This is a genomic window from Burkholderia sp. L27(2015), from assembly GCF_009765705.1.
GTDB lineage: Bacteria > Pseudomonadota > Gammaproteobacteria > Burkholderiales > Burkholderiaceae > LMUX01.
Map to the genome: position 1 here is coordinate 72,055 of NZ_LMUX01000016.1, position 55,365 is coordinate 127,419.

Annotated in this window: 55 protein-coding genes, 1 tRNA gene, 1 pseudogene and 1 riboswitch (1 of these 58 only partly in view); of the genes and pseudogenes, 22 read left to right on the top strand and 35 right to left on the bottom strand. The window is 60.4% G+C overall.

Annotated features, from left to right (window positions below):
* Window positions 1–379 (bottom strand): annotated as a pseudogene (locus tag GSQ77_RS08255) (group 1 glycosyl transferase); the annotation flags it as partial.
* Between the two features lie 410 nt (window positions 380–789).
* Here GSQ77_RS08255 and GSQ77_RS08260 point away from each other — a divergent pair.
* The 3 genes from GSQ77_RS08260 to GSQ77_RS08270 all read left to right on the top strand — a co-directional run bounded on the left by GSQ77_RS08260 (window position 790) and on the right by GSQ77_RS08270 (window position 4,195).
* Window positions 790–2,037, top strand: a complete 1,248-nt coding sequence (locus GSQ77_RS08260; RefSeq protein ID WP_158900948.1) for an oligosaccharide flippase family protein — start codon at window positions 790–792, stop codon at window positions 2,035–2,037.
* Complete coding sequence (locus GSQ77_RS08265; RefSeq protein WP_158900950.1) at window positions 2,037–3,113, top strand: glycosyltransferase family 4 protein; 1,077 nt, start codon at window positions 2,037–2,039, stop codon at window positions 3,111–3,113. Before GSQ77_RS08260 ends, GSQ77_RS08265 begins: the two co-directional genes overlap by 1 nt.
* A gap of 323 nt (window positions 3,114–3,436) precedes the next feature.
* Window positions 3,437–4,195, top strand: coding sequence for a hypothetical protein (locus tag GSQ77_RS08270; protein ID WP_158900952.1), 759 nt, complete (start codon window positions 3,437–3,439; stop codon window positions 4,193–4,195).
* A 39-nt stretch (window positions 4,196–4,234) separates the two neighbouring features.
* Here the strand turns inward: GSQ77_RS08270 and GSQ77_RS08275 are convergent, their stop codons facing one another.
* The 6 genes from GSQ77_RS08275 to GSQ77_RS08300 all read right to left on the bottom strand — a co-directional run bounded on the left by GSQ77_RS08275 (window position 4,235) and on the right by GSQ77_RS08300 (window position 9,646).
* The gene (locus GSQ77_RS08275) at window positions 4,235–4,873 is read right to left on the bottom strand and encodes a TIGR00645 family protein (protein ID WP_158900954.1); all 639 of its coding nucleotides are present in this window, start codon (window positions 4,871–4,873) and stop codon (window positions 4,235–4,237) included.
* Window positions 4,874–5,005: 132 nt separating this feature from the next.
* The gene (locus GSQ77_RS08280; protein WP_158900956.1) at window positions 5,006–5,320 is read right to left on the bottom strand and encodes a cytochrome C oxidase subunit IV family protein; all 315 of its coding nucleotides are present in this window, start codon (window positions 5,318–5,320) and stop codon (window positions 5,006–5,008) included.
* An 8-nt stretch (window positions 5,321–5,328) separates the two neighbouring features.
* Window positions 5,329–6,021, bottom strand: coding sequence for a heme-copper oxidase subunit III family protein (locus GSQ77_RS08285; protein WP_158900958.1), 693 nt, complete (start codon window positions 6,019–6,021; stop codon window positions 5,329–5,331).
* 75 nt (window positions 6,022–6,096) lie between these two features.
* Window positions 6,097–6,735 carry a cytochrome c oxidase subunit 3 gene (locus GSQ77_RS08290; RefSeq protein WP_158900960.1) on the bottom strand — a complete coding sequence of 213 codons (639 nt, stop codon included), beginning with the start codon at window positions 6,733–6,735 and terminating at the stop codon, window positions 6,097–6,099.
* On the bottom strand, window positions 6,732–8,501 hold the full coding sequence (locus GSQ77_RS08295) for a cbb3-type cytochrome c oxidase subunit I (RefSeq protein WP_158900962.1): 1,770 nt from the start codon (window positions 8,499–8,501) through the stop codon (window positions 6,732–6,734). Before GSQ77_RS08295 ends, GSQ77_RS08290 begins: the two co-directional genes overlap by 4 nt.
* A 2-nt stretch (window positions 8,502–8,503) precedes the next feature.
* Window positions 8,504–9,646, bottom strand: coding sequence for a c-type cytochrome (locus GSQ77_RS08300; protein ID WP_158900964.1), 1,143 nt, complete (start codon window positions 9,644–9,646; stop codon window positions 8,504–8,506).
* Window positions 9,647–10,196: 550 nt separating this feature from the next.
* Between GSQ77_RS08300 and GSQ77_RS08305 the strand changes: the two genes are divergently transcribed.
* Window positions 10,197–11,939 carry an ABC transporter ATP-binding protein/permease gene (locus tag GSQ77_RS08305; protein ID WP_158900966.1) on the top strand — a complete coding sequence of 581 codons (1,743 nt, stop codon included), beginning with the start codon at window positions 10,197–10,199 and terminating at the stop codon, window positions 11,937–11,939.
* A gap of 64 nt (window positions 11,940–12,003) precedes the next feature.
* Window positions 12,004–12,996: a transporter gene (locus GSQ77_RS08310; RefSeq protein ID WP_254067524.1), complete on the top strand. Its 993-nt coding sequence runs from the start codon at window positions 12,004–12,006 to the stop codon at window positions 12,994–12,996.
* 54 nt (window positions 12,997–13,050) lie between these two features.
* Here GSQ77_RS08310 and GSQ77_RS08315 read toward each other — a convergent pair whose 3' ends face one another.
* From GSQ77_RS08315 to GSQ77_RS08335, 5 genes are all read right to left on the bottom strand, one after another.
* Window positions 13,051–13,968, bottom strand: a complete 918-nt coding sequence (locus GSQ77_RS08315; RefSeq protein WP_158900968.1) for a hypothetical protein — start codon at window positions 13,966–13,968, stop codon at window positions 13,051–13,053.
* An 11-nt stretch (window positions 13,969–13,979) separates the two neighbouring features.
* Window positions 13,980–14,837 carry a DUF2092 domain-containing protein gene (locus tag GSQ77_RS08320; protein WP_158900970.1) on the bottom strand — a complete coding sequence of 286 codons (858 nt, stop codon included), beginning with the start codon at window positions 14,835–14,837 and terminating at the stop codon, window positions 13,980–13,982.
* Between the two features lie 44 nt (window positions 14,838–14,881).
* Window positions 14,882–15,181, bottom strand: coding sequence for a hypothetical protein (locus GSQ77_RS08325; RefSeq protein ID WP_158900972.1), 300 nt, complete (start codon window positions 15,179–15,181; stop codon window positions 14,882–14,884).
* 271 nt (window positions 15,182–15,452) lie between these two features.
* Window positions 15,453–17,906, bottom strand: a complete 2,454-nt coding sequence (locus GSQ77_RS08330; RefSeq protein WP_158900974.1) for a hypothetical protein — start codon at window positions 17,904–17,906, stop codon at window positions 15,453–15,455.
* 354 nt (window positions 17,907–18,260) lie between these two features.
* A complete protein-coding gene (locus GSQ77_RS08335; protein WP_158900976.1) occupies window positions 18,261–18,548 on the bottom strand; it encodes a hypothetical protein in 288 nt (95 codons plus the stop codon).
* Window positions 18,549–18,619: 71 nt separating this feature from the next.
* Here GSQ77_RS08335 and GSQ77_RS08340 point away from each other — a divergent pair, with 71 nt between their 5' ends.
* Genes GSQ77_RS08340 through GSQ77_RS08350 form a run of 3 tightly spaced genes read left to right on the top strand, consistent with a single transcriptional unit; the run spans window position 18,620 to window position 21,691 of the window.
* On the top strand, window positions 18,620–19,753 hold the full coding sequence (locus GSQ77_RS08340; protein ID WP_367889655.1) for an ABC transporter substrate-binding protein: 1,134 nt from the start codon (window positions 18,620–18,622) through the stop codon (window positions 19,751–19,753).
* 16 nt (window positions 19,754–19,769) lie between these two features.
* Window positions 19,770–20,849 (top strand): iron ABC transporter permease, encoded by a 1,080-nt coding sequence (locus tag GSQ77_RS08345; protein ID WP_158900978.1) that lies wholly within the window; start codon window positions 19,770–19,772, stop codon window positions 20,847–20,849.
* The gene (locus GSQ77_RS08350; RefSeq protein WP_216854871.1) at window positions 20,849–21,691 is read left to right on the top strand and encodes an ABC transporter ATP-binding protein; all 843 of its coding nucleotides are present in this window, start codon (window positions 20,849–20,851) and stop codon (window positions 21,689–21,691) included. Before GSQ77_RS08345 ends, GSQ77_RS08350 begins: the two co-directional genes overlap by 1 nt.
* A 77-nt stretch (window positions 21,692–21,768) precedes the next feature.
* Here the strand turns inward: GSQ77_RS08350 and GSQ77_RS08355 are convergent, their stop codons facing one another.
* From GSQ77_RS08355 to ybgC, 10 genes are all read right to left on the bottom strand, one after another.
* The gene (locus GSQ77_RS08355; RefSeq protein WP_158900980.1) at window positions 21,769–23,160 is read right to left on the bottom strand and encodes an ATP-binding protein; all 1,392 of its coding nucleotides are present in this window, start codon (window positions 23,158–23,160) and stop codon (window positions 21,769–21,771) included.
* A gap of 3 nt (window positions 23,161–23,163) precedes the next feature.
* On the bottom strand, window positions 23,164–23,877 hold the full coding sequence (locus GSQ77_RS08360; protein WP_158900982.1) for a response regulator: 714 nt from the start codon (window positions 23,875–23,877) through the stop codon (window positions 23,164–23,166).
* Between the two features lie 248 nt (window positions 23,878–24,125).
* Window positions 24,126–24,201: transfer RNA gene (locus tag GSQ77_RS08365), tRNA-Lys, on the bottom strand.
* Between the two features lie 174 nt (window positions 24,202–24,375).
* Complete coding sequence (gene ybgF / locus GSQ77_RS08370; RefSeq protein ID WP_158900984.1) at window positions 24,376–25,134, bottom strand: tol-pal system protein YbgF; 759 nt, start codon at window positions 25,132–25,134, stop codon at window positions 24,376–24,378.
* A 5-nt stretch (window positions 25,135–25,139) separates the two neighbouring features.
* Window positions 25,140–25,640: a peptidoglycan-associated lipoprotein Pal gene (gene pal / locus GSQ77_RS08375; protein WP_158900986.1), complete on the bottom strand. Its 501-nt coding sequence runs from the start codon at window positions 25,638–25,640 to the stop codon at window positions 25,140–25,142.
* A gap of 127 nt (window positions 25,641–25,767) precedes the next feature.
* Window positions 25,768–27,063, bottom strand: a complete 1,296-nt coding sequence (gene tolB, locus GSQ77_RS08380) for a Tol-Pal system beta propeller repeat protein TolB (RefSeq protein WP_158900988.1) — start codon at window positions 27,061–27,063, stop codon at window positions 25,768–25,770.
* Window positions 27,064–27,213: 150 nt separating this feature from the next.
* Window positions 27,214–28,248 carry a cell envelope integrity protein TolA gene (gene tolA / locus GSQ77_RS08385; RefSeq protein ID WP_158900990.1) on the bottom strand — a complete coding sequence of 345 codons (1,035 nt, stop codon included), beginning with the start codon at window positions 28,246–28,248 and terminating at the stop codon, window positions 27,214–27,216.
* Window positions 28,245–28,688 carry a protein TolR gene (tolR, locus tag GSQ77_RS08390; RefSeq protein ID WP_158900992.1) on the bottom strand — a complete coding sequence of 148 codons (444 nt, stop codon included), beginning with the start codon at window positions 28,686–28,688 and terminating at the stop codon, window positions 28,245–28,247. Before tolR ends, tolA begins: the two co-directional genes overlap by 4 nt.
* 10 nt (window positions 28,689–28,698) lie before the next feature.
* A complete protein-coding gene (tolQ, locus tag GSQ77_RS08395; RefSeq protein WP_158900994.1) occupies window positions 28,699–29,376 on the bottom strand; it encodes a protein TolQ in 678 nt (225 codons plus the stop codon).
* Window positions 29,377–29,631: 255 nt separating this feature from the next.
* Window positions 29,632–30,075 (bottom strand): tol-pal system-associated acyl-CoA thioesterase, encoded by a 444-nt coding sequence (gene ybgC, locus GSQ77_RS08400; protein WP_158900996.1) that lies wholly within the window; start codon window positions 30,073–30,075, stop codon window positions 29,632–29,634.
* 325 nt (window positions 30,076–30,400) lie between these two features.
* Window positions 30,401–30,500, top strand: a riboswitch (ZMP/ZTP riboswitch).
* A gap of 130 nt (window positions 30,501–30,630) precedes the next feature.
* Here ybgC and glyA point away from each other — a divergent pair.
* The 7 genes from glyA to GSQ77_RS08440 all read left to right on the top strand — a co-directional run bounded on the left by glyA (window position 30,631) and on the right by GSQ77_RS08440 (window position 35,568).
* Window positions 30,631–31,878, top strand: a complete 1,248-nt coding sequence (glyA, locus tag GSQ77_RS08410; protein ID WP_158900998.1) for a serine hydroxymethyltransferase — start codon at window positions 30,631–30,633, stop codon at window positions 31,876–31,878.
* A 123-nt stretch (window positions 31,879–32,001) separates the two neighbouring features.
* On the top strand, window positions 32,002–32,481 hold the full coding sequence (gene nrdR / locus GSQ77_RS08415; RefSeq protein ID WP_158901000.1) for a transcriptional regulator NrdR: 480 nt from the start codon (window positions 32,002–32,004) through the stop codon (window positions 32,479–32,481).
* A gap of 82 nt (window positions 32,482–32,563) precedes the next feature.
* Window positions 32,564–33,166, top strand: coding sequence for a GspH/FimT family pseudopilin (locus GSQ77_RS08420; RefSeq protein WP_158902857.1), 603 nt, complete (start codon window positions 32,564–32,566; stop codon window positions 33,164–33,166).
* Entirely contained in the window at window positions 33,163–33,630 is a 468-nt protein-coding gene (locus GSQ77_RS08425) for a hypothetical protein (protein WP_158901002.1), read from the top strand. Before GSQ77_RS08420 ends, GSQ77_RS08425 begins: the two co-directional genes overlap by 4 nt.
* 86 nt (window positions 33,631–33,716) lie before the next feature.
* On the top strand, window positions 33,717–34,520 hold the full coding sequence (locus tag GSQ77_RS08430; protein WP_158901004.1) for a PilW family protein: 804 nt from the start codon (window positions 33,717–33,719) through the stop codon (window positions 34,518–34,520).
* Window positions 34,517–35,077 (top strand): hypothetical protein, encoded by a 561-nt coding sequence (locus GSQ77_RS08435; RefSeq protein ID WP_158901006.1) that lies wholly within the window; start codon window positions 34,517–34,519, stop codon window positions 35,075–35,077. The genes GSQ77_RS08430 and GSQ77_RS08435 overlap by 4 nt, the downstream gene beginning before the upstream one ends.
* Window positions 35,074–35,568 (top strand): type IV pilin protein, encoded by a 495-nt coding sequence (locus GSQ77_RS08440; protein WP_158901008.1) that lies wholly within the window; start codon window positions 35,074–35,076, stop codon window positions 35,566–35,568. Before GSQ77_RS08435 ends, GSQ77_RS08440 begins: the two co-directional genes overlap by 4 nt.
* Before the next feature lie 51 nt (window positions 35,569–35,619).
* Here GSQ77_RS08440 and GSQ77_RS08445 read toward each other — a convergent pair whose 3' ends face one another.
* From GSQ77_RS08445 to GSQ77_RS08455, 3 genes are all read right to left on the bottom strand, one after another.
* A complete protein-coding gene (locus tag GSQ77_RS08445) occupies window positions 35,620–36,093 on the bottom strand; it encodes a DUF3318 domain-containing protein (protein ID WP_158901010.1) in 474 nt (157 codons plus the stop codon).
* Window positions 36,094–36,117: 24 nt separating this feature from the next.
* A complete protein-coding gene (locus GSQ77_RS08450; RefSeq protein ID WP_158901012.1) occupies window positions 36,118–36,507 on the bottom strand; it encodes a phage holin family protein in 390 nt (129 codons plus the stop codon).
* Between the two features lie 205 nt (window positions 36,508–36,712).
* Window positions 36,713–37,015, bottom strand: coding sequence for a YqjD family protein (locus GSQ77_RS08455; RefSeq protein WP_158901014.1), 303 nt, complete (start codon window positions 37,013–37,015; stop codon window positions 36,713–36,715).
* A 310-nt stretch (window positions 37,016–37,325) separates the two neighbouring features.
* On the opposite strand from GSQ77_RS08455, the gene GSQ77_RS08460 reads away from it, so the two are divergent.
* Entirely contained in the window at window positions 37,326–37,964 is a 639-nt protein-coding gene (locus GSQ77_RS08460) for a peroxiredoxin (protein WP_158901016.1), read from the top strand.
* A gap of 98 nt (window positions 37,965–38,062) precedes the next feature.
* Here GSQ77_RS08460 and GSQ77_RS08465 read toward each other — a convergent pair whose 3' ends face one another.
* Complete coding sequence (locus GSQ77_RS08465) at window positions 38,063–39,256, bottom strand: acyl-CoA dehydrogenase (RefSeq protein WP_158901018.1); 1,194 nt, start codon at window positions 39,254–39,256, stop codon at window positions 38,063–38,065.
* A 207-nt stretch (window positions 39,257–39,463) separates the two neighbouring features.
* On the opposite strand from GSQ77_RS08465, the gene GSQ77_RS08470 reads away from it, so the two are divergent.
* Entirely contained in the window at window positions 39,464–40,285 is an 822-nt protein-coding gene (locus GSQ77_RS08470) for an IclR family transcriptional regulator (protein WP_158901020.1), read from the top strand.
* Window positions 40,286–40,419: 134 nt separating this feature from the next.
* Here GSQ77_RS08470 and GSQ77_RS08475 read toward each other — a convergent pair whose 3' ends face one another.
* Window positions 40,420–40,896, bottom strand: a complete 477-nt coding sequence (locus GSQ77_RS08475) for a flavin reductase family protein (RefSeq protein WP_254067586.1) — start codon at window positions 40,894–40,896, stop codon at window positions 40,420–40,422.
* A 378-nt stretch (window positions 40,897–41,274) separates the two neighbouring features.
* Between GSQ77_RS08475 and msrA the strand changes: the two genes are divergently transcribed.
* Entirely contained in the window at window positions 41,275–41,820 is a 546-nt protein-coding gene (gene msrA / locus GSQ77_RS08480) for a peptide-methionine (S)-S-oxide reductase MsrA (RefSeq protein ID WP_158901024.1), read from the top strand.
* 132 nt (window positions 41,821–41,952) lie between these two features.
* Here msrA and GSQ77_RS08485 read toward each other — a convergent pair whose 3' ends face one another.
* From GSQ77_RS08485 to pdxH, 3 genes are all read right to left on the bottom strand, one after another.
* Window positions 41,953–43,098, bottom strand: coding sequence for a DUF72 domain-containing protein (locus tag GSQ77_RS08485; protein WP_158901026.1), 1,146 nt, complete (start codon window positions 43,096–43,098; stop codon window positions 41,953–41,955).
* Between the two features lie 36 nt (window positions 43,099–43,134).
* Window positions 43,135–44,367, bottom strand: coding sequence for a cyclopropane-fatty-acyl-phospholipid synthase family protein (locus GSQ77_RS08490; RefSeq protein WP_158901028.1), 1,233 nt, complete (start codon window positions 44,365–44,367; stop codon window positions 43,135–43,137).
* Window positions 44,368–44,549: 182 nt separating this feature from the next.
* A complete protein-coding gene (gene pdxH, locus GSQ77_RS08495; protein ID WP_158901031.1) occupies window positions 44,550–45,188 on the bottom strand; it encodes a pyridoxamine 5'-phosphate oxidase in 639 nt (212 codons plus the stop codon).
* Window positions 45,189–45,492: 304 nt separating this feature from the next.
* On the opposite strand from pdxH, the gene GSQ77_RS08500 reads away from it, so the two are divergent.
* Window positions 45,493–46,359: a ThiF family adenylyltransferase gene (locus GSQ77_RS08500; RefSeq protein ID WP_158902859.1), complete on the top strand. Its 867-nt coding sequence runs from the start codon at window positions 45,493–45,495 to the stop codon at window positions 46,357–46,359.
* On the opposite strand, the gene GSQ77_RS08505 is transcribed toward GSQ77_RS08500, so the two are convergent.
* Window positions 46,356–47,222: a pirin family protein gene (locus tag GSQ77_RS08505; RefSeq protein WP_158901033.1), complete on the bottom strand. Its 867-nt coding sequence runs from the start codon at window positions 47,220–47,222 to the stop codon at window positions 46,356–46,358. The genes GSQ77_RS08500 and GSQ77_RS08505 overlap by 4 nt on opposite strands.
* A gap of 214 nt (window positions 47,223–47,436) precedes the next feature.
* Between GSQ77_RS08505 and GSQ77_RS08510 the strand changes: the two genes are divergently transcribed.
* Window positions 47,437–47,664, top strand: coding sequence for a hypothetical protein (locus GSQ77_RS08510; protein WP_158901035.1), 228 nt, complete (start codon window positions 47,437–47,439; stop codon window positions 47,662–47,664).
* Between the two features lie 223 nt (window positions 47,665–47,887).
* Here the strand turns inward: GSQ77_RS08510 and GSQ77_RS08515 are convergent, their stop codons facing one another.
* From GSQ77_RS08515 to GSQ77_RS08530, 4 genes are all read right to left on the bottom strand, one after another.
* Complete coding sequence (locus tag GSQ77_RS08515) at window positions 47,888–49,606, bottom strand: glutamine--tRNA ligase/YqeY domain fusion protein (protein WP_158901037.1); 1,719 nt, start codon at window positions 49,604–49,606, stop codon at window positions 47,888–47,890.
* A 182-nt stretch (window positions 49,607–49,788) separates the two neighbouring features.
* Window positions 49,789–50,061: a hypothetical protein gene (locus tag GSQ77_RS08520; protein ID WP_158901039.1), complete on the bottom strand. Its 273-nt coding sequence runs from the start codon at window positions 50,059–50,061 to the stop codon at window positions 49,789–49,791.
* Between the two features lie 99 nt (window positions 50,062–50,160).
* Window positions 50,161–50,739, bottom strand: coding sequence for a Spy/CpxP family protein refolding chaperone (locus GSQ77_RS08525; protein WP_158901041.1), 579 nt, complete (start codon window positions 50,737–50,739; stop codon window positions 50,161–50,163).
* Between the two features lie 231 nt (window positions 50,740–50,970).
* Window positions 50,971–52,191 carry a CaiB/BaiF CoA-transferase family protein gene (locus GSQ77_RS08530; protein ID WP_158901043.1) on the bottom strand — a complete coding sequence of 407 codons (1,221 nt, stop codon included), beginning with the start codon at window positions 52,189–52,191 and terminating at the stop codon, window positions 50,971–50,973.
* Between the two features lie 166 nt (window positions 52,192–52,357).
* On the opposite strand from GSQ77_RS08530, the gene alaS reads away from it, so the two are divergent.
* Both alaS and GSQ77_RS08540 read left to right on the top strand, forming a co-directional pair.
* Window positions 52,358–54,982, top strand: a complete 2,625-nt coding sequence (gene alaS / locus GSQ77_RS08535; protein ID WP_158901045.1) for an alanine--tRNA ligase — start codon at window positions 52,358–52,360, stop codon at window positions 54,980–54,982.
* Window positions 54,983–55,250: 268 nt separating this feature from the next.
* Window positions 55,251–55,365 carry the 5' portion of a YbfB/YjiJ family MFS transporter gene (locus GSQ77_RS08540; protein WP_158901047.1) on the top strand. Its footprint extends 1,322 nt past the window's final position, so 115 of the gene's 1,437 nt are visible here — the first part of the coding sequence; its start codon is at window positions 55,251–55,253; its stop codon lies beyond the right edge, outside the window.

Here is a 55,365-nt window from a genome sequence, read left to right on the forward strand (position 1 = left end):
TGTTGCCAAACGGCGAACCGAGAAAGGGCAGCGCGTACAAGAAATAGTCGACGTAAGGCACGACGATGAGAGCGACGCGGCGGCCATGGGTCGCCACCGCGAGGGCATCCTGGAATTCGCGGTGATAGCGGACATAGGTCGAAGAGCCGAGACTTAAACGGCTCGCACGCGCCGGAACCTCGACGAAGTCGATCTGCAGCTGCGGATTGTTTTCGGCGACGATGCGCCGGGCCAGCTCATGTTGCGCGTTGCATCGCTCGGTCACGATCAAGCAACGATAGCCAGCCTCCATATAAGCCTCGGCGGCCCATTGAGCGTACCGCCAACGATGTCCTGAGAGATCCGGTTCGATAATCAGCACATAGTCGTCGTTTGTCATGGTGGCTATCAAAGAAGAAAAGTGGCCCATTTGGACCGGGGCTCATCGCTGAGCCAATCCGATTCGTCCACCTTAGCACTGCACAAATTCACCTAAACGCCAATATCGACCGACATTCGGCGAAAAACGACAGTAGCCCCTGTGGTTGCAGGCCGATATCGACTACCGAATGGCGCTCGTTGCTTGACCGGGCGCGTTACCTTTGCAGCGGTGATCAGCAAAAGAACAACGGGTATGGGTGCCGGGTATGGGTCCCGGGTATGGGTCCCGGGTATGGGTCCGTTTGGAATTAGGATTCGTGCGCAGGATCCACATGGGGTATTCGCGTGCCGCACTTATGCGTCGCATGTGCGTGGGCGCTCGGTCGGGCTATTTCTACAGCGACGTCGATACGCTGCGGGGGAACATCAGTGAGATCGGTCCGCTTGCCTTTTTTTTCGGTACGTCTCAATTTCGGCGCCAGCGCCGCGTTCTGGGTGCTGCTGCAACAAGTGACGGTGCGCGGCTTGGTGGCTGTGAAGTTCTTGGCCATCGGACGGATTCTCGGGCCTACGGCGATCGGTAGCGTCAGCGTCGCGCTGCTCGCAGTCGCCGTTGCCGAGTCGCTCAGCGATACCGGGCTTGCCCAGGCGGTGATTCAGGGGCGCGAGTCGCCCACGCGCACGGAGCTCGGCGCCGTGTGGACGACGCTCGCCGCGCGAGGCTTGCTCGTCGCCATACTGCTGATTGCCGTCGCGCCGCTGATGGATAGTCAGTTCCATCTCGGCGGCTCGCTCGCGCTGCTACAGCTCGCCGCCATCCTGCCCTTGATCCGCGGCGTCGCGTCCCCCGCCTATTACGTCGTGGCGCGCGAGCGCGGTTTCCAGCGCATTGCCGGCGTTGAAACACTGACCGCCTTCACCGATTGCAGCATCGGTTTGATCTGCGCGTTCGCCGGCGCCGGCGCCTATTCCATCTTGATCGGCATGGTGGCCGGCGAACTTCTGAAAAGCACGCTGACGTGGGCGACGATGACGCCGCGTCCGCCGATCCGCTTCGCCTGGGCGGGAATCGGGCACTACATCGGTTTCAGTCGCTGGATCTGGGCGAGCAGCGTGGTCAATTTGCTGCTCAACCAGTTCGACAAGGTGATCGTGGCCAAACTGCTGGGGCCTGCACCATTGGGCGCCTATCAAATGTCATCCAAGCTGGCCCAGATGTTGCTCGCCGACGCGGCTATCGCGTTTTCGCAATATCTGTTTCCCACCTTCTCCGCGCATCATCGCAAGGATCCCAAGGAGGCCGCACGGCTGTTTCGCATTTATCTCGCGGTCATCGCGGCGGGACTGGCGTTCCTTGTGATCGTGCTGCGCATGCTGGCGCAGCCGCTCTTCCTGCTGGTGCTGGGGCCCGCGTGGATGCCCGCCGTGCCCTTGTTCAGGATATTCGTGATCAGCATGGCGATCGGTGCGCTCATCGCCGTGCTGGTGTCGTATCTGCGCGCAGTCGGCTTGCCCAAGGTGACGACACAGGCGTCAGTGATCCAGGCGATCGTGCTGTTGGCGTGCGTGCCGCCGGCCATCCATTACTGGGGCGTGATCGGCATCGCGTGGGCGACGACGGTGGGGTTGGCCGCATCGTCGAGCTGGATGTTGTATCGAATCGCCAGGGAGGCGTGATGCGTATCCTTCATCTCGTACTTGCACCGCGGCTCTCGGGCGCCGAAGTGCTGGCCAAGGACTTGGCGATACACCAGCAACGCAGCGGCGAGAGGGTCGGCATTGCGTCGCTGATGCCGCAGCACGACGATTTTGCGTCGCTGCGGGCGGAGCTCGAGGCCAACGCGGTAGCGTGTCTTTTTCCGACGAAGGTGCATGGGCCGCCCGGAAAATTGTGGCATCTCGATCGTATGGTGCGGCGCTTTCGGCCCGACGTTATCTTCGCTCATGCGACGATCCCGGCGTTCTATGCGAGGGCGTTGCCGATAGCCGCGCCCGTCGTGTATGTCATGCATTCGGCAGCCAACGACTTCGAGCGCGGCCTGTTGCGGCGCGTCGAGCGCATGCTCTCGCGGCGCGCGCGCGCGGTGATCGCGGTGTCGCCGGCCAACGTCGACGACTACGTCGGCGCAATCGGCCATCATCCCTTGATGATGGTGATACCCAACGGCGTGGATATGGCGCGCTTCGGCGATGCTGCGCACGTCGGGCGTGGACCGCGGCAAACTCAGCCAACGATCGTGCAGATCGGCCGCTACACCACGGTGAAGAACCAAATGCAGACGGTGCATGCGTTCCAGGACGTGGCGAAGAGGGTTCCTGCTGCGCGCTTGCTTCTGTACGGGGTGGTCGAGGATGCAGCGTATTACCAAGCCGTGAACGAACGCGTGAACACGCTGGGTTTGGCCGACCGCGTCGTGGTGGGCGGGCCGCGCTCGGATGTATCGAGCCTGTTGTTCGACGCCAACGTCTATGCGATGCCGTCGAGATCCGAAGGGCACAGCATCGCGTTTCTCGAGGCGCTGGCGTCAGGCATCCCGGTGGTGGCCAGTGCGATTCGGCCGTTCGCGTTCGCCGCCGATTTCGCCAGCGTTCAACTTATCGATACCGACGATACGCAGGCCTACGCGCAAGCGCTGGTTGTCGCGCTCTCGCAGAGCCGCGCGCAACGGCCGTTGGCTGGCCTCACGCTCAAGGATACGGCCGATCGCTATCTGGCAGTGGCGCAGCGCGTGATACAGGCGAGTGCGGCATGAGTGTGCAATGAGTGTGCGAAATATAGCCACGCAGCATGAACGTGCGGTGCTTGGGCGTTCAGTTGAGGTATGCAATGACGCAATGCTTATTTGCCGGAAAATAGCCAGGGTGTGCAGTGAAGATCGTTGATCAAGGCACTGTCCCCAAGCGTCGAAATACAGTACTTCGCCGCCGTGTCGATGCGCTGCTTTGTTCGAGGGAATACCATCAACCCATAAACGCGTTTGACCTGGCGCGGACCGCTCGCGAACTGGGCATAAGGTGATGTATGCAACTGCGCTCGATGTAATGGTTCCGGCCTTTCATAGATGTTCTCGTTGCCATGAATGAAAGCGAACGCGACTTTCAAGATCTCGGTGTGACCGTCTTTGCAGGAGTCGTACCGAATAGCGCGCTTCAGAACATCAACGCGATAATCGACGCCACGCGGCATCAATGGCAGCCTGCGGACGGCAGGCGTGAATCCAAGCTTGCATTGCTGTTTGTCGAGTTGTTGCGCAAGTCGGATGCGTTCCGTGCGACCGAGGCCAAAGCATGCGAGGCGTCGCAGCGCTGGGCGACACAGAAATTCGGTCGCGCACTCGCGCTCAACCGGCTTTATGTCTTGCGTTGTGTTAATCGCGACACCTCATCGCAAAGCCACTTACGCCATTTCGACTCACACGTGCTGACGTTGTTGATTCCGTTGCGCTTGGCACACAGCGGCGAGCAGAACGGCGATCTGATTATGTACAAGAAGCAGCGGGACTCGATTTCGCTGGTACGCAACGTTCTCACCAAAGCGTCGCTGGTCCTGCAGCAACACTTGCCGTTCCGTGCGCGGCGCGCGCGGGTTCGGCGCGACATGCTGAGTAAGCGTTGTGTGCGCGTCGCGTGCGAACCGGGCAATGTGTATAGCTTCAACGGCTTTATCACGATGCACGCCAATCTCGCCGTCGACGCGGGGGAACGGCGCAGCCTCATCATTCATTATTACGATCCCGGTCTGACGGCTGGGTTTCGCAGTGCGACGCGTGCGTTGCGTTCGCTCAACGACCGGCTCAGGTACAAGACCCATACGAGACGGAACCGGTCTCCCTAGAGCATCGACGCTATCCGCGATATAGCGCGGTGCTCGGGTTTATGCGCGCTCATCCGCGTGCTCATCTGCGCGTTCACCCGCAACTTCACCTGCGCGCGCACCTGCTCTAACACTCAGTGCAGTCGCTTGCGCATGGGCCACCACCCAATCCATGACGGCGAGCAAGATGGCGGACACCACAAACGCCAAGTGGATGCCGACACTCCAACTGAGATCCCTGCTGGCGACCTGCCCGACGTGCATCAAACTCTTGAGCAGTTCTATGGCCGAAATGGCGACAATGGACGCCATCAGTTTGAGCTTGAGATCGCCGAATCCCACATGGCCGATCCATGCCGGCTTATCCTTGTGTCCCTCGAAATCCAGCGCGGACACGAAATTCTGATATCCGCCAAACATGATCATCAACACCAGGTTGGCCATCAAGGACAAGTCGACCAAGGACAAGATGTTGCTGATGGTGTCGCTGAGGTCGGTCGATACCGCTGTGAGCACCATCTCCCATAACTTCTGAGCGAATTTGAATAAGAGCAGCAGCAAGCCGCACACCAAACCCAGGTAAATGGGGGCGAGTATCCAGCGGCTGGAAAAGATCGTCGTTTCGATAATCCGCTCTATCGCGTGACTAGGCTGGGCTTGAGCGCGTGGCGACGCAGGATCTTGGTTGGGTGCAACCATATTTTTGAGATGTCCATCAAGGCGCTCCGAGGAGCTGGAGCAACCGATATTACCGTGAGCGGGCTAGTCAATCCACTGTGTCGATCGGCTGGCCGGGCGCTGCATCAATTCAACCGTGTCAATTTAACCGTGTCACTTGAAAAATATCCCGCGGGTCAGGAACGTGTAATCGGCTTCGGCGGCCATCAGGCCCACCAGCACCAGCAGGCACAGTGGCGGCAGCAAAATGGCGTACACCAGCGCCAGCCGCTCCCACTTCATGTGCATGAAGACCCCGACAATCAAGCCGGCCTTCATGAGCATCAGCGCGACGATGAGACCCCAGCGCAGATATCCCTCGATGCGGAAATAGTCGACCAGGTAGGACAAAGTGCTGAGGAAAAATAATAGCCCCCAGATTTGCAGATAGATGCGGATCGGATGCTGTTGCCCGACGGTAGTACTCATGGCTGGCCTCACCAGAGATAGAACAACGCGAAGATGAATACCCAGACCAGATCGACGAAGTGCCAGTACAAGCCGGCGATCTCTACGATCTGATAGTTACCGCTGTGTTCATAATGGCCACGCAGCACTTTGCTGGCGACGGTCAGCAGATAGATCACGCCGACCGTCACGTGCGCGCCGTGGAACCCCGTGATCATGAAGAAACACGAGCCGAATTGTGCCGCGCCCAGGGGATTGCCCCATGGGCGTATGCCTTCGTGCACGATCAGCTTGGTCCATTCGAGGGCCTGCATGCCGACGAACGATGCACCCAGGATGGCGGTGGCCAACATCAGCAGGGCGGTGCGCTTGCGATCGCGCCGATAGGCGAAGTTGACGGCCATGGCCATCGTGCCGCTGCTGGTGATGAGGATGAACGTCATGATGGCGATCAGCAGCAGCGGCACGTCCACGCCGGCTATGGTGAGGCCGAACACCTTGCTCGGATCGGGCCATGGCACGGTAGTGGAGATCCTGACCGTCATATAGCTGGTCAGGAAACAGCTGAAAATGAAGGTGTCGCTGAGCAGGAAAATCCACATCATCGCCTTGCCCCAGGACACCTTGAAGGCCTCCTGGTCCGACGACCAGTCCTTGACGATACCGTGCCAGCCGCTGGGCAATCCGAGCTCTTTGGAATGTTGCGGTGCGGACTCTGCCATGAACGTCTCCTCTTTCAGCTTATCCTTCAACTCGTCTTTCGACTCATTTTCTAACTCACGTTTTTAGCTCGCTTTTTAACTCACGCCGCACAAATTTCTGGCGATTTCAGGCGTGATCCACATCAACGCGCTAAACAACACCAGCCAGACCGCCAATAGAAAATGCCAGTACCGTGCGCACAGCGTCACGCACAGGCGTGAGCGCAGCGCACCGGGGTAGCGCCGCACCAATGTGACGCCCCATGTCAGCGCCACCAGGCCGCCGATCACATGCACGCCGTGCAAGCCCGTGAGCAGATAAAAGAAACTGTTGGCGGGGTTGGCCGCGATCGTGTGATTCAGCGCGTTCAGACGTTCCCACGCCCATAGTTGGCCCGCGAGGAACGCCAGCCCGCATAGACCACTGGCCAGCAGGCTGGCATTGAGTCCGTCCGGGCGAGGGCGGCGCGCAGTGGTCGCGGCGTGCTGTAGCGCGATGCTGCCCAGTATCAGTACGCCGGTATTCATCCACAATTGCCACGGAACCGCCAGAGGCCGCCAGTCGCCATCGCTCATGCGGATCACGTAAGCGAACAGCAGCAAAGTGAACAAGACCGACAGCACAGCAGTGAGTACCCACAAGCCGGTCTTGGCCGCTAGCTCAGTGGTGCTGCGGTACCCGGACGGGCCGCCTCCGGTCTCACCGGCTGCCCGCTGCAGGGGAGCGCTTTTCATTTTTGCGTCCCCTTGACGGATTGCCGCATATCCCCGGGTTCGCCAGGTTCGTCGTACGTGGCATCGGGCGGCGCATTCTGCGGCACGAAATCCTCGGCCGCACCGGGCACGCTGTAGGTATAGGCCCCGCGATACACGATCGGCAGCGTCGCGCCCCAGTTACCGTGAACCGGCGGCGTGTTCGGGGTCTGCCACTCCAGCGAGGCCGCTCGCCACGGATTGGCACCCGCGCGCGCGCCCTTGAACAGGCTCCAGCCAAGATTGAACAGGAACACCAGTTGCGCCAGGCCAACCAGGATCGCGACCACGGTGATGGCGGCATTCAGCGTTTGTGCCGAGGCTGGAATGAATTGATAGTTATCGTAGGCGTAATATCGGCGGGGCATGCCAAGCACGCCGAGATAATGCATGGGGAAATAAATCGCATAGGTGCCCAGGAAGGTGACCCAGAAATGGAATTTCCCCATGCCGTCGTTGAGCATTCGGCCGGTGATCTTGGGATACCAGTGATAAAGCCCGCCGAACACCACGAGTATCGGCGACACGCCCATCACCATATGGAAATGGGCCACCACGAAATAGGTGTTCGACAGCGGAATATCCACGCTGACATTGCCGAGAAACAATCCCGTCAGGCCGCCGATCACGAAGGTGCTGATAAAGCCGATCGCAAACAGCATCGGCACCGTGAGATGAAGGTCGCCGCGCCACAGCGTCAGCATCCAGTTGTACACCTTGATGGCGGTCGGCACGGCGATGATGAGCGTGGTGGTAGCGAAGAAGAAGCCGAAATACGGATTCATGCCGGCGACGTACATATGGTGCGCCCACACCACCAGGCTCAGCCCGCCGATGGCCACGATCGCCCAGACCATGTTGCGATAGCCGAAAATGCTCTTCCTTGCATGCACGCTGATCAGGTCCGACACGATGCCGAACGCCGGCAGCGCGACGATGTAGACCTCGGGATGACCGAAGAACCAGAACAGGTGCTGGAAGAGCAGCGGACTGCCGCCGTTATGCTGGAGCTGCGCGCCCATCGATACGACGGAAGGCATGAAGAAGCTGGTTTGCAGCAGTCTGTCGAGCAGCATCATGATCGCGCTGACCAGCAGTGCCGGGAAGGCCAGCAATGCCAGGATCGTGGCCACGAAAATGCCCCACACGGCCAGCGGCATGCGCATCAGCGTCATGCCTTCGGTACGCGCCTGCAACACGGTCGTGACGTAATTCAGGCCGCCCATGGTGGTCGCCACGATGAAAATCGCCAGCGACACCAGCATCAGCACGATGCCCCATTCCACGCCCGGCGTACCCGGCAGAATCGCCTGTGGCGGGTAGAGTGTCCAACCGGCTCCGGTAGGGCCGCCCGGCACGAAGAAACTCGCGATCAGCACCCACACCGCAAGTTGATAAACCCAATAGCTCATCATATTCAGGTACGGAAATACCATGTCCCGTGCGCCTATCATCAGCGGAATCAGGTAATTGCCGAAGCCGCCCAGGAATAGTGCGGTGAGCAGATAGATCACCATGATCATGCCGTGCATGGTGACGAACTGGTAATAGTGGTTGGCGTCGATAAACGCGAAGCGGCCCGGGAAACCCAGTTGCAGGCGCATCAAGTTCGAGAGCACTACCCCGATCACGCCGACCGCGATAGCCGTCAGTGAGTACTGGATCGCAATGACCTTGTGATCCTGGCACCACACGTATTTGGTCAAGAAACTCCGAGGTTCGTGTAGCGGCGACAGGTTCGCGTACATGGTCACACTCCTGATTTCTGCGTGGCTGTGCCGCTCTGGCCGGCACCCGTGCCTGCATTGGCTTTGATATAGGCGATCAGCTCCGCCACTTCTTGATCGGTCAGTTCGATTTTCGGCATGATGGGCGCGTAGCCTTTGACGACCCGTGCAGCAGGGTCGTGGATGAAGGCTTTCAGATAGGCTTCGTCGACCAGCGCGGTCGACCCGTCGGCCATGGTTTCGGTCTTGCCGTACAAGCCCTTCCAGGTCGGGCCGACGCCTGCATTGCCGTCCACCGAATGGCACGCGATACAGCCTTTGGCCTGCGCGAGGAGCTTGCCTTGCGTAGCGAGTTCGTCGCCGCCTGCACCGTTCTTGGCCATCGTTTGCGCGAACGTCGGCTGGGTCTTCAGCCAACTGGCGAATGAGGCGTCATCCTCCACCACGACGTAACCACGCATATTGGAATGACCGATGCCGCATAACTGTGCACAAACCACTTCATAGCGGCCGAGCTTGGTCGGCGTAAACCAGAAAGTGGTCACCATGCCCGGCACCATATTCATGCGTGCACGAAACGGCGGCACGAAAAAGTCGTGCAACACGTCTCGCGAACGCAGCAGCATTTTGACTGGCCGGTTTATCGGCAGGTGCAATTCATTATTGTCTATCAGGATGTTGCCCTGGCCGTTGGGGTCGGCCGGATCGATGCCAAACGGATTGTCCGAGGTGATGAAGCGCGTGTCGGTTTGTCCCAGCTTCTTGTCTTGCCCGGGGAAGCGATACCGCCATTGCCATTGTTGACCGAGTACTTCGACCACCATCGCGTCGCGCGGCGTCTTGAGATACTCCGCATAGACGAATAAGCCTGGTGCCAGCAGCAGCACGATCGCCAGCGTCGTGCCCAGTAGCAGCCACCGTTCCAGTTTTCGATTGTCCGGCTCGTAGGCCGCACGCCGCCCTTTTCGGTGGCGGTAGCGGATCAGCACATACACGAGGAACAGGTTGATGCCGACAAAGAAAATACCGGTGACCACCAGTGTGATGGTCAGCGTGTCATCCATCTGCCGCCAGTTGGACGCCAGCGGTGTCAACCACCACGGGCTCAGGAACTGAAAAAGCACGGCGACGACGGTAATGAGAAACAGTGCAATGGCTAACGCCATGATTGCCCCGCGTCTTTCTTATATGACCGATGTGCCCTGGACTGGGCCTGTATTCGCCTCGTGGGCACTTGCGCAGAGCATGGGCATGACTCGCGCACCAGTTTTATACAGACTAGTCTTTCGCTCAACGCTGCGCAAGCGGGGGCACTCCCCATATGACGTGGGAATGGTCTGCATACCTTTATATTTTGCGGTGCAGCATAGGGCTGGCGTTCGAAATCGGCCGGTACCGCTGTGGCGGCGGTACGGAACCATGTAGGACAAGTGGGACCAAGGTCCAATATCGCCTTGAGCGTATCGTGAATATCCTTGCTGAAAACTAGCGAAGCATTCGAAGCGTCCCCTATCCGAGCACGCTTCGAGGAGCGCTCAGAACCGTTACCGTCAGGGCGGGTCCTGGCATATCGATAGCAGATCTGAAGGTGGGGCCTGCCGGCCCGAAGGTGGGGTATGACCCGCTTCCCGCTGAGCTGAGGCATGGTCATGCATGCACGTATCGGAAGTCACCCGCGTACCCGATCCACGATTGCTGTGCGTTACGGGGAAGCTCATGACCAACCCATCCTCCGGCCCTGCATCTGGGCCGCTCGACCGTGTCTCAGCATGGGATCTGATCAGACCGTACTGGGTCTCTGAGGAACGCAGGATCGCGTGGGGGCTGCTGATCGCGATCATCGTAATGGACCTGTTGCTGGTAGGCATCAACGCCCGGTTGAACACATGGAACCGCGATTTCTACGACGCACTGGAAAGCCGGAACGTGCACGAGTTCCCGCAGCTGATGTTGATGTTTGCCGGGCTTGCGTTCGCGTCCATCGTGATCTCTGTCTACAAGCGCTATCTGCGGCAGATGCTTGGCTTCCGATGGCGCCAGTGGCTAACCACGCGCTACCTGCGAGAGTGGTTGGGCGACGCCACCTTCTACCGCATCGAGCGCGACCGCCTCGTCGACAACCCTGACCAGCGCATCGCTGTCGACCTCGATTTGCTCGCCACTACCACGCTTGCTCTCACGCTCGACCTGCTTTCGACGGTCGAGACGCTCGTCTGGTTCTCCATCGTCCTATGGAGCACGGCGGGCGCGCTGGTCGTCATGGTGGGAGGCACGCCCGTCCAGATTCAGGGCTACATGCTTTGGGCAGCGATTGCCTATGCGCTTGTCGGCTCGTTCCTGACAAATAAGGTCGGTCACCCGCTTGTGTCGATCAACTACCAGTTGCAACGCGTCGAGGCGGATTTCCGGTTCGGCCTGATCCGCCTGCGCGAAAACGCAGAGCAGATTGCGTTTTATGTCGGCATGCGGACCGAGGGATCGAATGCCGAGGGGCGGTTCGGCCGGATTCGTGAAAACTGGTGGCGCCTCATGAGATACACGAAGCGCTACAGTTTCGTGGTCAACTTCTACAGTCAGATCGCCGAGATCTTTCCGATCGTCGTTGCATCGCCCCGCTATTTCGCCGGCGAATTGAGTTTCGGCACTCTGATGCAGATCGCTGACGCATTCGGTTCGGTTAGCGAATCGCTATCGTGGTTCATCAACAATTACGACACGCTCGTCGAATGGCGCGCGACGGTCAACCGTCTGCGCGAGTTCAAGCGTGTCATGCGGCAACCTCGTCTGAAGGAGTCTGTGTCGCCTGCCACCGAGCATGGCGGCATCAACCTGCACCACGTCGCGGAAAACCAGCTCGTCACGCACAACCTCATGCTTGCGCTGCCTAACGGCGAGACGCTCGCGTGCGTATGCGACATCGCCGTAAAACCCGGTTCGCGATGGCTTGTGCGCGGGCCATCCGGCTCGGGCAAGAGCACGCTGTTGCGAGCGCTTGCTGGTCTCTGGCCGTTCGGCAATGGCTCGATCGATGCACCCGTGGGCGCGCGCATGATGTTCATCCCGCAGCAGAGCTATCTGCCAGAAGGCACTTTGAAGGCTGCGCTGGCGTACCCCGCGTCGAGCGAAACCTTCAGCGACGACGACTGCCGCGAGGTACTGCGCGAGTGCCGGCTGGAAGACTATGTTGACCGATTGCAGGAGTCCGACCACTGGTGGCGCATTCTTTCCCCGGGCGAGCAGCAGCGGCTGGCAGCCGCGCGCGTGCTGCTGCACAAGCCTGACTACGTGTTCCTCGACGAAGCAACGAGTGCGCTTGACACTGAAAACGAAGCACATCTATACCGCCTCCTCACCGAACAACTACCGAAGGGGGCGATTGTTAGCGTCGCGCACGGCGAGTCGCTGGTGAAATTTCACCAGGAGACGCTCGATATCAGGCGTGCGCGCAAGCCTGATTGAGCCGATGATGTTCGGCCCTCAAGGAACCTATCGAGCCGTTCTTTCCGCATCCTGCGCAGAGGCGATGATGAAGTCACTGGGAGCGTTGGTCGACGTGAGCCGCGAAGGGGGGTCTGCTGGCACATCGGGCATGGGCTGGTGGGCTCAAACCCTCCGGTGTACTCGGCATGCGAGCACGGGCGTGGCCATGCTGTGGTCAACGCTGGCACCTGCGCAGGAGATGGAGCCTCGCGCTTACTCAGCCGTTCCCATCGGCGCGAACTTCATCGTCGCGGACTATGCGAGGTCGAGCGGTGACGTCCTGTTCGATCCGTCGCTCCCGATTACCAACCTGCAGGCCAGGCTTAACAGCTACACAGTCGGTTACTCACATAGTTTCGGCATCTTGGGCCACGTTGCGAGCATCGCTGCGTCCACGTCGTACGCCAACGCGAACCTGACTGGAAATGTGGAGGGTGTGGCGGGACAAGCGTACCGATCGGGCATGGGCGACATGCGGCTCAGATTCGCGGCGAATCTTCTGGGCGGCTCCGCGATGACGCCAGAGGAGTTCGAGAAGCGCAGTCCGCAGACCACTCTGGGCGCCAGCTTAAGCGTGGTCGCGCCGACGGGCCAGTACGAGCCCGCCCGTATTATCAACGTGGGTTCGAACCGATGGTCGTTCAAACCCGAGATCGGGGTATCCCAACCCATCGGCGATTGGTTCGTGGAGGGCGCAGCGGGCGTATGGCTATTTACCGACAATACAAATTTTTTCGGCGGTCAGCATCGCAGCCAGGACCCGCTGCCCGTTTTCCAATGGCACGGTGGCTACAACTGGCGTCCTGGTCTGTGGATCGCCGCGGATGTGACGTATTTCACGGGTGGGCTGACCAGTGTGAACGGCGTCGGGGACGACGATCGGCAGCGCAACGTGCGCTACGGCGTCACGCTCTCGGTTCCACTGTCCAGGCAGTGGTCCGGAAAGCTTGCTTGGTCTCGTGGCGTGGCCGCAGGTATCGGCGGCAATTTCCAAACCGTTTCTATTGCGCTTCAGTACCACTGGTTCAATCAATGAACAGTAGTGAGTTCCTCGATCTTGCGCTCAAAGTCCTCTGACCAATGCCGGCCTCTATGGCGTTGGCACCACGCGGTAGTACACGCCGTTCGCGCCGTAGGAGGGCTGGAACCATGTGTTGCCACATAGGTAGTACGTGCCGCCCGAGACCGACGGCTTAACGCAACCACCGGGTAAGACCGCGTAGATAGCCCCCATCGCGAAGTTTGAGCTGACGCTCGGCACAGCGTAGGCGGTCGGTACCACCACAGTTGCACTCGTTGCTCCCGCAACCACGCCGGCGTTATAAGCATTCGCTGTTGCGGCTGCGTTGTTGGCAGAGGCAACGGCTGCGCCGGCGACAATCCCGACCGCTGCGCCTGCGGCCGCTGCGCCCGCTGTAGACCAGCCGCCGCAGTTGTAACACCCGGACCCGTAGTTATTCACCGTGGTCGGCGGATGATAGGCGGGATATGCTGCGCCGTAGTAAGGGCTGTGATATGCCGTCGCGCCTGAGGAATTGGTGTACGACGTATAGCCCGACCCTGTAGCGTGGTAGGCCGATCCCCCGTAGGCGTTGGTCGCGGAGGTGCCCTGGCCATAGGTGTGGGTGGCGCTCCCGCCATAGGCATTGGTAGCGGTCGTCTGGCCCGACCCTGTAGCGTGGTAGGCCGATCCCCCGTAGGCGTTGGTCGCGGAGGTGCCCTGGCCGTAGGTGTGAGTGGCGCTCCCGCCATAGCGATTGGTAGCGGTCGTCTGGCCCGAGCCTTCCTGGTGCGTTGCCGTGTCGCCGTAGCGCCCGGTCGCGGTGGTGCCTTGCCCGTAGGTGTGGGTTTCACTTCCGCCCCAGGCGTCGGAACGGGTCGTCGATCCCGAACCGTAAGCGTGCGACGTGCCGCCTCCATAGGCGTTGGCGTGTGACCACGCGCCGGCCGAAGCCGACACAAATGCCGAGATAAGCAGAGCTAAAAGGCGAATGGCGACCTTCTTCATGATGCCTCTCCTCATTGAGCCTTGGAAGGCTTGCTCTTGGGCGGTGGCTTCATGCCGGGCGCATCAGTGGCGTCGGGACGCGCAAAGGCGATACGTGTCGCGCCGCTCGTGTTGTCCGAAACGAAGGCGTTTGCGGGAACGTCCCCGTCAAGCGTCCAGTCGGAAAGTTCGAGAACATGACGCAATCGGAGGGGATCGTTGAGATAGATGGCGTAGACGCGACGCGGCAGTTTGTCGTCCGTGCCGATCCAGATCTGTATGAATACGTCGCCTGTGACGTAAGCAACCATGTCCGTGGGTACGCCCCCGACGACTTCGGATTGACCGATATAGAAAGCGATCTTCAGGCCCTCGGAGAGATCCTTGTAGGGGTCTGCGACGATAACGTCGGTGAAGGGAAAATAGATTGCTCCTGTGTCGTAGGCGACCTTCAGCGCGGCATCGATGGTTGGCGGCGCATCTGCGACGGCCACCAGGTTCTCTGGCACGGCGAAGGCCGTCATTGTCTTGCCGTCGTAAAAGAACTCCGTGCGTGGACCGTCGGCCAGGGTGATGACTCTGAGCTTGTCCGGCCTTTGCATCAAGACCCGCGACTGGGTGGAATAGACGAGCGGAGGTCCGAGTCGGCTCGGACTCTCGTATGAAACGACCGCCGTAAAAGCCATGGACTTGGCGGCAGCCAGACGGGCGCTCGACGCCTTGAGGATCTCGATCGCGCGCGGCTCAAGTCCAGCTTGGTACGCCGGCGCGTTTGTCGCGGCTTTTGTGGGCTGCGTCTTATGCGGCGGCTGGGCGGCATTGCCGCTTATCGCAAGGAACAGGCTCAGCGCGACGACGGTCCCGCGCCACAGCAATTTTTCGTAGCTCATCGCGGCCTCGGTGATTTAGCAGTCAGCGGTACGCTTAACGACGATCATGGGATCATGCCGCACTCGAACATCTTGTTCACGATGGGAGCCGCCACCCTCTCGATGAACATGGCGCGTATCTGCGGATCCTCGTGCAGCAACTGGATGGCCTGCTGTTCTTGCTGGGACCTGGGGCGGCCTTCTTGCTGCGCTTTCTCCCGCCATAACTGCTCGCAAGACGAACCCTGATATTTTTGAATGACCTTGTTGGCGGCCAAGTCCAGCATCGGGTACTGCTGCGCGAAAGCGACCCCTCCAGACAACAACGACGGTACGATCGCGAACCACAGGAGACGTTTGGTCATGAATTCCTCCAGTCTAGTCATGTCGAGGATATCGGGCGGCAGCACTGCCGAGATGATCGGTTCTGGGAGTAGGCGAATTCTAAAAATACTTCCGTTCTAACACCTGGTGGCACGTGATCAAGCATATTCACCTAAGCATAGACTAGAGCACTGTCGGAGATATCGAAATTGGACCTTGGTCCAATGCAGACCTGGCTCATTTCTCGCCGAAAACCAGGTCTACGACGTTGCGAGTAGGCGCACTTCGCGGGAAGCGCCTCGATAAAAGCGGTCATCGACGAAGGTTGGCCGCTCGGCCGCCACCACCGCCACCGCCGCCACCTCCACCCTGGGCAAAGCGTTGGCTCTGAGTTGCGCCCCGTTGCCGATTTTGCATATCTTGGTTCAGTTGTCCGTATGAACCTGCGCTAGTTCCAGGACGCGCTGGCGAGGCGGCGTTGCGCTGCGGGCTTGCCGGCTGCTGCGTAGGGCGCTGTTGTTGATACGTCTGCGCACTCGGCTTCGTTTGCGTTGCATTCCTGCCGGGAGTAGCGGCGGCACGCTGCTGCTGAGATGTCTGCGTTGCCGGTCTGGTTTGGGCTGCATTCGCGGTGGGCGTTGCGGGACGTTGTTGTTGAGCCGATTGCGGCTTGTTGTTCGACGTGGATGAATTGGTCGACGCTGGCTTGTTCACTGTGGACCATGAGCCGTTGTCATATTTTTGCCAACTGCCGTTCGTGTTCTTGTACACGTTGCCATCTTTGCCTGCGTACATGTTGCCGTTCGCCGTCTTGCCAACCGCGGCGCTCCCCATGGCGCCTCGACCTGCAACGGCTTTGGCACCGGACGAATTCTGGTAACTGGCGATGGTTCCTTTGGAGTTGCTCGTGTGTTGTGTCGCGGCCCATTGGTTACCCTTTGTGACCACGGAACTGCCCCACTGACCGTATGCGTTCGAGCCCTGTTGTGTGGTCCCATACGCACCGGTTCTAGGGTTGTACGCCTGACCGACGGATGCGCTGCCATTTGGGCCCGAGACTGTTGCACCCCGTGCATAAGTGCCTGTGTATGGGTTGTATGACGAGCCCCATTGAGCGCTGCCGTTCGGGCCGTACACGCCCCCGCGTGTCCCGCTCGCGCCGGTGTAGGGGTTGTAGGTGTGGTAACCGTAGGGCGCGGGACGCGGGTAGTAGACCGGATAGGGTCCATAACGGGTAGAGATGTAAGGCGGGTAGTAGTAGCCGTTGCCTTGAGCGACGATTGCGCCCAACGCTGCACCGGCGATAAATACACCGAGGTAACCCGCTGTGTAGCTTGCCTGGACGGTACCCGTGGGGGTCGCATATTGCGTCACGTAGACCACGTTGTAGACGGGCGAACTGGCAGGAATCGTATAAATGACCTTCGGCACAGTGACCGTCGTTTGCCATGGGCCGATCGGTGCCGCGGAATCGAACCATATCCCTTGCGAGCAGAGGTAATAGCGTTGCTCTACCTTGATCACCTTGGCCGGCGTGTTGGATGCGTAGGACATCGAGGTGCCGGTGATCGGGACGAAGGCGGGGTCGCCGCTATATGACACTTTGACCGCAGCCGCGGCTGCGGTCGGATTTATCTCGACAGTCGTCGGGATCTGCGCGAGCAACACCGCATCCTTTGCTTCCGGCGTCCCCGGTACCGACGTCAGGACCCTGCTGGCAGGACTGTTATGCGGGATATTAGCGAAGTCCGCGGGTAACTGATCGGTTGCATAGGTCCAGGGGCCCGTCGGTCCGGGTGCTGCAAACCAGCGGCCTGCACTCAGGTAGTAGTACGCGCCAGTCGGTGTGTAGACAAAAAGGTCACTATCCGTGTTGGTCGCAAATGTGAGCTTCGTACCGCGAATCGGCGAAAACGTGGGCTTGCCGCCAAAGACGATAAGCTCGGCGGGTACGTCGCTGAAGTACACCGTCGGCGCCTTTCCCGCGTGGGTTCCTGTCGCGCCCATGTATGGCTTGAGGGACGCCCACTGAGGATCTCCCGGGATCATCGCCATTTTCGCGGGTAGGCTCGAGGCTTCTTTCCATCCGCTTTTCAAGTCGTTCGACGACACCCAACGCTGTCCCGTGAAGAGGTAATACTGGTGCGTCGCGCTATCGAGAAAGAGCGGCCAATTGGCGTTGATCACCACCTGCATATCCGTGTTCTCAACCGGCGCAATCACGGGGGCGCCATCGACAAACAGCAAGATGCCCGGTCCGAAACTCGCAAAAATGGCAGGCGGATCGTTCTTGACCGCGACAGGCGGCGTATTGGCCTTCTGATCCACACTGGCAACCAGACGGTCCACCGAGATGGTCATGGTGGCATCCGGATTGAGGAAGGTACGCATTAGCTGATCGAGCTGTTTGGCAGCCGTCGGATCTGCACCGGGAAACGAGGTCCCCGTGATAGTTGGCTTGCTCAGTAGGACTGTACGGCTGTCCATGTCGGTGTCAGTGTTCATCTCCAATGTCACGACGCCGATTTGCGGCGTGCCACCTCGGGGCGTTAAAGAAATCGCCATCCGGCCGGTCACTTGCTTAAATTGCTTCCATTCGTCGATTTGCGGTTGGTAGAGGATGAGGTGAGCGCCATCTTGGTCGCGTTCGCGTGGCCAGCCCGGGTCGTCTGCGAAGGCTCGGACTGGGAAACCGCTGGTGATAAAGGTGAGCGCGAGGGCCAGAGCGGTCAGCTTCGCTGAGCGACGCTTGATAGGCATGGTCATGATCAACTCTCCCAGCGTCACATCGTACTCGAGGACATGGAATGCCCAGAGGCAGCAAGGTACTCAGGAAATTTGCTTCTGGTGGGCCGACACTGATCAAGTCTCGCGTCAGAGTTAGCGCCACGTGCGAGGGTTTACATTTGCTGACCAGTCAACTACTCGATCGATGTACGAAAAATAAGCTGCACGTCGCATTGGAGCAATTGGACCTTGGTCCAATACGGAAGAATCAATGGATATCTTCGCCTCTATTAAATTAGATTTCCTTGCGCTGGCAAAAGCCCTTGTCAAAGGGCTACTCGATCAGGTGACGGTCGAGATCAAGACCGCCGTGACGAACGGCGAATAGATAACTTAGTGAACTTGATCGACGGCTCGTACGGCCCTGTCGAGCGCATTATTCCCTGAGTGACCATCGCCAAAAAGCGGCTTTTTGTAATGGATTGTGTTGGTTGAAAGTCGGCTGTCACCCACCTGCTCGTCAACACAATCCATTACAAAATTGGCCATTTCCAACACATCCCCATTACATTCCATGGCTAGACTTCCGAATGGAATAAAAATAATTCTCATTTCCTTTTTGCGGATTGTCTGTGGACCTTCTTTCTTGTTATCGTGATTCCGCCCGTCGCCTTTGCGCACGGACCTTCGCACCGACCTTCGCACCGACCTTGTTAACGGCGCTGGTCGCTGTCGTGTCGACGGCGTGCGTTGTGTCTTTAACGGGCATGCCGCTGCCCGCGCAAGCGCAAACACAGGCGCCCATGCCGGCACCGGCGCAAAACACAGCCGCGCAAACGATCACCGATTTGGCCGGCCGCACGGTGAGGATTCCGGCGACCGAACCGCACCGCATCCTGCTTGGCGAAAGCCGCCTGTTGCCGGCGGTAGCGTTGCTCGAAGGACAGGACCCGCTTGCGCACATCGTCGGCTGGCAAGGCGATTTGCCTGCGATGGACCCGCAGACCTATCACGCGTACGCACAACGTTTCCCGCAAATCGAGCAGATTCCACTCATCGGGCAGTCGAGCGAAGACAGCGTCAGCCCCGAAAAAGCGCTTGCGCTGAAACCCGATCTCGCGATCCTGAGCATCGTCGGCGAAGGGGTGGGACTGCACAATCCGCTCGTCGAGCAACTCGAAGCGACCGGCACGCCCGTGGTGTTCGTCGACTTCCGCCTGCATCCGATGCGTGACACGCTGCCGAGCATCAAGCTGCTCGGCCAGGTATTGCACCGCGAAGCGCAGGCCGATGCTTACAGCGCGTTCTACAGCGAGCATTTGCAACGGGTCCAGTCGGTCGTCAGCCGCATTCCCGAAGCGCAGCGTCCGAAGGTTTTCATCGACCTGCTGGCGGGTGCCTGGGGTGCCGGCTGTTGCCACACGGCGGGCAAAGGCAATTTCGGCGAACTGGTTGAAGCCGCAGGTGGCCGCAACATCGCTGCGCCGCTTCTGCCGGGCGTGCTCGGCGATATCAGCCTTGAGCAGATCATCGCCGCGCAGCCCGATGTCTATGTCGCAACTGGCACGCATTCGAAAAGTGGCGGACTCGCGCTGCAAATCGGCGCGCAGACGAATCCGCAGGACGCGGCGCGCAGTCTCGCGCAACTGCTCGCGCGTCCCGGTTTCGACACGCTTGCGGCCGTGCGCGCTGGACGTGCGCATGGCATTTCGCACAACTACTATGACTCGGCGTACAACATCGTCGCGATCGAAGCATTGGCGAAGTGGTTCTATCCCGAGCAGTTCAGGGATCTCGACGTGAATGCGACACAGGCCGAACTCTATCGACGCTTTCTCGCCGTGCCGCCGACCGGTACGTTCTGGGTCGATCACCCTGCTGGCTGAACGCGGATACTTGTCGATGCCGATTTTTCTCAATGCTCCTGCTCGGCCCTTGCCGCATGAGGTAGCGGTGCTCAGCCGATACCGTCAGTTGACGCGCCGCCGCGTCGGCTGCCTCGTCGCGATCGTGTTGCTGATCGCAGCGTCGCTGCTGTTCGACTTCAATACAGGGCCGTCCGGCTTGCCCATCGCGACGCTGCTACGCACGATTTTCGAGCGCGCATCCGTCGATGAATCGACTCGCGTGATCGTCTGGCAGATTCGTATGCCCTACGCGGTAATGGCGCTGCTGGTCGGCGCGAGCCTCGGCGTGTCGGGTGCGGAGATGCAGACGGTGCTCGACAATCCGCTGGCCAGTCCGTACACGCTTGGCGTGTCGGCCGCGGCCGCGTTCGGCGCGTCGCTCGCGATTGTGCTCGATCTCGCGATTCCCGGCGTGCCGCAAGGCTGGATTGTGTCGGCCAACGCCTTCGTGTTCGCACTGCTGTCGGCGGCTATTCTCGACGCGGTCGCGCGCTGGCGCGGCATGAGCACCGCTGGTGTGGTGCTGATGGGCATCGCGTTGGTGTTCGCGTTTCACGCGCTGGTGTCTCTAATCCAGTTCATTGCCTCCGCCGATGCGCTGCAAGAACTCGTTTTCTGGACGCTCGGCTCGCTGGCGCGCGCGAACTGGCAAGAAATCGGCGTGCTGGCCGCGGCACTCGCGGTGTCGCTGCCGCTATCCATGCGCAATGCATGGAAGCTGACCGCGTTGCGGCTCGGCGAAGACCGCGCGGCGAGCTTCGGTATCGACATCCGCCGGCTGCGACTCGGCACGCTGCTGCGCGTCTCGATGTTGTCGGCGCTGGCGGTGTCATTTGTCGGCACGATCGGCTTTATCGGTTTGATCGCACCGCATATCGCGCGCACGCTGCTCGGCGAGGATCATCGCTTCTACCTGCCCGGCAGTGCGCTGCTCGGCGCGCTGATGTTGTCGCTGGCTTCGATTGCGTCGAAGCTCTTGATTCCGGGCGTGCTGGTGCCGGTGGGCATCGTTACCGCGCTGGTCGGTATTCCGCTGTTTCTCGGCATCGTGCTGCGCTCGCAGGGGCGGGCGTGATGAGTGCGATGACCGCAACGAGCACGCCGGGTCTGTCGATCCACGATTTGACGGTGCGCTACGGCAAGCGCCACGTACTCGATGCGCTGGCCGCCGGCGTGCTGCCGCGTGGTGAAATAACCGCGTTGCTCGGCCCGAACGGCAGCGGCAAATCCACGTTGCTGCGCACGCTGGCTGGTCTCACGGTCGCGAGCGGCGGCCGCCTCACGCTGGACGGTGAAACGCTCGCACTATCGCCGTCCGGGGCGCGCTCGCATAGCGTCGTTTATCTGCCGCAGGCACTGCCCGCCGGCGTGCGTCTTCAGGTGCTGGAATCGGTGCGCGTCGCTTTTTGCGCGACCCGAGGCCACGGCTTTGGATCGACGCATATGAGCCGCGATGCCGATATCGCACACGCGTTTTCGATACTTCAGCGGCTTGGCATCAGCGATCTTGCGCAGCGTACGCTCGACCAGTTGTCGGGCGGTCAACGGCAACTCGCCGGCATTGCTCAAGCGCTCGTGCGCGATCCGCAAGTGCTGCTGCTCGACGAGCCGCTAAGCGCGCTCGACCTGAATCATCAATTCCACGTGATGCAGATGCTGCGCGACGAAACGCGTCGTCGCAACATGGTGACCGTCGTGGTGCTGCACGACATCAATACCGCGCTGCGCGCATGCGATCGCGCGATGCTGCTCAGTCGCGGCGGCATCGTCGGCTTTGGACGGCCTGCGGATGTCGTCACGCCCGACAGTCTTAGGGATGTTTTTGGAGTCGTTGCGCGTATCGAGCCATGTTCACGCGGCACCCACCAGATTCTGATCGACGGTCTCGCCGGCCGGCCGGACATGGCAGATCACTAGAGAAACCAGTACCGGCGTATCGCATTCTTCTCGGGCGTTTTGAATCGACGGCTGGCGCTATCGTGCCGTGCCTGTTGCTACGCCGGTGCCTCTCTTGGCAAGCACAGCTTCACGAAGAGCCCCCGCTCGGGACGATTGACCAGCTCCAACGTGCCGCCATGCGCCACCGCGATGCTCTTCGCGATGGTCAAGCCGAGCCCCGTGCCGTTCGTCTTGCCCGGTTGCTCACGCACATAGGGCTCAAATACGCGTTCGAGCATACCGTCGCCGCGAATGCCCGGGCCTTCGTCGCTGATGACGATGAGGACCGCTTTACGCTGATCATGCACCTGCACTGCTGCGTTTGTGCCATGACGGATCGCGTTGTCCAGCAGATTCTGCAGGCAACGCTTCAAATTGCGCGGGTAACCGCTGATCGGCGCACCGGCGTGCCCTTCCACAATGACCTGCGTACCGGTTTCGGCGAGATCGTCACACAAGCCGCGCAGCAGCGAGTCGATATCGATCTGTCGGCGTGGTTCGGTCACCTCAACCGCCCGCGCAAAGTCTAATGCCGTATGCACCATCGCATCCATGTCGTCGAGATCGGCATTCAGGCGCTCGCGCGCCGCCGAGTCCGGCAACATTTCGGTGCGCAGACGCAGCCGGGTCAGTGGCGAGCGCAAGTCGTGCGAAATCGACGCCAATAGCCGCGTTCGCTCTTCGATGCCGCGAATCAACTGCTGCTGCATCGCGTTGAACGAGCGTGCGGCGACCACCACCTCGCGCGGCCCGTACAGCGGCAAAGCGGGCCGGTATACGTTCCTGCCCAAGGCCTGCGCCGCTTGCGCGAACCGCCGCAAAGGCTGCACGGCAATCCGCACCGCGACCATCGCAAAGCCGAGCGCGGCCAGAAAGCGGATGGCATAGATGCGCAGCACGTAATCGAGCGCCAGCGCACGCGTTTGGTTTTCCATGCCAGCCTGTCCTTCACGAGCGGTGACATCAAGCCAGGCGCCACCCGGCACTTGCAACTGGGCATGAAATCGGCCCGACGGCATGCGCGAGTCGAACAGCGTGAGGATGCCGCTGTCCCCGGCTTTGTCGGTAAGCCCGACGTCCAGCAGATGCAGCGTCACCGGCTCATGCAAACGCTGTGCAAGCACGCCCGCGATCAGGTTTTCGACTGCCTGATGCGCGACCGAGTGGGCTGGCTCCGGACTCGGCGCATCGATCACGCGCAGCGTGTAGCGTGCATCGTTAAGCTGACTTAATAAAGCTTGTTTCGATGCATCGCTGCCTGTGCCCTGAAGCAGGCGAACCGTATCGGCGAGACGACTGGCGAAAAGGCGCGAGGGCATTTCCAGGGTACGGTTGTCGTGCGCTTCGAACCAGATCGTGCTGGTCAACACCTGGCCGCCGAACATACCGACCACAAGAATCAGCGCCAGGCGTCCGAACAGCGTGTCTGGCCAGAGGCGCACTTTCATCGGCTAGCTTTCATACGTCACGCTGGCGGTCAGCATATAGCCCTCGTTGCGCACCGTGCGGATCAGCGCTGCCTCGCGCGCCGTGTCCTTCAGATGCTGCCTGAGCCGGCTGATGCACACGTCGATCGCGCGATCGAGCGGCGTGCGCTCCTTGCCGAATACCTCTTCCAGCAGAAAATCGCGTGACAGGGGCCGGTTCGGAGAGTCGAGCAGCGTGCGCAACGTGCGGTAGTCGGAACCGCCGAGTGTGACTACCACGCCTTCGGGCGACAGTATCTGCTTCATGCCGGTATCGAGCCGCCAGCCCGCGAAATTGATGTGGGCGGCGGCGTCCGTTGGGCGGCCGGCCGGAGTGTTGCGGGTGCGGCGCAATACCGTTTTGATCTTGGCGAGCAGTTCGCGTGGATCGAAAGGCTTCGGCAAATAATCGTCCGCGCCCATTTCGAGCCCGAGAATGCGATCGAGCAGGCCGCCGCGCGCACTGAGCATGATGATCGGCACGGTATTGCGGCGCCGCAGATCGCGCGCGACATCAAGCCCGTCTTCGCCGTCGAGCATCAGGTCGAGCACCACCAGATCGACCCGCGACGTGTTGATAATCTGTTTCATCTGCGTGCTGCCGGTGGCCACCGATACCCCGTATCCCATGCCTTGCAGATATTCGCGCAGCAGGTCGCGGATGTTGGGGTCGTCGTCGACTATGAGGATGTGGTCCATCTTGGATGCGCCGGGCGGCAATCGGAAGCTTGAGGGGAGGGTTGCCCGTTGTTATCGGGGAATTTCAATATAGCATTGGTGAGATAAGTCCGCGTTGGCGACGGCCGGCTCGAAGGCGTCCAGAATATCCCAGCGGCTCACTTGGGCTCTCTAGCTTTTGAGCCGTCCCACAACTTTCAGGGTGCAATTCAGAAACCAGAAAGCAAAAAGCCCAACCTTGTGGGCTGGGCTTAAATGCTTGAATGCTTTGGTAGGCCGTGCGGGATTCGAACCTGCGACCAACGGATTAAAAGTCCGCTGCTCTACCAACTGAGCTAACGACCCAAAGAAGACAGCGATTATAGTAAATTAGTGCAAATTCTGTCAAGCGCGCAGAGCGCTATATTGCCGGTTTATTGCCCAATTCGCCAATAAAAAAGCCCGGCGCGGAGTCTCCTCCAGCCGGGCTCGTACAACATTCGAACAACACCAGCCGGGCGCGAGAATCGCCCGAGGTGTTTACTTCAAAGCCGCAATCTTGTCCTTGGCCGTTTGGGCTGCCGGAGTTCCTGCGTACTCAGCCAAAACCTGCTGCAGCGTCTTTTTAGCCGCTGCTTTCTGGTTCTGTTCAACCTGGTTGTTCGCGATCGCAAGCAACGCTTCAGGCGCGCGTGGGTGGTTCGGATAGTTCTTCACCACGCCCGCCAGCATCGCAGTCGAGTTCTTGTAATCACGCAAAGCATACAGCGCGTTGCCTAACCAGTATTGAGCCGAGGGCTGATACGGGCTTTGTGGATACTTCTGAACGAAGTCGCGAAACGACGCGGCTGCGCTCTTGAAGTCACCGTCGCGGAACTGCTGCAGTGCTGCGTTGAAAACATCGGTTTCGCCCGGCTGCACAACGCCTTGCACCCCATCGACGGTTTGCTGCGTCGGCTCGAATTTCTTCAACCGGCCATCGAGGTCGGTGTAGTAATCGCGCTGTTGACGCTGCAGTGTCGTCACCTGGTTGCCGAGATCCTCACTCTGTCCGCGCAAGGTATCGACCTGTTGCTGCAACTGATCGATACGACTCGACTGATCGAGGATGGTGCGTTGTGCGGCAGCCATCTGCGCCGCCAACGTATCGGTCTTGGTGCGCAGATCAAGCACTGCCTGACGAGCTTGGTCGTCGTCAAACAGGCCGGCATGAGCGGGCAGGGCAAACAGCGCCATCCCCGTCACGCCGGCTGCCGCAATCGCGCGCAACCCTGAAAAGCGATGCGATCGTAATGACATGGTGCTTATTGGTAAACGAAGTCAGCGCGACGGTTTTGAGCGTAGCTGTCTTCATCATGACCGGTAGCTTGCGGCTTTTCTTTGCCCAGGCTCACAGCTTCCATTTGCGAATCCGGAACGCCCAGCAGCGACAGCGCGCGACGCACGGCTTCAGCACGTTTCTGGCCCAGTGCCAGGTTGTACTCGGTCGTGCCGCGTTCGTCGGTGTTGCCCTGGATCAGGACGTGACGTTGCGGGTGGCTCTTCAGGTAGTCAGCGTGAGCTGCCAACAGCGATTGATAGTCGCTCTTCACAGCGTAGCTGTCGAAGTCGAAATAGATGCTGCGCTTGGCCAGCGGGCTGTTCGGATCGTTCAACGGATCGACGTTGACGGTCGCGACATCACCGGGGTTCACGCCATTGCCTTGCGAGCCGGCAGCGTTTTGGTCAAGCTTGGCGCCCGAATGACAAGCGCTCAACACGCCAACCACGAGAACCACTAAAGCCATGCGAAGTTTAGAAAACATGTTTACTTCTCCTAAGTTGTCGTTGCATCAAATAAATATGGGTCAAACGGTTACCAGCCGATGGGCTTGATGTGACCCATCGACAGGCAATTACTGTCGCAGTAGCGGACAAACCGACTACTCCGATTTACTGCATAAAGGGACCCCACGAAGGTTGCGACACATTGCCGCCGCTCACCGACAGTACCTGGCGTGACGTGCCATCGACTGACACTGCTGCCAATACGCCGCGACCGCCAACGTAGGTAGCGTACAAAATGTATTGTCCGTTCGCAGCGAAACTGGGCGACTCGTCACGCGTGGTGTCGGTCAGGCCAGTCGCATCGCCGGTGCTCAGATCTTGTACGTAGAGCTTGAAAGCGCCGCCGATACGCGAAATATACGCGAGCTCCTTGCCGTCTGGGCTGATACGAGGGCTCGTGTTGTAGCTACCGTGAAACGTGACGCGTTGAGCCGGGCCGCCAGCGGATTCACCTTGCGCCGACATCTTATAGATTTGCGGCTGGCCGCCCCGATCGCTGGTGAAATAGATCGACTGACCATCGGCGGAAAATTGCGGCTCGGTATCGATGCCACTGCTGTTCGAAAGGCGGCGCAGGCCACTGCCGTCGGCGTTGACTTCATACACCTGCGTGTTGCCCGTGAGCGACAGCGAGACCGCCACGTGGCGGCCGTCCGGCGACCACGACGGCGCACTGTTGCTGCCTTTGAAGTTCGAAATGACGACACGATTGCCGGTCGGCAAGTCGTGGATGTAGACGATAGGCTTCTGTTTTTCGAAAGATACGTAAGCAACCTTGGTTCCATCGGGCGACCAAGCCGGCGAAATGATCGGCTCCGGGCTCGACAGCGCCACTTTCGCGTCTTTGCCGTCCGAATCCGAAATCTGCAACTGATAACGACCGCCGGTGCGTATCACATAGGACAGGCGCGTGGCGAATACTCCGCGCACGCCCAGCAGCTTCTGGTAGATGTAGTCGGAGATCTTGTGCGCGCTCATGCGCAGCCCGCTGGCAGGGCTCACCAGCGACAAACCGCCGAGGCTTTGCTGCTTGACCGTGTCGTAGAGTCGGAAGCGCACGTCGTAGTCGCCGTTGGGCAGGCGCGTTACGCTGCCGCCGACGAATGCATCGGCGCCTTTGACTTTCCAACTGCCGAGGTCGACCGAGTCGGTTTCGGAAATCGGCGTGCTGCCTGCGGCGACGTTCGAGAAGCGCCCGCTGCGAGCGAGGTCTTCCTTGACGATTTCGCTGACTTGCTGCGGCGAGCTTGCTTCGTCACGGAATGGCGCGGTGGCGATGGGGTACTGGCTGGCGCCTACGCCGGTGATATCGACGTTGAGTTCCGCATGGGCACTTGCGGCGACAGCGAGCAATGCCGCGGTCATCACGGCTTTAAAGCGGACATTCATTGGAAGGCTCATGCTTGGTTCAGGTTCCTGGTAGCGAAGCGTGGATGTCACATGCATCCTTCACGCGCCTGACTAGACATCAAAATTAGTTGAACGTTCCCGCAGCCAGTCGCGCACTTTAGGCAATTTGCGTGGAAATTTCAACACTAAACCTCAAATGTTTCAGCCTTTCGGGCGGAAGGTAATTGTAAAGTTGCTCGGCGTCTTCCCGTCCGTGTCGCGCGGCATCTGCCCAGATTTTTGCACGGCGCGCAGCACAGCGTCATCCCAAGCGGCATTGCCACTGGATGTACTGATGTGCGCCTCGAGGACATCGCCATCAGGTGCGCAATGCAACGCGACTACAGCAGCCGGGTTGCCGTCGATGCTGCTCGGAACAAAGACAATGTTCGGCTGCACTTTGCGGCGCACCTTATCGGAGTAACCCGCGCCAGTTCCGCCAGATCCGGTCCCGGTACCTGTAGAACCCAATCCGTTTGCTCCATCCGTCTGGCCGGCGGCCGAACCTTGCAGACGTGCCAGATTTGCCGCGCGTGCTTTATCTGACGCTGCCTTGGCTTTCGCGTCAGCGGCCTGCTGGGCCTTTGCTTCCTTCTGCGCCTCGGCTTTTTGTTGCGCCGCCTGAGCCTGTTGCTGCTGTTGTTTGGCCTGCTGATCCTTCAGTTGCTGGTCTTTCGCCTGCTGATCCTTGAGCTGTTGATCTTTCAACTGTTGCTGCTGCTTCAATTCGTCGGCTTTTTGTTGTGCAAGCTTTTGCGCGTCAGCCTTTTGCTGGGCCAGTTTGGCCTGGGCGGCGCGCTCTTGCTGCAGGCGAGCGTCAGCATCCTGCTGAAGCTGCAATTGCTTCTGGCGTTCCTGCTCTGCCAGCAAAGCCTGTTCCTGGGCTTGCTGCTGTCGCTTCTTGGCTTCCTGGAGCGCGATATCGGCGTCGTCGGGTGGCGGTGGCGTCACCACTTTCGGCACCACGGGCGCCGGCGGTTGGGGCGTCGGGGGCGTGACCGGCTGGTTGAGCTCTTCTGCGGTCCAGAGCTCCGCTTGCGCTCCGACCGGTGCACTGTTTTGCCATTGAATGCCATGCAGCAAAAACAGCAGCAGCAGGCAATGCATCACGACGGCCAAGCCAAGCGAGCGCCACGTCCCGCGCTCGCGAGGCGGGTCGAATGGGTAACCGGTGTTTTGGTTAGAGCGGTTATTCATGACGATTTGACGAGCAGTCCCACACGCTTTACACCACGATTCTTCAACTCTGACATGACGTTCATCACAGCTTCATATTTTACCGTTTTATCGGCGGCAATCACGACTGGCTCGTCAGGATTGGCCTGTTGACGATTGGTCACGAACGTGTCGAGATCGTTTTGCGTCATGGTCTGATCTTGCGTCAACGTGCCGTCTTTATAGCGTACCGAGAGGGTGCCGTCCGCTTTGATATTGACAATCACCGGTGGCGTCTGCGGCTGCGGCGACGCATTGCCGACCGTGGGCAAGTTGACGATGGTCGGTGTCACGAGCGGTGCGGTGACCATGAAGATCACCAGCAGCACGAGCATCACATCGATATAGGGAACCACATTGATATCGGACATCGCGCGGCGGCCGCGGCCACCGCGCATGCTGGAACGCATCGAACCTGGCATGACGTGCTCCTCAGTGGGCCTGGCGTTGCAGGATGTTCGAGAATTCTTCGACGAACGTCTCGAACCGAATCGCCAGGCGATCGATATCGTGCGTGTAGCGATTGTAGGCCACCACCGCAGGAATCGCGGCGAACAGGCCGATAGCGGTCGCCACCAGTGCTTCGGCGATGCCCGGCGCTACATTGGCCAGCGTAGCTTGCTGCACGTTAGCCAAGCCACGAAACGCGTTCATGATCCCCCACACGGTGCCGAACAAACCGATATACGGGCTGACCGAGCCCACCGATGCGAGAAAGGCGAGGTTGGCTTCAAGCGCATCCATTTCGCGCTGGAACGATGCGCGCATGGCACGACGGGCGCCATCGAGCATCGCGCTGGGGTCAGCCATGCGCTTTTCCTTGCCTTTGAGGAATTCGCGCATGCCGGCTTCGAAGATGCGTTCCAGCGCGCCGTTCTTGTGGCGATTGCTGGCGGCGCTTTGGTATAGCGTCTGCAGATCGCCGCCGGACCAAAAGTCTCGCTCGAAGCGCTCCGTTTGTGCGCGAGCCTGTCTGATGGCGAACCATTTACGGAAAATGACCGTCCAGGACATCAGCGACAAAAACAGCAAAAGTGCAATGACGGCCTGGGCGAGGACGCTGGCGTTAAGGATCAACGATACAAACGATAGATCTTGAGCGTTATTCATAGATTTTGCGCACGGGGTGACCCGGTGTGGCCGGGATAATCAGGTTGCTGTGGGTTGATGGGTAAGCTCGGGCTAAGCTCGGGGCAAACTCGGAACACGGGAAAGCTGGAGAAATGACGGAAAATCGCAGAACTAGCTCGCAATTGCGTGATTTTAATCCATGTAAGTCTTGGGGCTCTGCTGCGCAGGCGAAGGCGCTCGCGCCGCGACAACTTGTGTTGCCCCGTGCCTCTGAGCCTTGCGGCGCTCGCAAGTTCACTCGGCATGCCTCCAGGCCTCCAGCGCTTGCCGGATTGAAGCCGGGAGTTCGGTGGGTCGGAACGAATCGCGATCGACGCAGCCGACCCTGACCGAGCCTTGCGCGAGCACGGTATCGCCACGCCGCACCGACTGTTCGAAATCGACCGAGGCGCGGCCCAGGCGGGTGATGGTAGCGTCGACTATCAGTAGATCGTCCAGGCGGGCCGGCGACAGATAGTTGACGGCAGTGCTGCGCACCACGAAAAGGACGCCATCGTTTTGCGCCACGGCGCTCTGGTCGGCGCCACAGGCGCGCAACAACTCGGTGCGTGCCCGTTCGAAAAATTTTAGGTAATTGACGTAAAAAACCACGCCGCCGGTATCCGTGTCTTCGAAGTACACACGGATCTGCCATTGAAAGCGCGCTGTCACGCCCGGTTTGCTTCGCTGATCATTCATGCCGCAAGTTTACCGGAACAGCCGGTCAATTCGGCGACGGATCGGGTCGACATCGCTGAACATTTTGCCGGCCTCGACGCAGGGCGCGCCGGTTATGGAAAACCCGAAGCCTACTGCGGTTCGGTCGCGGGGGCAAGCCTAACCAGTCGGGTCACGCCAATTTGGCAGATTGACTCTCTCCACGAGCCGTCGCTCCAGTGTCCACGAGCCGCCGCCTGACCCTGGAAAAAAACGGTCGAAAACCTGCCGAGATGCTGCCGACCCGCGCCGCGCAAGGCGGTGGTTCGGTTGCCAAGTGCGGTCCATTCCCCTACACTAGCGCCTCAAGCACCCGCGTAACTGGCGATAGCGACTTCAATGTCGAAGGTGGAAAAACCCACCGTGAAGCGCGGGATGCCGTTTTGCCGTTCGCCTGGGCAGCCGTGACTGGTCGCAGTAATGCGTCGCATAGCGCTGTCCTGTCTCGCGTCCGAGTTGTGCACCAAGTGCCACTCGCTGCGCTCCGGGTCAGGCTGGCCCCGTCCGGTCAACCCGTATTCTTTTCTCGGAATCCCTATGTTTGACCACGCTAAACATACGATCGCGAATGTCGACCCGGAACTGTGGACGGCAATGCAGCAGGAAGTCCAGCGCCAGGAAGATCACATCGAACTGATCGCCTCGGAAAACTACACCAGCCCGGCGGTGATGGCGGCGCAGGGTTCGCAACTGACCAACAAGTACGCCGAGGGTTACCCCGGCAAGCGTTATTACGGCGGCTGCGAATACGTCGATATCGTCGAGCAATTGGCGATCGACCGCGTGAAGCAGCTGTTTGGCGCCGAGGCGGCCAACGTCCAGCCGAACTCGGGCTCGCAGGCCAATCAGGCCGTCTTTTTCGCGATGCTCAAGCCCGGCGATACGATCATGGGCATGAGTCTCGCGCACGGCGGCCACCTGACCCACGGTTCGCCCGTGAATATGTCGGGCAAATGGTTCAATGTCGTCAGCTATGGATTGAACGAAGCGGAAGACATCGACTACGACGCGGCTGAGCGCCTGGCCCACGAACATAAGCCCAAGCTGATCGTGGCCGGCGCGTCGGCATTTTCGTTGCGTATCGATTTTGCCCGGTTTGCCGCCATCGCCAAGGCTGTCGGTGCTTATTTCATGGTCGACATGGCGCATTACGCGGGCTTGGTTGCCGGTGGCGCCTACCCGAATCCGGTGCCGCACGCCGATTTCGTCACGACGACCACGCACAAGGGCCTGCGCGGGCCGCGCGGTGGCATCGTCCTGATGAAGGCCGAATACGAAAAAGCGATCAATTCCGCGATCTTCCCCGGCATCCAGGGCGGTCCGCTCATGCACGTGATTGCCGGCAAGGCCGTCGCTTTGAAGGAAGCGCTGTTGCCCGATTTCAAGACCCACCAGGAGCATGTGCTGGCCAACGCGCGAGTGATGGCGGAAACGCTGGTCAAACGCGGGCTGCGTATCGTCTCGGGTCGCACCGAAAGCCATGTGATGCTGGTGGATTTGCGCGCAAAGCACATCACCGGCAAAGCGGCCGAAGCGGCGCTGGGCAAGGCGCATATTACGGTCAACAAGAACGCGATTCCGAACGACCCCGAGAAGCCATTCGTCACGAGCGGCATCCGCGTGGGTTCTCCGGCGATGACCACACGCGGGTTCGGTGTGGCCGAGGCGGAGCAGGTGGGTAACCTGATCGCCGATGTGCTCGAAAGTCCCGACGACGAAGCCAATCTTGCGCGCGTGCGTGCCAAGGTTGCCGAGTTGACCCGGCGTTTCCCGGTCTACGGCTAAGTCGTGACCGCGCGCACGCAGCCTCGCCATGCTTGGCCGGCCTCCGTGTCGATGCCCGGTCGGGCGTCTATGTCGACGCTGGCCCGGGCATTAGTGCCGGCCTGCATAGGCTAGGAGGCCACGGTGCGCTGCCCTTTCTGCCGACATGAAGACACCCAGGTGGTCGATTCTCGCGTCTCGGAGGATGGGGCGGCAATCCGGCGGCGGCGGCGCTGCCCTTCCTGCGATAAACGTTTTACCACCTATGAACGCATCGAATTGGCGTTGCCGGTGGTCGTCAAGAAAGACGGCAGCCGCGTCGAATTCGATCGCCGCAAACTCTCCTCCAGCATGCAACTCGCGCTGCGCAAACGCCCGGTCAATGCCGAGGCGCTGGACGACGCGATAGGCCGCATCGAATACCTGCTACTGAGCACCGGCGAACGTGAGATTCGGTCCGAGAAACTCGGCGAGCTGGTCATGGCCGAATTGCGCCGCCTGGACAAAATCGCCTACGTGCGTTTTGCGTCGGTGTACCGCAGTTTCGAGGATGTGTCTGAATTCCAGGAGGTCATCCAGGAAATTCGCCGCCTCAATCCGGGACGCGCTCCTCGCAAGCGCTAAATGATTTGGCCGTCCGGCCAATTGTGAGGCGCTCCTCGGCCGCTTAAAGTACCCAGCAGATTATCGTGCTCCAGGGGTACACATGCTGGCCGACCGACTTCGACGTTCATTGCTTGAAAGGTCATTACAACAGGGCTTCGTTGTGCCCGAGTTGATGGCTGTCATGGCGCTACTCGTCATCGTCGCAATGCTCGCGGCGCCTGCCTTCAACGAATGGTTGCTGCGCGATCGCGTCGATGGGTTCACGCGTAACCTGCTCAATACCTTCACCTTTGCACGTAACGAGGCTTTGCGCTTGGGCGCGCGTGTCGACGTGTGTCGTGACGACGGCGCCGCACATTGCGCCAAAAGCACTCAGCCGTGCGGCCCCAGCGACGCCGCTCGTGCCGATAATTGGGCCTGCGGCTGGCTGGTGGTTACCGAGGCGCAACGCGATGCCGGAGCGTCCAGCGTCCGCTTGCTGCGGCTCTATTCCGGCAGTCACGCGCTGGCGGCGACCGGTGTCGCGACCGCCTTGACCTTTACCCCGCCCGCAGGTCAGATACTGGGCAGTTTCCGCACGTTTGAAATCAGTCCGATTACATCGCCGTCGGGCGTTGGACGCGCGCGTTTGACGCGCTGCATTCGGCTCGCGATCGCAGGCCGGCCACGGTTGACCGAGGGTCCGTGTGGGGCGAGTCGATGAAAGCTGATGCACGTCCATCTTATGCACGGTCGACGTACGTCGCGGGGGAGTCGCCGCGTCTTGCGCTGCAACGCGGCGATACGCTGGCGCAAGTGCTGGTCGCGGTAGTTCTGCTGGGCATCGCGGCGTTTGCCAGCGTGGCTTTGCAGGCCACGGTGACGCGGTCCCACGATGCCGCTCGCCGGCTCGAACGCGCGGTGCGTATCGGACAGTCGGCAGCCGAGGCATTGCGCGCCGGCCTTTCCGTGGAGCAGGCCGTGAGGCTGATGCGGGATAGTCTGGCGGCGCTTCCTGGCGGCGGCCTCGCGATTACTGGCGCGGCGCCGGGTGTTGCGCAAGTGAGTGTGTACTGGACGGAACCGCGCAGCGGCGATGACGCGGCTGATGACGAGTCATGTCCCCGTTCGGCAGACGTCAGCCCGACGCGGGCGCCGCGCTGCTTTGTGCTGCAGGTGGCCGCATGAGTCGCGAACCGAGGAGGCCTAATTTTGTACTGGTGGTTGTACCCCCGGCTCCACCCAGGATTCCACCCAGGATTTTGCGCAGGGTCTTGCCCGCGTGCGGTTACAGCTTGGTCGAGTTGATGGTGGCGATGACCATCGGGTTATTGGTCGCCAGCGCTGCAATCGGGCTTTACCGTGGGCAGCACGCGGCTTTCGAACAAGCCGCAGACATGGCTCAAATGGACGATGCGGGGCGAGCGGCCCTTGATCTGATCGCAGTACACGCAAGGGCGGCGGGATTCGCGGCCCGCATTTTCGTGGCCGGCGCGGATCCGGTCACGCCACGCATTCCTGTGCTGCCTTGCCCCGCCGGGCGTCCTGCGGGCGATCCTGCAAACTCCCACTGTGTGCGGGACGCACGCGGTTCGGATGGAGTCCAGTTCAGTTATATGGCCGATCGCGTCTCGAGCTGGCTGACCAGCGATGGGGCGCCGACTGACTGTCTCGGCCAGGCGGTACCCGCTGGCGTATTGTCGGTCGCGCGATTCTTCGTCAAACCCAGCGGCTCCAGCGGTGAACCCGAACTCTATTGCGAAGGCAGTGGCCGGCTCGGTACCGCGCAACCGGTGGTCGAGGGTGTCGAGACGCTGAGGTTGTCGTATCAGTTGAAAGGCGTGGCAAGCTTGGTCGGCGATTTCGCGCTCCCCGATGAAGCCGATGAGGCCAGTGCCACGGACGCGGCCGACCGCTTGCAGATGGTCAGCATCTGCGTACTGGTGCGAGGGCGGCCGACCGCAAAAAATTATGCCTATCTCGATTGCGACGGCCGCGCCTCGCAGGGGGGCGACCGTCGCAGGCGGCAAACTTATCGGCTCATGCTCGCGGCGCGCAATCTCTTCGATCGGGCATGACGCGCATGACGTCAGTGCTCGATGTCATGCCGGCGCTGGGCCGTCGGAATACCGGTTCGGCCTGCAGCGAGCGCGGCATGACACTGCCCGTCGTGCTGGCGGTGGTTGCGCTGTTGCAGTTGCTGGCGCTCGCACAACTCGACATCGCCACGGCCGCTTTGCGCAGCGCAGTGGGCTTGCGTGATCGCGTGGTCGCGTTCTATGCCGCCGATGCGGCATTGGCGGTCTGTGCGCGCAAGCTATCGGATGGGGCTTTGACGGCGCGGGTATGGGCTGGTGACGACGAGCCTGCCTACTGGCGGCTGTTTGAAGCGTTCGACGGCGACTACGCACCGGCGGTGCGCGTTGCCGCAAGCTGGCCCGGTGCCGCACAAGCGCCGCAGTGTCTACTGGAAATGACACAAACGGGTACCGACAGCCCACGCTATCTGTTGACTGCACGAGGTGTCGGTGCGAGTTTGGGTGCGAGCGTCGGTACACAAGCGTGGATGCAAGCTGCGCGGGTCGGCACAAGTGGCCGATGGTTCTGGCGCAGCGTCGCGCAGGCTCCTCGATGAAGCGCGTAGTCCGTCACCGCCGTGGCCGGCATCGTCATCGCGGCTTGAGTTTGCCCGAACTGGCGATCTGCATGGCGATAGTCGCGGTCATTGCCGCTTATGCCATGCCGAGCTATCGAGCCTATCTGATGCGAGGCTATCGGGCCGATGGCGTGAGCGCCGCGTACCGAGTATTGCATCACCTCGAACGATCTGAGCTCGACGCACGTGCAGGGGAAGGGGAAGGGGCTACGGCTCCGTCGGCCGAGCCATTGCCGGCCGACCTTGCCCAGTCGCCTCAGTCCGGCGCCGCGGTGTATCGATTGGCGGTGTTGCCGGCGGATGGGAAGAACGGCGGGTACACAGTACAAGCAAGCCCGTCGGAATCAGGGCCGATGCGCGATGATGTCGAGTGCGGGGATTATCTGCTCGACGCGACAGGCCGCCGCGCTAATCGGATCGCTGCGGATGTCACAACGCAGCATGTTGCACGTTGCTGGGAGGGACGCTAGCGACGCGAACCCTACCCCTGGCCGGTCGGCCATCCGCGTCTTGCGTTGCGATCAATCCGCAGCCGTATCCTCGCTGGCGCGGCGAGACTGCGTGCCGAGGGAGCGCCACACTTGCCAGATCGTCCAGCCTGCGAGTCCGACCAGACCGAACTTGGCGACGGGACGGACCAACCGGAATGCCACATGGCGAATTCGGCCGCTGATCACCATCGACGCGAGTGAGCTGAGCATCGGATACTGCTTCAGTAGGTTGCCCAACGGCCCCCACTGTCCTTGTATGCCGGTCCAGCGCGGCAGCAACCATTTCACCCAGCCAAAGCGCGTGAGCTTGCCGCGTAGTTCGTGAGCAGCCTCGCTAAGCTCGGCGCGTTCGACGGCGGCGCGTAGCGTCAGTATTTCCTTGCGCAGCAGACGCTGTTGGCGAGGCGTGAAATGCCGTACATCGAGCCCGTGACCGAATAACGGGTTAGCAGCAGGGTCTGCGGGACCCCGATTGTCGTCGGACGAATAAGGAGGCCGGTTCATGGCGAGCTCGTTGAGCACAGAGGTTTATAAAGTGCGCTTGAGAGCGGCACGGTCTTTTTCGAGCTCGGCCAGGGTCGCCGGAAACATCGGGGGAGCATCGCGCAAGCGCGAAAACGCCTTCAGGCCGCAAGCCAGGGCCGCGACGGCATAGGCCAGCGTCAGTATCGCCAACGCTTGCCAGCGATAAGTATCCCAGAATGCAACGGCAACCAGGGCGGTCAACGTAATCAGCGCCATGAGGCTAAGGAGCATGCCGGCCAGCCCAATGAAAAGGCTGACCAGCAGTCGGTCCTTTTCTTCGGCGAGCTCGATCCCGATGAGTTCGAGCCGGGTATGGACGATCGCGATGAGACCGCTCGCTATGCGGCGTAGCGTGCCGTGCGAAGCCGTATGTTCCTGCGATTCAGAGATCATGTTGAGCCGCTTGGAAAAAGAGAGGGCACAAAAAGAAAAGGTGTGGGCACCGGCCGTTTTAACGGGCAGTCAGGGCGGCTGTTTCTGCGCGATACCCATGGCAGGGCCCTCGCAACGCAATACCCCGGCGTGCTTGCTGGCAGCAAAAGACCCAAGCCGCGAGATATTCCGTGATGCCCTGCGCGCAACGGCGCCGTGTTAGCTATTAGCGGCGGTTGATGAGCAACCCGATCAGCACGCCCACGCCGGCGGCGATTCCGATCGATTGCCACGGATGTTCATGGACGTAATCGTCGGTAGCTCGGGCGGCTTTTTTACCTTTCTCGACCACCACCACATGGGCGTCGGCGGCTTTTTCCTTGGCTTGCTTCAGACGCGATACCGCTTTTTCGCGCAGCTCCGTGGCGCGCTCACCGGTGGTGCTGGCGGCCTGCTTGAGCAAATCTTCGGCGTCTGCAAGAACAGTTTTGATATCCGACATCAGTTTCTCCCTATTGATTTCCGACATGACAGCTCCCCAAAATTAAAGGCCTTCCCGAATCGTAGCGAAAGATGCCGTCAGAGGCGAGCACGTCTGCGCACATCCGCGCACATCATCTCATACCGCCGACAGCCTGGATTAGGGTTTTTACCTGCGCCGATCGCCAGCGTATCTCAGCAAAGGAGAGCGAACGCAGTTATTCTTCAATGAACCTGTCCAGCTTACCCGGATCGAAACATAACGAAAACTTATTTGCATCTGCCCTTTCGTTCGTTAGCCCGGTCACTCGCCTCGGGTATGCTGACGCGAGTTCGAACCGTCAACCAGGAGCAACACCATGAGTCTTCGCTTAGGCGATACCGCACCCGACTTCGAACAGGATTCGAGTCTAGGCCATATCAAATTTCACGAATGGCTCGGCGACAGCTGGGGCGTTCTATTTTCCCATCCCGCCGATTTCACCCCGGTTTGCACGACCGAGTTAGGGCTGACCGCCAAACTTGCGGGCGAGTTCGAAAAGCGCAATGTCAAAGCGATTGCCCTTTCGGTGGATTCGGTGGACTCGCATCGGGAATGGATCAAGGACATCAATGAGACTCAGGCGACAAGCGTGGGGTTCCCAATACTCGCCGATAGCGACCGGAAAGTCTCCGAGCTCTATGACATGATCCACCCGAACGCGAGCGAAACGTTCACGGTGCGTTCGCTGTTCATTATCGATCCGAAAAAGAAAGTTCGCCTGACGATTACCTATCCCGCCAGCACGGGGCGTAACTTCGACGAGGTGCTGCGTGTGATCGATTCGTTGCAATTGACCGAATACCATTCGGTTGCAACGCCCGGTAACTGGAAGAATGGCGACGATGTGGTGATCGTTCCTTCTCTGAAAGACGAGGAAGTGATCAAGAAGAAATTTCCGAAAGGCTACAAAGCCTTGCGACCGTATTTGCGTTTGACGCCGCAGCCGGATAAATAAATCGCGCTTTTGTCCGCGTTAGCCCCACCAGAAAAGCAAAACCCCACGCTGTCAAAAGCGTGGGGTCGATCGCGAGCTTGGCTGCGGGGCAGCGGCGTTTAGCAGAAAGCCTGGATGCCGGTCTGCGCGCGCCCCAGGATCAACGCATGGATATCGTGCGTGCCTTCGTAGGTGTTGACCACTTCCAGGTTGACCATGTGGCGGATCACGCCGTACTCGTCGGAAATGCCATTGCCGCCGAGCATGTCGCGCGCCATGCGGGCGATATCGAGCGCTTTGCCGCAGGAGTTGCGTTTCATGATCGAGGTGATCTCGACGGCGGCGCTGCCTTCATCTTTCATCCGGCCCAGGCGCAACACCCCTTGCAGCCCGAGCGTGATCTCGGTCTGCATATCGGCGAGCTTTTTCTGGATCAGTTGATTGGCGGCGAGCGGGCGGCCGAACTGCTTGCGATCGAGCACGTACTGACGCGCCGTATGCCAGCATGATTCGGCGGCGCCCAACGCGCCCCAGGCGATGCCGTAACGCGCCGAGTTAAGGCAGGTAAACGGGCCGGTCAGGCCGAACGCCTTGGGCAACAGGTTTTCTTCCGGAACGAAGACCTGGTCCATCACGATTTCGCCGGTGGTCGAAGCGCGCAGACCAAATTTGCCGTGAATGGCCGGGGCCGATAAGCCTTTCCAGCCCTTTTCCAAGATGAAGCCACGAATCACTTGCTTACCTTCGTCGTTCGCCAGTTTGCCCCACACGACGAACACGTCGGCAAACGGCGAGTTGGAAATCCACATCTTGGCGCCCGACAATACATACCCGCCATCGACTTTCTTCGCATGCGTCACCATGCTGCCCGGGTCGGAGCCATGGTCCGGTTCGGTCAGGCCGAAGCAACCTATCAATTCGCCGGTGGCGAGTTTGGGCAGATATTTGCGCTTTTGTTCCTCCGAGCCGAACTCGTAGATCGGCACCATGACCAGCGACGACTGGACCGACATCATCGATCGATAGCCCGAGTCGACCTGTTCGACTTCACGCGCAATCAGACCATAGCTGACGTAGTTAAGGCCCGGACCGCCGTATTCCTCAGGAATCGTGGGGCCCAGCAAACCCAGTTCACCCATTTCGCGAAACACCGACGGATCGGCAGTTTCGTTGCGAAACGCCTGCAGCACGCGCGGTGCGAGCTTGTCTTGCGAATAGGCGCGGGCCGCATCGCGCACCATGCGCTCTTCCTGATCGAGCTGCTGGTCGAGCAACAAGGGGTCTTCCCAATGAAACTGAGCTGTGTCTGCCATGATCATTCTCCACACGAGCGGGTCGGGCCGGCTCGCCTTAGTTGAGGGTCCCGCGCTGCGTCCGGGACCGGCGAGGGTCCAAAACGTAAAAATCGGGCTTGACGTTGGTTCCGCCATGCGGAACAATGTTCTGCATAAATTAGATCTTATCACCCCCGGAGCGCGGAATCCAGTGCCGATCCCGTCCCGTTCGATGCAACGACCACTATGCCCAAACCAGCCGCTCATATATCGACTCGCTCATCTTCTTTTCTGCCGTTGGCGAACCCCGCCGACGAGCGCAAATTCGTTACCGCGTTGGCCCGCGGCCTGGAGATATTGCGTTGCTATACGGCTGACGATGCGTGGCTGGGTAACCGCGATTTTGTCGAGCGCACTGGCTTACCCAAGGCGACAGTCAGCCGCTTGACCTTCACCTTGGCGCAATTGGGATATTTGCGTTACGACAGCTCGCTGGCTAAATACGCGTTGGACGCCGGGGTGTTGGCGCTGGGCGGGGCGCTGTTGGCGGGCAGCGACCTGGTCGATCTTGCGCGCCCTCACATGCGTGCGCTTGCGCGCGAGATCGGCGCTGCGGTGTCGCTGGGCTGCCGGGAGGGGCTAGACATGATTTACCTCGAAACCATCCGCAGCGAGACCGCGCTCACGTTGGGACTTACGCCCGGCTCGCGGCTCTCGATGTTGACCAGCTCGATGGGACGCGCGTATCTCGCAGTCCAGCCGGAGGCCGCCCGGGAGGCCTTGTATGAACGCTTGGTTAGCCACGCCGGTGCGGCTGGACCGGAGATGTTGGCGCGTACTCGCAGCGAAGTGGCCGCTTACGCCAGCGTAGGCTGTTGCTATTCGTTCAGGGAATGGCACGACGACGTCAACGCCATCGCAGTCGCTTTTTTGGACCCGGTGCAGCGGCGTTGTCTGGTATTGAGCTGCAGCGGGCCCGCGTCGTCGATGGACGAGACGCTATTTCGGACCGTGATCGGCCCCAAATTGCGCGTGCTGGCCGCGCGGCTCGGGCTCACGCCGCATTAAGGCGCAAGGCTACAAAACGGCATGTAAGGGTATCCGGACGGGTTAATGAGCGGACTTAATGAGCCGGCTTATTGAGTAGGCTTAATCAGCGGGCTTAATCAGCGGACGGCTTAGGCGCCCTTATCCGAGCAAGCTCACTCAAGCGGATCGACCGAATGGAACCGGCCGCCGTGGAACACCAGGGGACCGGCCTCGGCGCTAGCGTCGTTAAAGCCACAGCGCTCCACTTCGCCCACGAAGATGACGTGATCGCCTTCGACATAGCGGCTTCGGTTATGACATTCGAACCACGCCAGCGCACCCTCCAGGATCGGAATGCCCTCGGCGTTGAGCCGGTACGGAACACCCTCGAAGCGATCGCCCTTGGCGGTCGCAAAGCGCAGGCACAGATCCACCTGGGCCGAAGACAGCACATTGACCACGTAATGAGTATTGGTTTGGAAGGTCGGTAGCGAGCCCGATTTATTCGCCAGGCTCCATAAAATGAGCGGCGGGGTGAGCGAAACCGAATTGAATGAACTTGCAGTCAGGCCCGCCAGTCCACCTTCTTCGGAGCGCGTGGTGATGATGGTCACGCCAGTGGCGAATTGTCCCAGCACGTTGCGGAACATGTCGGGCTCGAAATCGGGCGGATTTGCCGCTCGGGGTCGCGCACCGATGGGCAGCAGATCGGTGTCGGCGGATTGCACCGAGCTCTCCGAAGTTTGTGCATCTACGGAAGCCGCAACGGTGGCGCCAGACTCGGCGTATGGTTTCATGGGCGTGTACAGTCGAATAGAGCCCATGCAAGGGCAAAAAATAACGCGGGGCGCCCCCGCAGGGATGTCAGTAAACGGGAGGTCCGACCGGCTCATCCCCGTTGGCGAACCACGATCCTGCACAGTTTAGCGGAATCGTCCGGCCTGCGGGTGCCTGTCGGCCAAGGCGCGGTGCGGCGGTTTCGTGCAAGATGAACGATTACGGTCGACTTTTTCTGCAATGAGGGCGTTATGACGCAAAATATCGAAACGGCAACCTTGGGCGGCGGGTGCTTTTGGTGTACTGAGGCGGTCTTTCTCGAGGTGGCAGGCGTCACCGCCGTCGAGCCGGGCTACGCGGGTGGCGAGACGCGTAATCCGACCTATGAGCAAATTTGCGACGGTGATACGGGCCATGCCGAGGTCGTCAAGATCGACTTCGATGCGAACCGTATCAGCTTCGAGGAAATTCTTGAGATTTTCTTTACCATCCATGATCCGACTACCTTAAACCGCCAAGGCAACGACGTCGGCACGCAATACCGTTCGGTCGTCTTCACGAATTCCGAGGCGCAACGTGCGACCGCGCAGGCGGTGATCGAGCGGTTCAGCCGCGACGGCCTTTACGACGGCCCCATCGTCACCGAGGTGGCCCCGCTCGACGGCAATTACTGGCGGGCCGAAGACTACCATCGCAACTACTACGCGAACCATCCGACGCAGGGCTACTGTGCGTTTGTGGTTGCGCCCAAGGTGGCCAAGTTTCGGCAGAAGTTTGCGCACCGTTTTCAGGCGTAGTGCTGTGCAAGCAGTAGCGGGCGCAGTGGCTCAGGTTTGAGCAGAAGTTTGCGCAGCGGTTCGAGGCATAGCACTGTTCAAGAGGTCTTGTCGGCTAGTGGCTCAGGTAGCGAAGACTCATGCAGCGCGCCGCTAACGCTGAGGCGCCGCCGCTGAAGCCGCTTTAGCCTGTTCCAGTGCACGGACGATGTCTTCTGCCAAGCTGAAGCAGGTGAGCGGCGCACTACCCTCGGCCTTGTTGCTGATCGTAATCGTGACCGGCTGACCGGCGAGCGCGTAGTGCGCCGCCAGTTGGGCCAAGGCCGCCCGACTGGCTGGATCGGCATCGACGATCGCATTGAATGGCTCGTATCGAGCCTTGGCCTGCTCGTACTTGAAGCCTGAATGCAGGCTCCAGCGCACGATCAACGGGCCTGCGGCTTGCGCGTCGAGCGCGGCCAGGGCACTCGCTTGCCGCACGACGTCAGGCATGCGGGCATTGAGGGCGAGGCAATACCGTACCCCAGTGCTCTGCAGCATCTTGATGAGCCGCGGCGTCAGCAATGCCGCATCGCGAATTTCCAGCGCATAGTAGGCGCCGTCGTTGCCCCCGCTGCCCTCGTTTCCACCCCGCGGCAGCGGGGGCAATGACGCGAAAAAGCGCCCGACCCGGGCAATCCAGTCGGTGGTGGCGGTAAGCCAGTATTGAGGCAATGGTGAAAACTGAAAGACCAACGCACCCGCGCGCACGCCCAGCCCTTCGATGCACGGCATCACGAACTCGCGACGCGCTATGTCGGCATTGAGGAAGCACGGATTGGGGCTTTCCGGCGCGCCCCGGTCGTCGCGCAATACGGCGTCGGTGACACTGGCAGGCGCCTTGACCGTAAACCGGAAATGCTCGGGTGTTTGACCCGCGTAGGTCAGATAGTCAGCCACCGACAGCGGCCCGTAGAACGAGCGGTCGATACTGACGCTGCGCAACAAGGGATGCGCGGCATAAGCCTCCAAGCCACGCTTGGCAAGTATCGGAGTCGAATAGTCGCCGCTGTAGGCCAGGCCGTCCCAGCCGGGATACGACCACGATGACGTGCCCAGCCGGATCTGCGCCGGCAGCTTCGTGCTCAGCGTGGCGAGTTCGGCGGAAACGGGTGCCGGCTCGACTTGTCTGGGGCCGCGCTTGCGGCGCACGGGCGGCGTGGCACGACTATCGCCGCCTTCGGCGTGCGGCGACCCGGCAGCGTTGCCGGTGTCGTCGCTATCATCGGTATTGTCGGGCAAGCCAAACAGATCTGGCATCAACTTGCTCGCGACAGCCCTGGGGACTCGGCCGGTCTAGACACCCAGAGGCGCGCGTCGTTGGTCGTACATATAACGTCGCGACCATGGCAGCGTCTCGGCCCGACGTCCGGCGCGCCGGCAAACGATCTGATAGATCGCGACATCGTCGTTTTCGAACGCGTACGCGCAACCTGCCAGATAGACACGCCAGATGCGGAATTTTTCTTCGCTCACGTGCTCGCGTGCTTGGGTTGCTGCGTTCTCGAAATTGCGCGCCCAGTGGTTCAGCGTATGCGCGTAGTGGCGTCGCAAATTTTCCACGTCGAACGCCTCGAGCCCGCCCTGCTGCAGGGCTTGCAATGCCAGGCTGATATGGGGCAATTCGCCGTCGGGAAACACGTACTTATCGATAAACTCACCACCGCCGAGCGCGGTTTCGCCGCTGTCGAAATCGCTGGACGTAATGCCGTGATTCATCGCCACGCCGTCTTCTTTAAGCAGCTCGCGTACTTTCGTGAAATAGGCCGGCAGGTTCTTGCGACCGACGTGCTCGAACATCCCGACGCTGGTGATCCGGTCGAATTCCCCGGTCAGATCGCGATAGTCCTGCAGGCGGATCTCGATCTGATCTTGCAGGCCTGCCGCTTTCACGCGTTCGTTGGCAAGCGCGAATTGATTTTCGGATAAGGTGACGCCAACGCAGCGCGCGCCGAATTTTTGTGCCGCGCGCAGCACCAACGCGCCCCAGCCGCAGCCGATATCGAGCAGGGTCTGGCCCGGCTGCAAATCGATCTTGGTGAGGATATGGTCGATTTTCTTCAACTGGGCCGTGGCGAGGTCTTCGGTGCCGTCTTCGAAATAAGCACAGGAGTAGACCATGTTCGAGTCCAGCCAGAGCTGGTAGAACTCGTTCGAGACATCGTAGTGATACTCGATGGCCTTTTTGTCGGACGCTTTGCTGTGGTTGAAGTAGCGCCGCACGCGGGCGAGTTTGCCACTGCTGGCGGTGACGGTATTTTTGGCCAGCGCGTAGCCGATGTCGATGATATCGCTTAGCTTTCCTTCGATATCGATCTTGCCTTTGACGTAGGCCTCGCCGAGGTTGTCCAGACTGGGCTCGAGCAAGTAGGGTAGCGCCGACGCGCCCTTTACATGCAGCGTTACCTGAGGCGCCGAAAACGTGCCGAAGTCGTGCTGCTGGCCGTCCCACAGGATCACGCGTGCCGGAATATTCGCTTTAGTGCGAATGTCAGCAACCCAGTGTGCGAGTTTTTTTTCCCAGAACATGTCTATTCTCCGCTCGAAAAATGATGGCAAATCACGAATCGGTTCGGGTCCAGCAGCAGTTCGTCTCTTCGGCAGGCGGGAGAGGGGCTCGTTGCGTCATTCGCTCCCTCGATCAATCATTCAACCGCTTGCCTGCATCGTACTGCTGCGCCTTTCTTTTGACCGTATACGCGTGAAAAAGATCACGGCGCGAGACGCTCGATGCGCCAGCCTCCATCAGGCGCGCAAACGTAGCGTATGCGGTCGTGCAGGCGCGACGCTCGCCCCTGCCAAAATTCGATGCACTCCGGCGTCAACCGGTAGCCTCCCCAGTGGGCGGGGCGCGGTGGGTTTTCGCCAAAGCGGGCGTTGAAATCGGCCTCGCGACTCTCGATCACGGCGCGGCTCTGCACCACGGCGCTTTGTTCGGATGCCCATGCGCCGATGCGCGAATTCAAGGGCCGCGAATGGAAGTAAGTGTCGCTTTCGGCCGCCGTCGTCTTCTCGACCCGGCCTTCGATGCGCACTTGCCGCTCCAGCTCGATCCAATGAAACAAGAGGCTGGCATGCGGGTTCGCTGCCAGATCGTGGCCTTTACGACTGTCGTAATTGGTAAAGAACGTGAAGCCGCGCGCGTCCGCGCCCTTGATCAGCACGATCCGGGCCGACGGACGATGATCGGCGCTGACAGTCGCCAGTGTCATCGCGTTCGGCTCCGGGACTTCCGACTTCACGGCGTGATCGAACCATCGTGCGAACTGCACGATCGGATCGGGGTCGACCTCGGTTTCGGTCAGGCTACCCAATGTGTAGCTTTTACGCAGATCTGCGAGAGTGATCACGGTCTTAAGTGTGCGCTAAAGAAATATCAGTATAGCCAATGACAAATTATTTTGCGCTCGAAGGGCTTCGCGGGTCCTGGCTTAGCACCGTTTCACAACGCTTGCCTGCGCTGGGCTACTGCTTGCCTGCAGTGTGTGCAGAGAATCGGGCACAATGCGGTTTGACGTCTCCGTATTCTCTGTATTCGCCGATTTCCCTGATATGTCCGAGCCTGGTGTTTCCCCAAGCAACAAAACCGCTGCTTCAGTTGCGAACCCCGTTGCGACCCCCGCCGCGCCCGCCGGGGCGGCGCCCGCCGTGACGATGGCGTCCGAGGCGCTATGGGGCGAGGCCGATCACGCACGCCGTTTTGGCGGAGTGGCGCGGCTGTATGGGGTGCCGGCACTGCGGGCCTTCGAGCAGGCGCGAGTGGTGGTCATTGGCATAGGCGGCGTCGGTTCGTGGGTGGCCGAGGCGCTGGCGCGTAGCGCAGTGGGTCGTTTGACGCTGGTCGATCTGGATAATATAGCCGAAAGCAATACCAACCGGCAGATCCATGCGTTGGACGGAAACTACGGAATGGCCAAGGTGACGGCGATGGCCCGGCGCATTACGTTGATCAATCCGCAGTGCGATGTTACCGAGGTCGAGGATTTCGTCGAAGCCGATAATTTTGACCGTGTGCTAGGCGGCGGTTTCGATTACGTCATCGACGCCATCGACAGCGTGAGGACCAAAACGGCGCTGCTTGCATGGTGCGTTGCACATCGCCAGCCGGTCATCACGGTAGGCGGCGCGGGTGGACAGCTCGACCCGACGCGAATCCGGATCGACGATCTGGCTCAAACCATCCAGGATCCCTTGCTTGCCAAGGTGCGTGCCGGTTTGCGCAAGCAACACGGATTTGCACGGGGCCCCAAGACAAAATTCAAAATCCCGGCTGTCTATTCAGACGAACCGTTGATCTATCCGGAACTGGCGGAACACGAAATGTCCACGGCGTCGGCCGATGGCGACGCGGGCGAAGGCGGTGCCGCCGAAGCGAATACGAATCTGCCTGGCGGGCCGATCGGCCTGAACTGTGCGGGCTTCGGCTCCAGCGTGTGCGTGACCGCGAGTTTCGGCTTCGCCGCCGCAGCGTATGTGTTGCGCGTGCTCGCCGCCAACGCCAACGCCAACGCCGGCGTTTAGTGTTCCGGCAGCGGTATGAAGTCGCGTTCGCCGGGAACTGCGGCGAATTGGCCGTCGCGCCACGCGGTTTTCGCCGCCTCGATACGCTCGCGCTGGCTCGAAACGAAATTCCACCAAATGAAGCGTTCGCCATCCAGCGGCGCGCCTCCGAGCAACATGACCCGGGCGCCGTCGGCGCTATGCAGATTCGCGAGCAAATCGGCGGGCAAGATCGCCATCTCGCCGGCTTGCAGTACTTGTCCGTCTATCGTCAAGGTGCCTTGCGCCAGATAGACCGCGCGTTGCGCGTAGTCCGCGCTCACAGCGAGAGTCGCGCCGGCATCGAACTCTGCCGCGACGTATAAGGTCGGACTAAGCGTTGCGACAGGCGAGACCAGCCCCTTGAACTGTCCGGCCAGTACCCGCACCGTCACGCCAGAAACCGTGGTGATCGGCAAACGGGCGGCCGGATAGTGGACAAATGTCGGCTCGCATTCTTCCTGCGCATGAGGCAGCGCTACCCAGCTTTGCAAGCCGTGCATGGTCATGCCGCCCTGACGATCCTCGTCAGGCGTGCGTTCCGAATGCGTGATGCCACGTCCGGCGGTCATCCAGTTCATATCGCCCGGGACGATTTTCTGCACGGTGCCCAGGCTGTCGCGGTGCATCAGCGCCCCCTCGAACAGAAATGTCACGGTGGCCAGTCCGATGTGGGGATGAGGCCGCACGTCGATGCCGCCGGGCGCGAGCTCCGTGGGGCCCAGGTGATCGAAAAAAATAAACGGGCCTACCGTCCTGGCAGCTTGCGCGGGCAGAATCCGGCGCACGGTGAAGCCGCCCAGATCACGGCTGTGCGGCTTGATAATGACAAGAGGCGTGGTCATGGCAGCGGCTCCAGTGGTTCAGGGATGAAGGGTGGATCAAAGGTGAATGAGCGACGCCGAAACAGCTAACGGGCACCTAGGGTTTACATTTTGTTTGGATTTTACTTACAAGTTTTTACTTTTATCGTGTTTCGACGTCAACCCAAATGTAATGACGTTCGTTTTATCAGGTAAGCGCGAACTGGTCGCGTGCTAATCGAGAAAGGATTTTGTCATGAACAAGCTTTTGATCGCATTGACCGCTGGCCTGTTGGCTTCGAGCGCCGTGTTTGCTCAGGCTCCGGCTTCTGCTTCCACAGCTCCTGCTGCTGCACCTGCCATGGCTGCGCCCGCCAGCGTCACCAAAGCACCGAAGGCCAAGAAAGCCAAGAAAGTCCGGATTCACAAACCCAAGCAGCCGGCTTCGCCTGTCCAAGCAGGTCCGAACGGCAACAAGCAATAAGAATTAGCTCGGGTTGTACGAGCGCCTCGCGCGCTCGAAAAAAACGCGCGGTGCCACTCGGCACCGCGCGTTTTTTTATTCATTCGCGGCGTTCACCACCGCTTCGGCTAGAAAGCGGGAGTGCCGCGGCCGTGTCGTCAGCTAAGTCATCAGCGGGGTCGTCAGTTGAGTTGTCAACTGCGATGCCAGACGCGATGTCAGCCCACTACGTTAGCCCACTACGTCAGGCGGGTTTCCCCCAGCTGTCTTTCAGGCTGACGGTGCGATTGAAGACCGGCTTGCCGGGCTGCGAATCGACTCGATCAGCAACGAAGTAGCCGTGGCGTTCGAATTGGACCCGGTCCTCCGCCTTGACGTCTTTCGCGCACGGTTCAAGGTAAGCATGGACCACTCGCTTGGCTTGCGGATTGAGCACCTCGATAAAGTCGCGGCCACCCGCATCGGGCTGCGCCTCGGTGAACAGTCTGTCGTAAATGCGCACTTGCGCCTCAAGCGCGTGCGCGATGCTGATCCAGTGAATATTCCCTTTGACCTTATACGTGTCCGCACCCGGGGTGCCCGACTTGCTGTCGGGAAGATAAGTGCAGTGGATCGCCGTGATCTTGCCATCGGCGTCCTTGTCCGCACCGATGCATTCGACCACGTAGCCGTGACGCAGACGCACCCGGTTGCCGGGGAACAGCCGGAAAAAACCTTTGACCGGCGTTTCCTGAAAATCGTCGCGCTCGATCCACAGCTCGCGCGTAAATGGGAAATGGCGCAAACCGAGTTCCGGGCGATGCGGGTGCACGGGCGCACTGCACGCGTGCGTCTCGTCTTCCGGGAAGTTGTCGACGATCAGCCGGACCGGGTCGAGCACGGCGCTCAGGCGCGGTGCGACCGGGTCGAGATCGTCGCGCAGCGATTGCTCGAGCACGCTCATGTCTATCCACGAATCGACCTTGGTGACGCCGATGCGTTCGCAAAATAGCTGAATGCTGCCCGGGGTGTAGCCGCGCCGCCGCAAACCCACGATGGTCGGCATGCGTGGATCGTCCCAGCCGTCGACGTGCTTATCAGCGACCAGTTGATGCAATTTGCGCTTGCTGGTGATGACATAGGTGAGGTTGAGCCGCGAGAACTCGATTTGCTGCGGCAACGGCCGCACCAGCGCGCCCGCATCGGCCAATTGGTTCAGCACCCAATCATAGAGCGGACGGTGATCTTCGAACTCGAGCGTGCACAGCGAGTGCGTGATGTTTTCAAGCGCATCCGAAATGCAATGCGTGTAGTCGTACATCGGGTAGATGCACCAGGCGTCACCGGTACGGTGATGGTGGACGCGCCGGATCCGGTACAGCACCGGGTCGCGCATATTGATATTGGGCGAGGCCAGGTCGATCTTGGCACGCAGCACATGGGCGCCGTCGCTGAATTCGCCGGCGCGCATCCTGCGAAACAGGTCGAGGTTCTCGTCGGGCGTGCGGCTGCGGAACGACGAAGCGCGACCGGGCTCGGTCAACGTGCCGCGGTTCGCGCGCATCTCCTCGGCGCTTTGGCTATCGACGTAAGCATGGCCGCGCTCGATCAACAGTTCAGCGTAGGTGTAGAGCTGTTCGAAATAGTCGCTTGCGTAGTAGAGGTGATTCTGACTGTCGCCCACCCACGAGAAACCCAGCCAATGCACGGACTCGGCGATCGAATCGACGTATTCGGTGCTTTCTTTTTCCGGGTTGGTATCGTCAAAGCGCAAATGGCACACGCCGTTGTAATCGCGCGCGATACCGAAATTCACGCAAATCGATTTGGCGTGACCCACATGCAGATAACCGTTGGGTTCTGGCGGGAAACGGGTTTCAACTCGCCCGGCCCATTTGCCGGTGCGCGTGTCCTCGTCGATGATGTTGCGGATGAAATTCGATACGGGTGCGGTGTCCGGGCTGTTCTTACGTTCGTTGCTCATGCGCGAGGGCCTTTAAGTGATCTCCTCATTTTACCGCACGCGCTGGTGCACGGGCGCTCATAAAAAATCGCGGGCATGAAAGCGTCGCATGTTGCGGCATAAAAAAACCCTACCGGCGGTATCCGCGGGTAGGGTGGTTTGCGCCATACCCCGCATCAACGGGTGGCGGCGTGGCTCAAGACTCAGTGACGACCGTCATGATGCCCGTTGTCGTGATGCCCGTTGTCGTGATGGTAGTCGCCGCCATGGTGGTAGTCGTTGTGCCCACCCCAGCCGCCGCGGCCATAAACCACCGGCGGTGCATTGTAATAAGCGGGTTGATAAACGACCGGCGGGGCGCTATAGACGCCCGGCAGGCCAATGCCAATATTTAAATTCACTCGTGCGCTGGCTAGCGGGCTTGCGCTCAGCGCCGCCAGACCGATGATCAATGCAATCAGATAATGTTTCTTCATAAGAATTCCCCTTCTTTTTTGCGCGGCGGCCCGAATCCCACGGCCTTTCACGCGATGTGCGTAGCGCTAGCCACTTGCGATGCCCGCTGACTGGCGCGCTTAATTAGACTTGGTGGCTTTGGCGTGACGCGGGTGCGGATGGAAAACGGTATCGGCCGTTTTCTTCTGAGCATCGGACATGCTGTTGTAAAGCGGCTCGAACACGGCAGAAAGCTTTTTCACGTCATCGGCGTGCGCTTGCGCGATATCGCCGTACGAATTCAGGTCGTCCACGGCAGTCATCGTGGACTCATTCGCTTCCCGCTTGCTCATCATATCGATCATTTGCGCGGCGTTATCGCGCATCACCTGAGCGACCTTGTTCCATTGATCTTCTTCTGCCGAAGTAATTTTCAGTTGGCTGCGCAAGTCTTTGATATGCGCCTCGACGCCGGCATTGGTCACAGTGTGTTTCATCGGCGCGCTCGGCGGCGTTCCGGTAGCGGCCGGTGCGGTACCTTGGGCGAAAGCACCCGTCATAAAGAGTGCGGAAGCGGCGAGGACAATAATTTTTTTCATGGTTCTTTCCCTGTAAAAAAAGTGGCAACTCAAAGTAGACAGGTTAAACGACGGCGAAAAGCGGGTGATGAACAGCGCAGTAAAGCCAAGCGCGATGAGGCAAAGCGGACTTCGGTGCATCGTTCATCGATGGAGCATCGTTCATCTAAGGTAACCGGCTAGTTTGATATAGGGTACGGGTCGATAGTTCCGGACGTAGCCGCGTGCGAACTTCAAATGTTACAAGTCCGACTTCGAATTCCCATGCCGGGAATTGGAAAAATTCCAGTCGGATCAGTCGCTTAGCTTGGCCCGCGCGGGCGCGAACGCGGGTGCGGCCGCGCAGCCCCCCGTTCGCGGCCGCACAGACTGTTACACAATGCCGGCCGCGCGCAGGCTCGCCAAGCGCTCGGCGTCTACCCCGAGTAGCTCGTGTAGCACCGCTTCGGTGTGTTCGCCGAGCAGCGGCGGATGGCCGGTAACCTCGGGCGGCGTGGCGCTCATCTTGATTGGGCTGCGCACCAGCTTGACCTCGCCGGCCAACGGATGCGCGACCTTGACCTGCATTTCGCGGGCTACCACTTGCGGATCTTCGAACACTTCGCCGAGATCGTTGATCGGGCCGCACGGCACGCCGGCCGATTCCAGCGACGCGATCCAATCCGCTTTGCTGCGGCGTTCGACCATGGCGGCGAGTATCGGCACCAGCGTATCGCGGTGGTTGACCCGCTGCGGGTTGGTCGCAAAACGCGGATCCAGAGCGAGTTCGGGGCAGGCCCCGACTTCGACGAATTTACGAAACTGCGCGTCGTTGCCGACCCCGACGATGATCCAACTGTCGCTGGTCTTGAAGGTCTGGTACGGCACGATGTTGGGATGCGCATTGCCCCAGCGCGCGGGCGGTGTGCCGCTGACCAGGAAGTTGGTGTTCATATTGGCGAGCATCGCCACTTGCACATCGAGCAAGGCCATATCGATATATTGGCCGGTTCCCGTGCGGTCGCGGTGTGCCAGTGCGGCCAGCACGGCCACGGTGGAATACATGCCGGTCATCAGGTCGGCGATGGCAACGCCGGCTTTTTGCGGGCCACCGCCCGGCAAACTGTCGCGCTCGCCGGTGATACTCATGAAGCCGCCCATACCCTGCACGATAAAGTCGTAGCCGGCGCGTCCCGCATAGGGGCCGCTCTGGCCGAAACCCGTAATCGAGCAGTAGATCAGGTCCGGCTTGACCTTGCACAACGCGTCGTAATCGAGTCCGTATTTCGCAAGTTGTCCGACCTTGTAGTTTTCCAGCACCACATCGCTTTGTGCCGCCAGCTCACGTATCAGTTGCTGCCCATCGGCTGTGGAAATGTCGATCGTCACCGAACGTTTGTTGCGGTTGGCGGCGAGGTAGTAGGCGGCCTCCGCGGTCGGCGCGCCCTCGGTGTCCTGCAGGTAGGGCGGCCCCCAGTGACGCGTATCGTCGCCGGCTTTCGGACGCTCGACCTTGATCACGTCGGCGCCAAAGTCGGCAAGGGTCTGGCCGCACCACGGTCCGGCAAGAACGCGCGTGAGATCGAGCACGCGAATATGGCTGAGTGCGCCCATGGCAGAGAATCTCCGTCTAGTAATTTGTGGCGTCATATTAAGCGATCTGCGCGCTCTACCTGCGCCCAGTGGCCGCTTTGTTGGCTATTTCCCGTATAATCAACCGCTTGCACGCATACCTCTACCCATACCCTCTACCGTTGCGCCAGGTCGACCAAAGCACACGATGAAAGCCGCTGAAATCCGCGAAAAATTCCTGAAATTCTTTGAAGCGAAAGGTCATTCGATCGTTCGTTCCTCCAGTCTGGTGCCGTCCAACGACCCGACCTTGCTGTTCACCAACTCCGGGATGGTGCAGTTCAAGGATGTCTTTCTCGGCGCCGAGCAACGTCCCTACACGCGCGCGACCACCTCGCAGCGCAGCGTGCGGGCCGGGGGCAAGCACAACGACCTCGAGAACGTTGGCTATACCGCCCGTCATCACACGTTCTTCGAGATGCTGGGCAACTTCTCGTTCGGCGATTATTTCAAGCGCGATGCGATTCACTACGCGTGGGAATTGCTGACCGGCGTGTACCAGTTGCCCAAAGACAAGCTCTGGGTCACGGTTTATCACGAAGACGACGAAGCGCACGACATTTGGGCGCGTGAAATCGGCGTGCCGGTCGAGCGCATCATCCGGATCGGCGACAACAAAGGCGCGCGCTACGCGTCGGACAATTTCTGGCAGATGGCCGATACCGGGCCGTGCGGTCCGTGTTCGGAAATCTTCTACGATCACGGTCCGGACGTGTGGGGTGGTCCCCCGGGCTCGCCTGAAGAAGATGGCGATCGCTATATCGAGATCTGGAACCTGGTGTTCATGCAGTTCAACCGCGACGCGCAAGGCAATATGCCGCGTCTGCCCAAGCCCTGCGTCGATACCGGCATGGGCCTGGAACGCATTGCGGCGGTGCTGCAGCATGTACACAGCAATTACGAAATCGACCTGTTCCAATCGCTGATCAAGGCCGCGGCGCGCGAGACCGGCACGTCCGATCTCGGCAACAATTCGCTGAAGGTCATTGCCGACCATATCCGCGCCTGTTCATTCCTGATCGTCGATGGCGTGATCCCGGGCAACGAAGGGCGCGGCTACGTGCTGCGCCGGATCATCCGTCGGGCGATTCGTCACGGTTACAAGCTCGGCCGCAAGCAGGCGTTTTTCCACCGCATCGTGGCTGATCTGGTCGCCGAGATGGGCGCCGCTTATCCCGAACTCGCGCAAGCGCAGGAACGCGTCACCGATGTGCTGCGCCAGGAAGAGGAACGTTTCTTCGAGACCATCGAAAACGGCATGGAGATTCTCGATGCGGCGCTGGGCGAATTGCAGCAGCGCGGCGGCACGGTGCTGGACGGTGAAGTGGCATTCAAACTGCACGATACCTATGGCTTTCCGCTGGACCTGACGGCGGACGTGTGTCGCGAACGCAGCATGACGGTCGACGAGACCACGTTCGATACGGCGATGGCGCGTCAGCGCGACCAAGCGCGTGCAGCGGGCAAGTTCAAGATGGCGCAAGCGCTGGGCTACAGCGGCGCCAGGACGACGTTCCACGGCTACGAGAAATTGACCGTCGACGATGCCAAGGTGATCGCGCTCTACGTCGACGGCAGTTCGGTCGATACGATCGCGCGTGGCCAGGAAGCCATCGTGGTGTTGGACCACACGCCGTTCTACGCAGAGTCGGGCGGCCAGGTTGGCGATCAAGGCGTGCTGCATGCCGGTGATGCGCGCTTTGCCGTGACCGATACGCTCAAGGTTCAAGCGGAGGTGTTCGGGCATCATGGCGCCCTCGCGCAGGGCACGCTCAAGGTGGGCGACGTGGTGGCGGCCGAGGTCGATACCGAGCGCCGCGCTCGCACGATCCGCAACCATTCGGCCACGCACTTGATGCACAAGGCGTTGCGCGAAGTGCTGGGCGCTCACGTGCAGCAAAAGGGCTCGCTGGTCGACGCGGACAAGACCCGTTTCGACTTCGCACACAATGCGCCGATGAACGACGACCAGATCCGTCGCGTCGAGGCCATCGTCAACGCTGAGATCCTGCGCAACGCGGCGGTCCAGTCCCAATTGATGGCCTACGACGATGCGGTCAAAGGCGGCGCCATGGCGTTGTTCGGCGAGAAGTACGGCGATGAGGTGCGCGTGCTCGATATCGGCTTCTCGCGCGAGTTGTGCGGTGGCACCCACGTGCAGCGCACGGGCGACATCGGCTTCTTCAAGGTCGTGTCCGAGGGCGGCGTGGCGGCGGGCATACGCCGCGTCGAGGCCATCACCGGCGACAACGCCTTGCGCTTCGTCCAGGAACTCGATGCCCGCATCAACGCCGCTGCTGCGGCGCTCAAGGCGCAGCCGTCCGAATTGATCCAGCGCGTGACACAGGTGCAAGAGCAGGTACGCGGGCTGGAAAAAGAACTGTCGCAATTGAAATCGAAACTCGCGTCCAATCAGGGCGACGATTTGCTGACCCAAGCGGTGGACGTCGGCGGCATCCAGGTGCTGGCGGCGACGCTGGCGGGCGCCGATGCAAAGACGCTGCGCGAGACTGTCGACAAGCTCAAGGACAAGCTCAAGCATGCGGCTATCGTGCTGGCTGCAGTGAGCGAGGGCAAGGTCAGCTTGATTGCGGGCGTGACAGCGGACGCGAGCCAGAAAGTGAAAGCGGGCGATTTGGTGAATTTCGTGGCGCAGCAAGTCGGCGGCAAAGGGGGCGGGCGTGCCGATATGGCGCAAGCGGGGGGCACCGACGCATCCAACCTGCCGGCGGCGCTGGCCGGGGTTAAGGCCTGGGTCGAGGCGCGGCTGTAACCGTAGAGCAACGCGGTAGACCGACGCAGTAGACGAACGCAATAGACCCGACTCAAACCCAACGACGGCCTAGTGACGACCCAAGCAAGGATGGGCTAATGAGGGGTGGGCAAATTCAGGCACGCAGGTTGCGCTGAATCAAAACGCCGCGAGCCTAACGGTTCGCGGCGTTTTGATTTGGGGGCGCCGATAAACCGTGACAACAATACAGCGATGCTCGGCGCACGATCGGGCACGCACAGGAGCTAGTCTGCTCAGGAGACACATAATGACTTTGCCGCCGCGGCCCGCTGTTCCAGACCCAACTGCCACACAGACGAGCGCCAAGCGCACGGCGGCGATCAGTGCGCTGGCTTGTGCGATTACCCTGGCGGTGGCGCTGG

What these genes read in the sequence shown, in the direction of transcription:
- GSQ77_RS08265 (WP_158900950.1), top strand. Translation starts at nt 2,037, where the DNA reads ATGCGTATCCTTCATCTCGTACTTGCACCGCGGCTCTCGGGCGCCGAA.
- GSQ77_RS08270 (WP_158900952.1), top strand. Translation starts at nt 3,437, where the DNA reads ATGAATGAAAGCGAACGCGACTTTCAAGATCTCGGTGTGACCGTCTTT.
- GSQ77_RS08275 (WP_158900954.1), bottom strand. Translation starts at nt 4,873, where the DNA reads ATGGTTGCACCCAACCAAGATCCTGCGTCGCCACGCGCTCAAGCCCAG.
- GSQ77_RS08280 (WP_158900956.1), bottom strand. Translation starts at nt 5,320, where the DNA reads ATGAGTACTACCGTCGGGCAACAGCATCCGATCCGCATCTATCTGCAA.
- GSQ77_RS08285 (WP_158900958.1), bottom strand. Translation starts at nt 6,021, where the DNA reads ATGGCAGAGTCCGCACCGCAACATTCCAAAGAGCTCGGATTGCCCAGC.
- GSQ77_RS08290 (WP_158900960.1), bottom strand. Translation starts at nt 6,735, where the DNA reads ATGAAAAGCGCTCCCCTGCAGCGGGCAGCCGGTGAGACCGGAGGCGGC.
- GSQ77_RS08295 (WP_158900962.1), bottom strand. Translation starts at nt 8,501, where the DNA reads ATGTACGCGAACCTGTCGCCGCTACACGAACCTCGGAGTTTCTTGACC.
- GSQ77_RS08300 (WP_158900964.1), bottom strand. Translation starts at nt 9,646, where the DNA reads ATGGCGTTAGCCATTGCACTGTTTCTCATTACCGTCGTCGCCGTGCTT.
- GSQ77_RS08305 (WP_158900966.1), top strand. Translation starts at nt 10,197, where the DNA reads ATGACCAACCCATCCTCCGGCCCTGCATCTGGGCCGCTCGACCGTGTC.
- GSQ77_RS08310 (WP_254067524.1), top strand. Translation starts at nt 12,004, where the DNA reads ATGATGAAGTCACTGGGAGCGTTGGTCGACGTGAGCCGCGAAGGGGGG.
- GSQ77_RS08315 (WP_158900968.1), bottom strand. Translation starts at nt 13,968, where the DNA reads ATGAAGAAGGTCGCCATTCGCCTTTTAGCTCTGCTTATCTCGGCATTT.
- GSQ77_RS08320 (WP_158900970.1), bottom strand. Translation starts at nt 14,837, where the DNA reads ATGAGCTACGAAAAATTGCTGTGGCGCGGGACCGTCGTCGCGCTGAGC.
- GSQ77_RS08325 (WP_158900972.1), bottom strand. Translation starts at nt 15,181, where the DNA reads ATGACCAAACGTCTCCTGTGGTTCGCGATCGTACCGTCGTTGTTGTCT.
- GSQ77_RS08330 (WP_158900974.1), bottom strand. Translation starts at nt 17,906, where the DNA reads ATGACCATGCCTATCAAGCGTCGCTCAGCGAAGCTGACCGCTCTGGCC.
- GSQ77_RS08345 (WP_158900978.1), top strand. Translation starts at nt 19,770, where the DNA reads ATGCCGATTTTTCTCAATGCTCCTGCTCGGCCCTTGCCGCATGAGGTA.
- GSQ77_RS08350 (WP_216854871.1), top strand. Translation starts at nt 20,849, where the DNA reads ATGAGTGCGATGACCGCAACGAGCACGCCGGGTCTGTCGATCCACGAT.
- GSQ77_RS08355 (WP_158900980.1), bottom strand. Translation starts at nt 23,160, where the DNA reads ATGAAAGTGCGCCTCTGGCCAGACACGCTGTTCGGACGCCTGGCGCTG.
- GSQ77_RS08360 (WP_158900982.1), bottom strand. Translation starts at nt 23,877, where the DNA reads ATGGACCACATCCTCATAGTCGACGACGACCCCAACATCCGCGACCTG.
- ybgF (WP_158900984.1), bottom strand. Translation starts at nt 25,134, where the DNA reads ATGTCATTACGATCGCATCGCTTTTCAGGGTTGCGCGCGATTGCGGCA.
- pal (WP_158900986.1), bottom strand. Translation starts at nt 25,640, where the DNA reads ATGTTTTCTAAACTTCGCATGGCTTTAGTGGTTCTCGTGGTTGGCGTG.
- tolB (WP_158900988.1), bottom strand. Translation starts at nt 27,063, where the DNA reads ATGAGCCTTCCAATGAATGTCCGCTTTAAAGCCGTGATGACCGCGGCA.
- tolA (WP_158900990.1), bottom strand. Translation starts at nt 28,248, where the DNA reads ATGAATAACCGCTCTAACCAAAACACCGGTTACCCATTCGACCCGCCT.
- tolR (WP_158900992.1), bottom strand. Translation starts at nt 28,688, where the DNA reads ATGCCAGGTTCGATGCGTTCCAGCATGCGCGGTGGCCGCGGCCGCCGC.
- tolQ (WP_158900994.1), bottom strand. Translation starts at nt 29,376, where the DNA reads ATGAATAACGCTCAAGATCTATCGTTTGTATCGTTGATCCTTAACGCC.
- ybgC (WP_158900996.1), bottom strand. Translation starts at nt 30,075, where the DNA reads ATGAATGATCAGCGAAGCAAACCGGGCGTGACAGCGCGCTTTCAATGG.
- glyA (WP_158900998.1), top strand. Translation starts at nt 30,631, where the DNA reads ATGTTTGACCACGCTAAACATACGATCGCGAATGTCGACCCGGAACTG.
- GSQ77_RS08420 (WP_158902857.1), top strand. Translation starts at nt 32,564, where the DNA reads ATGCTGGCCGACCGACTTCGACGTTCATTGCTTGAAAGGTCATTACAA.
- GSQ77_RS08425 (WP_158901002.1), top strand. Translation starts at nt 33,163, where the DNA reads ATGAAAGCTGATGCACGTCCATCTTATGCACGGTCGACGTACGTCGCG.
- GSQ77_RS08435 (WP_158901006.1), top strand. Translation starts at nt 34,517, where the DNA reads ATGACGCGCATGACGTCAGTGCTCGATGTCATGCCGGCGCTGGGCCGT.
- GSQ77_RS08440 (WP_158901008.1), top strand. Translation starts at nt 35,074, where the DNA reads ATGAAGCGCGTAGTCCGTCACCGCCGTGGCCGGCATCGTCATCGCGGC.
- GSQ77_RS08445 (WP_158901010.1), bottom strand. Translation starts at nt 36,093, where the DNA reads ATGAACCGGCCTCCTTATTCGTCCGACGACAATCGGGGTCCCGCAGAC.
- GSQ77_RS08450 (WP_158901012.1), bottom strand. Translation starts at nt 36,507, where the DNA reads ATGATCTCTGAATCGCAGGAACATACGGCTTCGCACGGCACGCTACGC.
- GSQ77_RS08455 (WP_158901014.1), bottom strand. Translation starts at nt 37,015, where the DNA reads ATGTCGGAAATCAATAGGGAGAAACTGATGTCGGATATCAAAACTGTT.
- GSQ77_RS08460 (WP_158901016.1), top strand. Translation starts at nt 37,326, where the DNA reads ATGAGTCTTCGCTTAGGCGATACCGCACCCGACTTCGAACAGGATTCG.
- GSQ77_RS08465 (WP_158901018.1), bottom strand. Translation starts at nt 39,256, where the DNA reads ATGGCAGACACAGCTCAGTTTCATTGGGAAGACCCCTTGTTGCTCGAC.
- GSQ77_RS08470 (WP_158901020.1), top strand. Translation starts at nt 39,464, where the DNA reads ATGCCCAAACCAGCCGCTCATATATCGACTCGCTCATCTTCTTTTCTG.
- GSQ77_RS08475 (WP_254067586.1), bottom strand. Translation starts at nt 40,896, where the DNA reads ATGTTCCGCAACGTGCTGGGACAATTCGCCACTGGCGTGACCATCATC.
- msrA (WP_158901024.1), top strand. Translation starts at nt 41,275, where the DNA reads ATGACGCAAAATATCGAAACGGCAACCTTGGGCGGCGGGTGCTTTTGG.
- GSQ77_RS08485 (WP_158901026.1), bottom strand. Translation starts at nt 43,098, where the DNA reads ATGCCAGATCTGTTTGGCTTGCCCGACAATACCGATGATAGCGACGAC.
- GSQ77_RS08490 (WP_158901028.1), bottom strand. Translation starts at nt 44,367, where the DNA reads ATGTTCTGGGAAAAAAAACTCGCACACTGGGTTGCTGACATTCGCACT.
- GSQ77_RS08500 (WP_158902859.1), top strand. Translation starts at nt 45,493, where the DNA reads ATGGCGTCCGAGGCGCTATGGGGCGAGGCCGATCACGCACGCCGTTTT.
- GSQ77_RS08505 (WP_158901033.1), bottom strand. Translation starts at nt 47,222, where the DNA reads ATGACCACGCCTCTTGTCATTATCAAGCCGCACAGCCGTGATCTGGGC.
- GSQ77_RS08510 (WP_158901035.1), top strand. Translation starts at nt 47,437, where the DNA reads ATGAACAAGCTTTTGATCGCATTGACCGCTGGCCTGTTGGCTTCGAGC.
- GSQ77_RS08515 (WP_158901037.1), bottom strand. Translation starts at nt 49,606, where the DNA reads ATGAGCAACGAACGTAAGAACAGCCCGGACACCGCACCCGTATCGAAT.
- GSQ77_RS08520 (WP_158901039.1), bottom strand. Translation starts at nt 50,061, where the DNA reads ATGAAGAAACATTATCTGATTGCATTGATCATCGGTCTGGCGGCGCTG.
- GSQ77_RS08525 (WP_158901041.1), bottom strand. Translation starts at nt 50,739, where the DNA reads ATGCACCGAAGTCCGCTTTGCCTCATCGCGCTTGGCTTTACTGCGCTG.
- GSQ77_RS08530 (WP_158901043.1), bottom strand. Translation starts at nt 52,191, where the DNA reads ATGGGCGCACTCAGCCATATTCGCGTGCTCGATCTCACGCGCGTTCTT.
- alaS (WP_158901045.1), top strand. Translation starts at nt 52,358, where the DNA reads ATGAAAGCCGCTGAAATCCGCGAAAAATTCCTGAAATTCTTTGAAGCG.